This is a genomic window from Peribacillus sp. YIM B13482 (assembly GCF_042787975.1).
GTDB classification, from domain to species: domain Bacteria; phylum Bacillota; class Bacilli; order Bacillales; family DSM-1321; genus Peribacillus; species Peribacillus simplex_A.
This window is the reverse complement of the sequence record NZ_JBHZPF010000034.1, coordinates 1-53,592: the sequence shown is the minus strand read 5'-3', so window position 1 is coordinate 53,592 and position 53,592 is coordinate 1. Positions and strand designations below refer to the sequence as shown.

The following is a 53,592-nucleotide window of genomic DNA, read 5'->3' as shown; positions in this document are numbered from 1 at the left end:
AATATATCATCGAAAACCGGAATATATCATCGAAAACCGGAATATATCATCGAAAACCGGAATATATCATCGAAAACCGGAATATATCATCGAAAACCGGAATATATCATCGAAAACCGGAATATATCATCGAAAACCGGAATATATCATCGAAAATCGGAATATATCATCGAAAACCGGAATATATCGACGAAAATCGGAATATATCATCGAAAATCGAAACTTACCAATCGTAATGACTCATAAGACTAAAGGCAGGATAAAATATATTTGACAAATCAGTGACTTGTAACTTATATTATTACATGTAAGTAATTCAGTTACAATTGAGAATTCAATTAAGGGTTCAAAAACGATATAGGAGGAATTTGAAAATGAAAATAGGTATTATTGGTGCGAGCGGAAAAGCTGGAAGTATGATTTTAAAAGAAGCATTGACTAGGGGGCATGAAGTTACGGCTATTGTCAGGGATCAAGCCAAAGTCCAAATTCAAGGAGCATCCGTACAGGAAAAAGACCTATTCGATCTGAAAGCTGAAGATATTAAAGCATTTGATGTGGTAGTGAATGCCTTTGGTGCTGCACCAGGGAAAGAACATCTGCATGTCGATGCAGGAAAAATCTTAATTGATGCCATGAAAGGGGCTCCTCAAACTAAACTGATCGTTGTTGGCGGAGCTGGAAGCCTTTTCGTTGACGAGGCGAAAACGATACGTGTACTGGAAACACCTGAATTCCCGAAAGAATACTTTGCAACAGCATCTAATCAATCCAAGAACCTTGAGGATTTAAATAATGCCACTGGAATCCAATGGACGTTCATCAGTCCTTCAGCCTTCTTTGATCCGCAAGGAAATAGAACAGGTGAGTATAAACTGGGGAAAGACAACCTTCTTGTAAACTCAAAAGGTGAAAGTTATGTAAGCTATGCCGATTTTGCCCTTGCAGTACTTGATGAAATAGAAAACCCGCAACACATCAATCAACGCTTTACGGTTGTTGCCGAAGCTGAATAATTTATTTGTAAGGTGATCCATTATAGTGGACATCAGCTCCTGTCTTAAGGGTAAGGAGGGGCTGATGTCCAAGATTACCGAATCCATCGCCATCCCCTGATTATTGCCTCCATTCAAATTCAATTGATTATCCATCCCTAACAAACCTTTTTATGTTGAAAATATTGACTGATATCCATTTATTGCTGATAATATAGCGAAGAAAGTCCTATGAATGGCTTTTTTTTTATTTCAGTGATAACTGTTAGTATTTAGCAGAACATCTAGATTTCCCAACAGGGAACCAGAAAGAAAGAAAGAAAGAAAGAAAGAAGGACAATGTGAAAATGGATTATAAATGTTCTTACCACTCATGGGTGAATTTCGAAGCCCTTGATGAGGAAATGAAGTCATTACTTAACAAGATGCAAGATGATGAAAAAAATATTGAAGATGCGTTTTATAAGAACTTGGAATTTGGCACAGGCGGTATGCGCGGGGAAATTGGGGCAGGTACCAATCGAATGAATCTTTATACAGTCCGCAAAGCAACATTGGGATTAGCCCATTATCTGCAATCGATGGGTGATGAAGCAAAGCGCAGAGGTGTCGCGATTGCCTACGATTCACGTTTTAAATCACCTGAATTTGCCTTGGAAGCAGCCAAGACCTTGGCTACTGAAGGGATCAAGGCTTATCTATTCGATGAGTTAAGACCAACGCCGGAGTTATCCTTTGCCGTTCGAGAACTGAATGCCTATGCTGGGATCGTTATCACTGCAAGTCATAATCCCCCTGAGTATAATGGCTATAAAGTGTACGGACCAGATGGTGCCCAGCTTCCTCCGGCTACTGCTGATAAGGTGATTGAATTCGTGAATGCGATTGAAAATGAACTTGCCATTTCGGTAAAAGATGAAGTGGCATTGAAAGCACAGGGCCTCATTGAGATTGTCGGAGAGGAAATCGATGCCGCTTATAATGAAAAGTTGCTTACTGTGCCCGAAAACAGAAATCTAAGCGAAGAAGTTGATGTGACAGTAGTATTCACACCACTTCATGGCACAGCAAATAAGTCGGTTAGGCGGGCTTTAAAAGATCTGGGATACGATAAGGTACATGTTGTTAAAGAGCAGGAATTGCCTGATCCCAATTTTTCGACAGTCAAATCACCGAACCCTGAAGAACATGCAGCATTTAAAATGGCCATTGAATTAGGAAATGAGGTATCGGCGGACCTGTTGATCGCAACAGATCCGGATGCAGATCGGCTCGGTATCGCCGTTAAAAATAAGAATGGCGAATATGTAGTGCTTACAGGTAACCAAACTGGTGCACTAATATTGGATTATCTTTTAAAAGAAAAGAAATCGAAACGCACTTTACCTCCCAATGGAGTTGTCTTAAAAACGATAGTGACTTCTGAAATAGGCCGCAGGATCGCAAATGAATATGGCTTAGGGACCATTGATGTATTAACGGGTTTTAAATTCATCGCTGAAAAGATCAACGAATATGAGAAAAGCGGTAAGCACACATTCTTATTCGGGTATGAAGAAAGTTATGGCTATCTAATCAAGGATTTTGCCCGTGATAAAGATGCGATCCAAGCTGCCGTTCTTGCGGTGGAAGTGTGTGCCTACTATAAAAAGCAGGGCATGGACCTATATGAAGGTTTGCTAAATATATTTGAAAAGTACGGATATTACCTGGAGGGACTCCAGTCATTGACCTTAAAGGGGATCGAAGGCGCTGGGCAGATTCAAGGGATACTGAATCAATTCCGTGAGGATCCTCCAAAGCAAATAGCCGGAAAAGCTGTAACTGTGCAGGAGGATTATCAAAGCGGCATGAAGCTGACGGTGGGCACCGATAAGGAAGAAGTCATTGATTTACCTAAATCAAATGTAATTAAGTACTTCCTTGAGGATGGCACATGGGTATGCTTACGGCCATCTGGGACAGAACCTAAAATCAAATTCTATTTCGGAATCCAAGGTGAAACGATGGAAGAAGCCGAGCTGAAGTTGAACCTAGTCATGAATGCTTTCATGGAAAAAATTAATGGGATGATCAATAGTACTAAATAAGTCAGTCTTTGGACCTGACAGCCGTATAATCAAGAAAATAAGGCCTTTTCCTGATATTCGTTCGGGAAAGGGCCATGTTTACTTTATCAGACGTTCCGTTCCAAGCTGGAGACGGTGAATAGTGTCAATTAGATGAAAGATTTACCCAATAAGTTTTAAATTATGAAGAAATTGGTATATAATAAATAGGATATAAAAAGTATTGAATATACAAACATTTTAACAAAAAACCAGACTATGTTACTATTAATATGGTGATTAAGAAAAAACTGTAAATTATATGGATTTAATTTTTAAAGTTGATATGGAGGAGTAACAAGAGTATGAAAAAAGTAAAAAAGGCTATAATTCCTGCAGCTGGATTGGGAACTAGATTTTTGCCTGCTACGAAGGCAATGCCAAAAGAAATGCTGCCAATAGTGGACAAACCAACTATTCAATATATTATAGAAGAAGCCGTGAAAGCGGGAATCGAAGATATTATCATTGTCACTGGAAAGAATAAACGTGCGATAGAAGATCATTTTGATAATGCATACGAACTAGAGAATAACTTGAGGGAAAAAGGGAAATTCGATTTATTGGAGAAGGTACAATACCCATCGAATTTAGCTAATATCCACTACATTAGGCAAAAAGAACCGAGAGGCCTTGGACATGCTGTTTGGTGTGCACGTAACTTTATTGGTGATGAGCCATTTGCAGTCCTTTTAGGCGATGACATCGTTCAAAGCGATGTGCCATCACTACGTCAATTAATCAACGAATATGATGCGACAGGTTCGTCCATCATTGGAGTGCAGCCAGTAAATGAGAATGAAACACATAGATACGGCATCATTGACCCGCTTACTCAAGAAGGCAGAAGATACGAAGTAAACCGATTCGTTGAAAAACCAGAACAAGGAACGGCACCATCCAATTTAGCCATCATGGGAAGATACATACTAACACCGGAAATATTTGATTTCTTAGCTAAGCAGGAAACAGGAGCTGGCGGTGAAATCCAGTTAACGGATGCTATCCAAAAACTGAATGAAATCCAAAAAGTCTTCGCTTACGATTTTGAAGGAAAACGTTATGATGTAGGAGTTGTTGATGGCTTTGTGAAAACGACAATTGAATTTGCCCTTCAACGTCCTGATTTAAGAGACGACATTATAAAAGAAATGGAAAATATCCTCAAGATGCATAAAGCAGGAATCAGATAGACCATTTTAAATAGAGAAAACACCTATGTGATACTATCCCCTTTAGGTAGAGAGTGTACTAAGACCAGTAACAATTTTGGATTGTACACGACTGCCTGGAGGGGATTATTATGGCTAAAAGGGCTAAAGTGTGCGATCCAGGGACGCCCAATTCTTAAGACGCGTGAGGTTTGTTGGGAGAACTTATAACGTAAAGAAGTCAGTTTAAAAAGAAAGGGTAAATATTATATGATTTTGGTCGTTGGCGGTGCAGGATATATTGGAAGTCATCTTGTAAAAGAGTTAGTGAATACAGAAGAGGTTGTCATTCTGGATAATCTCTCAACCGGTTTTCCTTCGCTGGTCGATTCGAAGGCCATCTTGGTAGAAGGTAATTTAGGGGACGAAGCGGTCTTGAATGAAATATTCCTTAAATATCCCATTAAAGCTGTAATGCACTTTGCTGCTAATAGCTTGGTTGGTGAGTCTGTCCAAGACCCTTATAAATACTATGATAATAATGTTGGTGCAACTCTTACATTAGTGAATACCATGCTCAAGCATGATGTTAGGAATTTCATTTTTTCATCAACGGCAGCTACTTACGGTATACCAAATGTGGATATGATTGATGAAGATCAGCCAACTGATCCGATTAATCCATATGGCCGCTCGAAATTGATGGTGGAGCAAATCTTAAGCGACTTTGCAAATGCATATGGACTCCACTATGTCGTTTTACGTTACTTTAATGCGGCTGGAGCACATGTGTCGGCAGAAATCGGTGAAAGTCATGATCCGGAAACACATCTGATTCCTATTATTTTACAGCATTTATTAGGTCAACGAGAGAAGATTTCCGTATTTGGTACAGACTATGACACGAAAGATGGCACCTGCATTCGTGATTATATTCATGTAACGGACTTAGCCAAAGCTCATATAATCGCGCTTCAAGCCCTATTGTCCGGGAAGAAGGATACGGCCATCTACAATCTTGGGAATGGAAAAGGATTTTCGGTTAAAGATGTAATCGACACTTGTGAAAAGGTCACAGGGGTGAAGCCGACCATAGAGTATGCAGACCGTCGCCCTGGAGATCCAGCCCGTCTGGTTGCTTCAGCTAATAAGATATATGAAGAACTTGGATGGAAAGCATCAATAGATTTGGAAGAGATTATTGAAAGTGCATGGAAATGGCATAAATCACAGATAGTTTAACAATTAAAAGTCGTTTCAGGCTGTAGACAAACTCGAAGAAAAGCGAGTTTGCCTGCAGTTTTTTTAGTTAAAAAACGTTCCATTTGATTTCGGCCGCCGACTGTATGCCAAGCCTCATCAAAGCACGCGTCTGTGGGATCTCGGCTAGCCAGTTATTCGACCTAACTCAAATTTTATTCGTCCGTTCACGAATTTTATTCGACCGTGCAACCCAGTTATTCGACCTAACTCAAATTTTATTCGTCCGTTAACGAATTTTTGCGACAATCTGAAACGACTTAATTAGAGGTCTTTCTTTGTTATTCTAAGCTTGAAGAGCTTTCTGTATTGACTTTTTCATCGCTTTTACAAAGTTCTGACGGGTTTCATCAGTTAATTCCAGCAAGGAAAGATAGGGATTTAAATCTTCCAGTTCAACCAATAAAAGTTCACCTTGCTCATTCCGGCATGCATCAACTCGTTGAATCCCCCAATCAAGATTATTCCATTCAATAAATTGCTGAGCAAAGGCTAAATCTTTTTCTGTAGGTGTGTATTCCTTTAATTCCCATCTTTTCTCTTTGTCTGGTGCATAAAGAGCATACTGAAATTCCTTATCGATAAAATAAAATGAAACCTCATACTCAAAGTTGATAAAAGGTTGTACCAATAGGTTCTTTGATTCTGAATCGATTTTATCCCCCAATTCATCTTTCGTGACAAATTCCAAACCGATGGAATCTGCACCATCTTTCGGCTTCACTATGTACAATGCTACATTAGGAAGTTTATTTAAAGAATCAAGGGTATCGATAGTTGGAATGACAGGAAATTGGGCATTCGTCAGTTCAATTAAGTATTCTTTCCCGTTCATATCAGCCTTTCCAATAAATGAATTGTAAGTTTTCAAACCAGTAGCCGCTCTATTGCGGAATGCTTGATACTTATCTTTAAAATTTGCTACTGGACCAGCATTTCGAAATACAATTAGGTCAAAGTCCTTTTCAAATGTTTCAGTGTCTTCAGGGTGACAAATGACCAATTGAAAATCTTCCCTAAGTTCCGAAGTAAGGAACAAATCCTCCTCATAATAATTTCTTCCTTTTGCTTCATAGTATAAATCTGTTACGAATAATAGTGTCTGCATTAGACCTTCACCTGCTTTGCCTTTATTTTCATTGATTTAACAGGATAAAAACAAAAAATCCCGTCTCATTAAGAGAGGAGATTCAGAACTCGCGGTACCACTCTTGTTTAATGGAATGCTTAGAAAGCACATTGCTGCCCTTTACAAACATAATTGTATGTTGTCCCTTATAACGGAGGAAACCGGTAAAGCTTACTAAAGGTTCGGCTTTACTTCTCAGAGATGATCTTCGGTTATTATCTGGACACTGGCTTTCAGCAAAGCACCAGCTCTCTTTGGAACAGAAACTATAACGTACTCTTTCTCTTCATGGAATGTTAAATAGATTAATTTGAGTTATTGTATAATAGTCAGAAAATAAAATCAATGGTTTTTACCAGCAAGGAAAACGGTTATTTCTCTTAATATAGGATGATTGTTACTTCCATACTTTAAATTCATGGATTTAAATTGAAAACGTAAAAACCCTGTGCTAAGACGTGTATTGTCTTAGCACAGGGTTCTTTAATCAATCATTCCCCCATGCTCATTCCTTTTAATACGACCGCAGTCAAAAACACGGTCACGCAAATGATTGAGGTGGATACAACAATCGCAATTGGTAAAGTCATTGGAAATCCCTCCTTTAGATGATGGTCACGCTGCTAAGATCAACCTTCGCACCATTTAAAAAGTTGTAAGTAAGTTTATCCATCGAAGCTCCAGTAAAGTCGATTTTCTTTAAATCGGACATCCGGAATTGAACATTGATGAGTGTGGCATCACGAAATGACGCCTTTTTCAATGAAGAACCCTCGAAAATGGTTTGGTTGAATGTTTCCCCATCAAATGTAAGACCAGATAAATTACAGCCTTTAAAATGGGTCTTATTATAAATGCTGTTCTTGAAAGTTACACCTTTTAAATTCGCGCTTTTAAATAAGGTGCTCGTTAAATTGACGTTTTCAAAGATGCATTTATTTAAGTTACTGCTTTTAAAAGTACTGTTCGTCAGGTCGGAATGGCTGAAATCAGAGCGGCTTAAATCGCAGGAATTGAATTTCCCGTCATGCACGGAAACCGAACGAAAGTCGGAATCCAATAAGCGATGTCTGGAATAGTCCATGTTTACCGCTTGCTCAAGCTCACTATAGTGAAGATTGAGTGAGTCCATGAGTTCTGATACTTCTCCAATTGAATCCACAGTCAGCTTATATGCTTCCTGCTCACTAGAGCCATTCTTTTTATGGTCATTGTATTTTTCGAGTAAGTTTTGCAGCAGTTCTTCTTCCAATTCATTTGCTGTTTTTGCATTTTTGTACGGTGCAAAAATGCCATGAACATGTGCATGCAGTTTTTCAATCACATTTCATCTTCCTTTCTTACAAGAGGCGTTCAAGTATTTGCTTGGCAAGTTCCCAATCATTTTTATTTTGCGTATATGTGTCTTCCCCGATGGGGGTGATTTTGTAATATTTCCTTCTTCCGCCTTGTGAAGCATCTCCCCAATAAGAGATGATGCATCCGTCCTTTTCTAGACGTTTTAAACTGGAATACATGGTCGCTTCCTTTAATTCATATTGCTCATTTGAACTCATATATATCAGTTTGCTGATTTCATAACCGTATTTATCGCCACTTTGCAGGAGTTTTAGAATCATCGTATCTACATGTCCGCGAAGCAGGTCAGAGGATAGCTGTCGTTGAACCAAATCCTCACCTCCTGTGGTATATCTTATAATGTATTACTATGACAGTCAAGGTAATTTATTAAAATGGTTGCAGGTGTAAGGTCTGTGTTTAAAAAGGTATGGCCTTTAGATTTGGAGGGTTGTTCTTTATGGAAAGAAATACAGGGAAACCTAATGTCGGACACGGCAGGAGCAAACTTATGATGATTTAAGGAAGAAAACCAATAGTGGGAACAGTTTTTTAGAGATATGGCATACCTGACCGTTATCGTGGAAGGAAACATCGCATTCTGAATGAACTTTACATATCCGCTTGGAAGGGATTTCATATGCTTTATAGAAGAAGTATGTAAGAGGCCGGGGAGGTATGGATGTTGAATAATTGGTGGAATAAAGTAATTTATAAGGTTTGGTCTCCAATATATGACAAAACCTTCAGTGCCCTCTTTTTAAAAGCCAGGAAAAGTATATTTGAAGAGATATCATTTCATGACAATGCAAAGGTTCTGTTTGTGGGCGTAGGAACGGGTGCCGATTTAGAGTTGATCAAGCACCTTGACCTTGAGATAACGGCGATAGACCTTTCGGCTGATATGCTAAAAAAGGCGATGGTTAAATATGGGGATAGATCGATCACTTTCCTGGAGATGGATGCACAGCATATGGAATTCGATAATGAATCGTTTGACTATATAGTTGGAAGTTTGGTCCTTTCCGTCGTACCTGATGCAAATGAATGTCTTCAGGAAATGATCAGGGTTTTAAAAGGCGAGGGTAAAATAATCATATTCGATAAGTTTATCTCTAAAGATGAACGGCTTTCATTACCCAAAAAGCTTCTGAGACCCATCATTAGATTTTTAGGTACAGATATTGGCTTGAGGTTTGAAGACTTGTTCAGTAGACATGAAAAAAATATGAAAATGGAAGAAGATCGATCGATCATGCTAAATGGAATGTATAGAAAGATAATTATCAGTAAACGGATAGAACGAGTAAAGACCTAAAAGGTGTGAAAATCATTCTGAAAAATGGAAGGGCTCAACGAAGTTTATTTTCTTCATCATGGTTTATAACCTTATATTTTTATAATGTTAATGAACTTACAGTACTCATATAGATTTGGTAATCTGAATGATTATTAATCATCGTTCATATACTCATCAATCATACCTTTTGTTTGTTTTGCCTTAGGTTGGCTTATTTTAAATAGATGTATAGAACAGAAAATTCCAATTAAGTCTTCCTTGGTTTTTCTAATCATCGTTATTACATCCTTTATGAGTATGCAAATGATTGGCCATGATTATATCTTTTCAATGCTTACTGCCATCAGTATTATTTTTAACCCTATTATTATTTTCTTGGAGATACGGAAGCTCTGTTATAGAGAGGTAGTTGTGGATTCTCTTAATCGGGTGGGATATTTTTTTCATCTAAGGGGGATTTATTTGTTTGTCAGTCTTGCCATTTTGATTGTTATAGTTATGGCTGCCAAAGTGATGGTAAAGAACAATAATATTGAGGAAGCTGGTGGAGGCATGTTTCAGAAGTGGATTGGGAGTCAATTGAAAAATCCGAAAGGACCTCTCTCCAAATGGGTGGGCAGGTATATGGAGAGAGGGAACCATACTATAAATGATTGGACAATTGGCTTATTGAATAGTAATGGAAACGAAAAAATTCTGGAAGTCGGAATGGGAAATGGCTCCACATTAACTAGATTGGCTCAAGTGAATATTCTTGGCAGAAATTATGGTGTCGATATTTCCGAAAAGATGGTCAAAGAAGCAATGAGGAGGAATAGGAAGTATCTGTACGATGGGGTGGTGGATATACAGGTAGCCAATATTGAAAGCTTACCTTTTAGAAATGACTTTTTTGATAAAGTATTCACCGTCCATACCATTTATTTTTGGGATGATATTGATCAAGGCATATGTGAAGCATACCGAGTGTTAAAACCGCATGGAATGTTATTTTTATCAATTATGGATAAAACTAATATGGAAATGATGGAGCAAACGAAGGACTTTAAACTGTATTCAATCCAGGAGATAGAAAGTAGCTTGGTACAATGCGGATTCAAGGACATCAGGATACATAATAGAGATGAGTTTTATTGTTTGGTAGCTAAAAAATAGGAACCTGTCCGTAATGTTGATAATGGGTTGTTTCTATCAAGGAGCGTAAGTATGGGAGCACCGTTGTCTATCATTTCTCGCCTTTCTAATGGATATTGAGCTGATCAACGGTTATTAAGTAATGTTGTATTATCAATCAGAAGGCAGTTTGAGTGCGACTTTGTTAGCTTTACGTCATATGTAACGATGCAGCTGTTACATGGCCGCCGGGCGAAATCGGTATAATTAAATTGTGGGATATAATGGGAAGAGGTGATGGTTTTGTCGGAGACGATTACAACCTATGAAGATCTATTGAACATGCTTGATTCGTTATTGCGTGAGCCAACTGCATTCTGGAATGGTTTTTATGAAGACCGGGAAAAGGGGGTTCCCTTTTTCGGAAATCTCCCTGATGAGAATTTGGTTCAATACTTTGATAGTGAGCTGCTTGGGTCTGGAAAGGTTCTTGAGCTTGGGTGCGGTCCTGGAAGAAATGCTATTTACCTAGCTCAAAAGGGCTGTTCTGTTGATGCGGTTGATCTTTCAAAGGAAGCCCTGGAATGGGGAAAAGAACGAGCGGCAGAAAAGAAAGTCCAAGTGAACTTCATTCAAAGGAATATATTTGAATTGGAAATTGAGGAAGGGCAATATGACTTCGTATATGATTCAGGTTGTTTTCATCATATCGCACCACATCGAAGGATCAATTATTTGGAGATGGTGAAAAAGGCGTTAAGGCCTAAGGGATTGTATTCGATTACTTGTTTTGTAGAAGGCGGCATATTAGGTGGTGCCGACATCTCGGATTGGGAGGTATATAGGCAAAGAAGTCTTAAAGGCGGATTAGGTTTTACTGAAGAAAAACTTAGAATGATTTTCAAGGAATTTGAAGTGGTGGAAATACGTAAAATGAGGAAAAAGGAAGAATCTGATGAAACCTTTGGGGTGCAAGGTTTATGGACGGCTTTATTTATGAAAAAGTAATGATCATTAGATGGGCGAAATGGTGATCGGATGGTTTAAAGGTTATGGATAGTGCGGCTCAATGCCACTAAACGGAGGAACTGGGAGCAGGTCCTTTTTTCACGTGAAAAGAAAATGGTTTGGATGAAGGTTAAATTGTTAACAAAAAATAAAAATGGCAAACTATAACAATAAAATGACCAGAATAATAGATGGATGTTTTTAAGAATCCTTTTTTAAAAAATCGGCAGTTGTATGGTTTCAAAAATAGCTGGGAAGGTAAATGGAAAGAGGGGACCATTGGGGGGATCTTCGATGCTTCCTTTGTTGATTGAATCGTTAACTTTCAATACCCTTACAATGCTGATTTCAGTCTTCCAGTAGCGATGATTTATCGATTGCTGAGACCAATTGGGATGATAAAAAAATAAATAGGTGGGGAATTTATGCACAGAAATAAAGAACTATATTCATTTTTATTAGGTGTTGCAGCACAATTGACTGAGGATTGGTACGCAACATTGAATAAAAATGATAAGGCGGGGGTTTATAGCTCACCTGATCCCGAAGTAATTAAAAAGCTTAAGCAACAAAATAATGAATTCCATTTACGTTTCTTTCAGGTCTTTGATACAGAGGAAAGGGAATACTTTGAGCATCTTGGTGAGTGGATTGAAGATATCGGTCAGGATGAGCAGCATTTAAACACACCCATCTATTTTATATTGAGGGAGTTCTTTCGAACGCAAGAGCAATACTTGGGTTATATTGATCAATTCGTGGCATTGCATGGAGATCAACATACACAGGAGGAAATAAACTCCTGGTACCGGATAGTGGTCAAGGTGCTCAGTGAAGTGATGGAGCGGTTTACGGAAGCGAATCATAGATATGCCAATAAAATTATGAAAGCCCAGCAGGCAACGATCGATGAATTGAGCTCGCCTATCATTTCCCTTAAAGATAACACGGCGTTGCTTCCCCTGATCGGTGATATTGACACGGCGAGAGGCATGTCCTTGCTTGAAAACACATTACAAAAATGCGCTGAAAAAAATGTCACCAGGCTTTTCATTGACCTATCGGGAGTCCATGCAATAGATAGTGTATCCGCCCACCAACTGTCACAATTGATTGAATCCTTAACTTTGATTGGAATCCGGACAACCCTTTCAGGACTTCGGCCGGAAATAGCCAAGACTGCTGTTAAGCTTCAACTGCCTTTTGATAAAGTGATGATAAAATCCACTCTTGCCCAAGCCATCAATACCATTAAATAATACATACGTATTCATGGCAGGGGAATGTTCGTTTTAGTGAAAAAAGTATAAAATCCATTCAAGAAGACCGCCATAAAGCGGCCTTCTTGAATGGGTAAACATAAAAATGAAACCGCTACAGAAAAGGGAGGTGGAACTATGGAAAGGCATATGACATTTGATGATGATGCGGGTATGGGCTATATCTATTTAGCCGAACCATTGAAGCACACCATTACAAAAACGGACGAGCTCCCGCTTAACGAGGATATCATTCTGGATTTCGGCAAAGGCATTCCAATCATAGGAATTGAATTGGAAGGTAAAACAGCCTTGAAAATTAAAGGTCTGGCTGATGAGATGCCTACATTCACAATAGGAATTACAGCTGATGGTGAAAGCTATTATTCCTTAAGATTGAATGATGTACTTGTAAAACGGTCAGTTACTCATCCTGATGCCAAGAAATTAGTGTTTCTCTTTTCAGATCCTGACTGCAGGGAATTTATAGGAATCGATATATATGACACGAAGTCCTATGATGAATCATTCTTAATCGGCTGATTTTAGTTCATCTTCATACAGCCAGAACCGGAAACGAGAAGGGGATCCATTATTCAATATTTGCAAAGACGGCTAGATCTTCTTTATTGCCAACTACTAAAAGCATATCTTTTTCATGGATATCCTGATCGGGTGATGGTGCTATGATAATTTCCCCATTACTCACGATGGCAATGACGCTGATATTATATTTTGCGCGTAAATCCAGCTCCCTGAGGCTTTTTCCCTTCATGCTCATGGGGACTATGATTTCCTCGATATTGTATTCTTTAGAGAGTTCAATATAGTTCAGCATGTTAGGGGACAGAAGCTGGTTCGCGACCCGTTCCCCCATATCCCTCTCAGGATAGATGACCCAGTCGGCTCCAACTTTAGTGAGCACCTGACCATGATTTTTATTAAGGGCCTTGGCAATCACCTTTTTGACCCCAAGCTCTTTTAAAAGCAAGGTAGTTAAAATGCTTGATTGCATATCAATTCCGATGGCTACGATGACACAATCGAAGTTGCGGATTCCAATGGATTTCAATGTCTCTTCTTCAGTCGTATCCGCAATGACTGCATGGGTAACGCTCAGTTCCGCATTCTCGACTCTTTCCCCGCTGATATCAATACCCAATACCTCTTGGCCAGCCGAATATAATCTATGGGCCACACTGGTTCCGAATCTGCCTAAACCAATCACGGCATATTGTCTTTTTCCCATCTTTTACACTCCTTCATTTATGTTTAACCAATCATGATTTTCCCTTTTGGACGTCGGAACGGATCTGGTTTGCGCCTCATAGCGATGGCGAAGGCCAAAGTCAAAGGACCCACACGGCCTGCAAACATCGTGAAAATGATGAGCATCCGGCCAACCGGTGATAATTCGGGGGTCAAACCCATTGAAAGTCCCACGGTGGCAAATGCTGAAGTGGCTTCAAATAAAATCATCAAGAAGTCACTTCCGCTTTCAGTGATGGTCAGCAGAATGGAAATGATTGAAACCATGAATACGCCAATGAATGTAACGGATAATGCTTTAAAGATCGTTTCACTCACAATGCGGTGCCGGAATAATACCACATCACCCTTTCCTTTAATCTGTGACCAGACCGTTCCGATAAGCGTCGCAAATGTGGTTGTTTTAATCCCGCCGCCAGTCGATCCGGGTGAAGCCCCAACGAACATCAAGAAAATGATGAGCAGTATTGTGGGTTGAGTCAAATCAGGGATATTCAGCGTATTGGAGCCGGCCGTCCTTGGTGAAACCGATTGAAATAGAGACGATAACGTTTTACCCATGAAAGATAAAGGCTGCAATGTCTTGGCATTACCGAACTCGAATAAAAAGATTAAAATTGCGCCGGCGATTGTAAGTGTCAGGCTAGTCATCAGAACAACCTTCGTATGTAAAGATAAACGATGGGTATCACGATATTCGTATAGTTCATTCATCACGATAAAACCTATTCCGCCAAACGTGATCAGGAAGGCGACCGTAAGGGTTACGAATGGATCCGATACATAAGGGGTCAAACTCTTGAATTCTCCCATTAAATCAAAACCGGCATTATTGAAATTCGATATGGAATGAAAAACCCCGTAATAGATCGCTTTGCCGATTGGCATGTCAAAAGAAAAGCGAATCGATAAGATAAGGGCACCCAAGCCTTCAATGATGGCCGTGAAAATTAAAAGCCGTTTTACTAACTTGACTATACCTGCCATGGAAAGATTATTTAAGGACTCCTGCAAGAGTAACCTGCCTTTTAAAGAAATCCTTTTGCCTAAAAGGAAAAAGAAAAACGTCGCAAATGACATGAATCCTAAGCCGCCTATCTGAATCAGTGTTAAGATGACCAATTCACCAAAAGTGGTGAAGGTCGTTCCCGTATCCACTACGACTAGTCCTGTTACACATGTAGCGGAGGTTGAGGTGAATAAAGCATCCAGAAAAGCAAGGCCGTTCCCATTTTCAGTGGAAATCGGCAGGGTCAGCAAATAGGCCCCAATAAGTATCAGGGTGGCAAAGCCGAGTACAAGGATTTTTGGCGGATCCAATAAATTTTTTGCTTTTATCAATTGATCATCCCTACCTAAAAATGACATGTGTAAAACTGTATGAATATCTTAACCATCAATCCTTTTATCAAATCCTTTTTTAGCATAATAAAAAGACCTGCGTAATCATCGAACAGCTATTTTGTCACAAAAAGCGTGCAAAAAAAAGCTCCCGAAATAGGCGGTCTTATGACCTCCTTCGCTTTAGCCGACGAAGTTAGCTGACGGGTAGGATGGCGAAAGAGCTGATCTCATCCCTTCTGCATGGCAGAATTAACCCCAAATGATTGGGTCCTCCGTACTCAATTCCTTTGAGTTTTGGCCGAAATGTATTAAATTGATAAACGTATTCTACTCCCAACATTTAGCAGTTGTAAACCCCTAAATTGTAAAAAAATATTTCTTTAATAAAACTGAAAATTTACGTTTTATTTACATTGATAAAACGTATTGACAAATATTAGTTAGCACATTATGATAGGTTCGATTAATCCGATTATGATAACAGTTTCGGTGTACTTGATTCAACACTTTCTAGCTGAACAGGTCATTGCCAATCAATGTTATTAATATATATAAATTATTTTTCTTTTGAAAAGCATAAAGAAAAAGTCATTGCATTCGTATTTAAAGGTTTCAGACATTTTATAAAAAAGGCGGGCAATTATGGAGAAGACGTTCAATAGATATGTTATTAACGCTACAGGCAAGGGTGGCCAGACATATTTAACACAATGCCAGGATAAAGATGCACTAAGGAAATGGATAGCCGATCATGAGGACCAAATCATAATGAATGAGTTAAGGATAACGGATAAGAAAAAGAATCCGTTTTTAAAATTGTTTTCCCTAAAGTAAATCAACTGAATCCAAACATTCATTTAACGGTATTCAATTATGTCATTCCTGTGTCTTATTCGGGAACGCTGAGCGAAAAATTCCTATCTTGTTTTGCTTTCAAACTCATTTAATTTTGAATGAGTTTTTTTGTTTTGAAAATTATGCTTATTTATTTCTTATTCAGCTGCATGGTGGTGATGGAAACGGCCATCGATTCCCAAGAAGCAGCGTTTGCCAAGGCCATACTCCTTTTGTCGGACAGCGATTACGGATTCCTTGTAAGCATCGCCGGAGCAGGTATCATTGCGGGTGCTATAGTCAATGCCGTATTCATCAGTAAAGTGCAAATCTCGTACATGATTGGTCTTGGATCTTTGTTTGTCTCGATAGGTTATATGGTCTATGCCTTTTCGAATTCCTTTTCAATGGCCGCCATCGGTTTTTTCATCATTGCCCTTTCATTGGCGTTTGCCAACACAGGCTTTCAAACCTTTTATCAAAATAATATTCCCGTGGAAATCATGGGCAGGGTCGGAAGTGTTTTTGGCTTGTTAGAAGCTTTATTGATCATCATCACTACCGTAATTGTTGGTGTTTCAGTTCAGTTCATTTCGATTCGGTTCGTGGTGATTTCAGGTTCAATGATCATGCTTGCTATATCCATTTTATTGTCCATGCTTAGTATGAAGGCCTCGAAGAGCAGGTATTATCAGGTTGGAAGGGGAGAGGTCAAAGCGGGGGAAAAGATGTAAGTTTAAAGGGGGATTATCCCATTTTATTATCCTAAAGGCATGTAAATGGAACATGCCTTTATAAAAATTCATTGAATGAATGTCCGTAATTGGCTGATGAAGTTCAGGATTTGAAAATGAATTTTCGCCATTTCTTCCGCCGTTTGCTCTTCGCAATTCTCCAGCCACTCCTGTATAACGCCTAAAATCGCAGATGTCATGAAGGCGTGCATATACATGCGGAATGCTTCATCTTTAGCTGCTGGATGCTGGCTGATCAAACGCTCCAATAGTACTTCACCGAACACAAGCTTTATTTTTTTTGCAAAAGAAGGATCTCCCTTATCTCCAAGAATGGCCCTTAATGCGTGCGCATGTTCACTGATGAATTGAAAAATTGCTACGAAAGGCGGGTAAAGTTGTTGTTGATGGAGGGCCAAAAAAGCCTCTTTCGGCAAAATGGCAGTAATTCGAGTTTGAAGTTCATTTAACAATTCCTGCTGTAAGTGATCCATCAATTCATATTTATCTGTGTAATGCAAATAGAATGTGCCCCGATTAATGTTGGCGCGCTCTGCAATTTTCTTCACTGAGACATGTGGGAACCCCTCTGTTTCAACGAGTGCAATAAAATGATGTTGTATCTGCTTTTTCTTCTTCTGTACCATATCCTCATGAAATTCCGCCATTGAATGTCTCCTCACTAAACATTTTTCGAAATGTGTTGATTGTATTAGACTAAAAGCTACCTTAGAATGATGATACACTCAACACCGTGTTAATTAAAGAGGGAGGATGTGTGTACAATGAAAAATGCGATTTCTATTGAAGGAATTGCTAAGGGTTTTCATCATAAAAAGGTCATTCAGCCATTGAGCCTGAATATTGAAAAAAGTGGAATTTTTGGCTTGTTAGGTCCATCCGGATGCGGAAAGACGACCTTGATTAAAATGATTGTCGGATTGATTAAGCCCGATGCTGGTAAAGTCACGGTTCTGGATCATGAAGTGCCAAATGAAGCACTGTTAATGGATGTCGGCTATATGGCACAATCCGATGCTTTATATACAGATCTGACGGGGGCTGAAAACCTCGAGTTTTTTGCGAAGCTATACCGTTTTTCGAAAAAGGAACGAAGGGAACGGATTCAATATGCAGCTGAAATCGTACAGTTGACGAGTGACTTGAACGTTCGGGTTGCGTATTATTCCGGGGGGATGAAACGCCGTCTGTCACTGGCGGTTGCACTCATCCAAAATCCGGAGATTCTCATTTTGGATGAACCGACAGTGGGAATGGACCCTTTGCTGAAACGATCCATTTGGCGAGAACTTGAGCGTTTAAGAAATGAAGATCATAAGACGATCATCATCACGACGCATGTGATGGATGAGGCGGAACGATGCGATAAACTGGCGATGCTGCGTGAGGGTGAAATCATCGCATCAGGAACCCCGGCGGCTTTAAAAACACAATATGCAGCGGAAACGCTTGATGATGTTTTTTTAAGGATTGGAGGTGGCCTAAAATGAGAATTGCCTCTCTTGTTACGCGGATTACACAGCAGATGCGCCGGGATCGAAGGACGCTCGCTTTATTTTTCCTCGCTCCATTGCTCATTTTAACGCTCATGTATTTTATTTTCGATACAGAAGCGAGTGATTTGAAAATCGTTGTTACAGGCAGTAATGAAGCTATGGTTAAAGCATTGAAACAAGCGGATTTTCAAGTAACGGCTGCTGAGGAATTTTCACAGGGGAAAATGATTGAAAATGATACAGATGGCTGGCTGCAGGTTGAAAATGGCAAGATAAAACTGACACTATTGAACGACGAACCGAACCGTGCAAAGGCCGTTCAAATGCAAATGATGCAAGGGCTGCAAGGGAATGGAAAAAATACACCCTCAATTGAGAAGCAATATGTATACGGGGATGCCAAAACAAAGGGTTTTGATACGTTCAGTCCGATGCTCGTCAGCTTTTTCGTGTTCTTCTTTGTATTTTTAATAGCAGGGATTGCACTTTTGAAGGAGCGAACAAGTGGTACGTTGGAACGGTTGCTTGCTACACCGATTAAACGATACGAAATCGTAGCGGGGTATGTAATCGGATATGGCATATTTGCGCTCGTTCAAACCTTAATTGTCGTACTATATGCTGTAAATGTGTTGGATATCGTCCTTGTTGGCTCCATTTGGCTCGTTTTATTAACGAATATACTCGTCGCGCTTGTTGCATTATCGCTTGGTACATTACTATCGAGTTTCGCAACATCTGAATTCCAAATGGTACAATTCATTCCGTTGGTCATCGTGCCGCAAGTCTTCTTCACAGGGATTTTCCCATTGGATGGCATGGCAGACTGGCTGCAAAAAATCGGCAAGGTCATGCCGCTCTATTACGCATCGGATGCCATGAACGGGATTATGTACAAAGGTTTCACTTTCAATGAGGTTTTAATGGATTTACTCATACTCCTGGCATTTTCCGTCGTTTTTATAACCATCAATATTATAAGTTTAAAAAAATACCGTGCACTATAAAATGAACATCAATAAACAAAAAAGCCGGATTCCTGGAAAGTGAGGAACCGGCTTTTTTTGTTCTGCCGGATGAAGGTCTAATTATCAAACACAACGGACGAATTATCCGGATGAAGGACGAATTATCCTTCGTTTCGGTTGATTTATTCGAAAGAACTTCCCCTTGACGAACATACCGGCAGTTTTCAAAATGACAGGTGTATGTAGTTTGTTGACGGCCTGTTAAAGATGTCCTAGGATATAATGATATGCATTGATTTGGAGAGAAATAGAAGGGGGAGTTACATGTCTCGAAAATCCGCCATGCTTTCCCTTTTGCTGTCGCAAGCCCTGTTTTTGTGCGGTTTACCTCTTTTCCTTCAGCTTCTATTATATTTGAATCCTTTGGTGATCATGGTTGTTTGGTTTTGTATACTTCTTATCGTTTCGTTTGCGGTTCTTTATTTTCGAGGTGAAACGGTGATGATTCCGCGCCTTTTGTGGCAGGCAGCCTTGATTTGCTACAGTTTATCATTACTGGTTTTGCTGTTCTTTCGACCAGAAGGGCAGGTATATTCGTATAATTTGATTCCTTTTTCTACGATACTTTCTTATTTATCGAACGAAATGAACGGGCTTGTGTCATTTTATAACCTTAGCGCCAATGTGGGTCTGTTCATTCCATTCGGGCTGTATTTGTTGTCCAGGGATGGGAAAGAGCCATCTGCTTTAAGGAAATTTCTTTATCCATTCATAACGATCTCAGGTATTGAAATCTGTCAGCTCGTTTTTCGGCGCGGAAGTTTGGATATCGATGACCTGATACTGAATATGATGGGTGTTTATCTGGGGTACGTACTGTATCCTTTGTTCACGAGTGTGGTAGTGTTCCGTTCTGGAAAAAGTAAAAGGGTGCAGAGGCATTACAAATAAGTAAATCTCACTTCAAGGGTAAAATGCTGAACAAATTAACTTGGGGCCTGAAAGGGAATGCGGTTCCTCGCCAAGATTATAAATAACTATGATACTCAATAGATTTGGAGACATCCTATCGTTAAACGATTTGATGTCTCTTTTTTTGGTTTGAAATAAGGAACGGCTTAGGATTGAACATGCCTGTTCCAAAAGAAACTGAGGTTTCTTTACAATCGTTATAAAATAAACTATTGTAAAGAAAACCTAACATTTAGTCTAAATTATTGTTCGAAATCATTATGTATAGAGGAAGGTATAGGGAAATATGGGTGTAAAGTATAGAATGGTCGTAGAACAAATGGAGAAAGAAATATTAGAAGGAACATATACATTAAATACTAAGTTACCTACTGAAGAAGAGTTGATGAAGAAGTTCGATGTCAGCAGGAATACCATAAGAAAAGCAATCAATATATTGGCTGAACAGGGTTATATTTATCAAGTTCAAGGAAGCGGCATATTCCTAAGGGAATTTTCCCGACCTGGCTGTATTTCGATGAAGAATATGAATGGCTTAACGAAACAGTTTGAAAAGGATGAAATGACAAGTGAAGTGTTGAAGTTAGATTTAATAGAAGCTGATGAAAAATTGGCCGAAAAAATGAAATGTAATCTGAAAACCAAAATCTATAACCTCAAACGGGTTAGATGCTTAAATGGTGTACCCATTGTAATAGAAGAGTCCTTTTTCAATAAAGACATCATCCCCATCATAAATAAAGAAATCGCAAATGGTTCCATTTATGAATATATAGTCGAGGATTTGAAGTTGAATATTGGTTTTGCAGATAAAATCATTTCGTGTGAGAAACTAAATGATGATGATGCAAAGCTTTTGGACTTGCAACCAGGAGATCCGACTTTAGTTGTTGAAAATACGGTATTTTTAAAAGCAGGAGTCGTTTTTGATTTTTCGATTGAGAAATATAATTATACTTCCGCAAAACTATTAACATTGACGAATTAAAATGCTTTGAAAAAAGAGCGACTGCATTTAATTAGCAATCGCTCTTATTATTTATTTTACCTGGTGAAAGTATTTTTCAGCAGTATAAATGGCCAACTCCATGTTCACTCAGGTAGTCAATTTCTTGAACTTCTTTTATTTCACCTAAACTAAAAACATGAAGACCGCCCCCTATTTTTTCACCGTCGTCATCGAGTAATTCATATATCCTTGCCCCATTCGTTTGATATTATTTTTAAGTGGTCGCTGTCATTCGCATCCATTACTACGGACGAAACGTTAACCATATTTGAGATTGGTCGTTCACTAAGTATGAAAGGTTGCCCTTATGATAACGCTGTTGCGGAAGCGACATTTAAAATCATTAAGAGGGTCATGGAACGATGGTGGCGGGTATCATTCAACTTGGTGATATTTACAAAATTCCGGGTATTCCTCTTTTTATCATCAGAGAAACTGCTATTCTTATCTGTCTCTCTTCCATTTAATTTTTTTATCCGCAAAGAATTCTTGTAAAAGTTCTGCAAACTTGATATTGTGAAAGTGCCATTTATATCCAATTTGGTAAAAAAACTAGGGTAAGAGGGCAATGAATTATGAAGGTAGCCCCCTATTTTGGTGACACTTTTCGCAGATAAAGTAAAAATTAAGAACCTGCAAATTGAAATATTTATCTAGTGCTTTGTCATATATGAATTCATAGGAGGAATATTAAATGTTTCCTAATTTAGAAACAGACAGACTCATTTTGAGAGAAATAACTCATGAGGATGCAGATGCCATTTTTTCTTGTTTTTCTAACGCTAACCTCATACGTTTTTATGGTCAAGACAAATTAGAGAGCGTCGAACAAGCTAGCGGATTTGTAGATTTTTTTTCTAAAAGTTTAAAGGAAAAAAGAGGAATAAGGTGGGGGATCGAAAGAAAAGGAGAAAAAGGGTTAATAGGAACAATTGGATTTAATGCTTGGTCTCCTAAACATAAACGGGCGGAAATAGGTTACGAAATTCATCCTGACCATTGGAAAAAGGGATATATGACTGAAGCAGTCTCGAAAATTCTTTTATACGGCTCGGAAACTCTAGGATTAACGAGAATTGGTGCTGTAGTTTTTATTGAAAATGTACCGTCAAACAATTTACTTAAGAAAATGGGATTTCAACAAGAAGGAGTCCTAAAAAACTATATGTATCAAAATGGTGAAGTATATGATACAAATGTTTATTCTTTTCTTCCTAAAAAATAATGTATGTAAGAAAGACACGTAATCATCATAATAAGGTTTTATGCAGAACATGACTGAGGAGTTAAAATACCACAGTCATGTGTTTTTTTATTGTTAATGTTGAATGAACAAACAATGCAGGCTCGTTATGTAGTCGGCTTACATTGTAAGATATTTAATTATTTTGGAAGTCTACTGTCTTGCATGAGAAAAGAAAAAATTTTAGATGCATCTAAGAAACTAATAGATTCAGGAAATTTATCATGAAGGGCACAAGCTGCTAGCTTATAATTTTCTTGAAAATCAAACATTTTCACATGAAATCTGGTGTCATTCAATGTGCTTTCTTCAAAATGGATCGACGTTACTTGTTGGTTTTGACGGGCGTAAAAGCTGTTTAATGGAATACTTAAACCTTTTCCAATATTTTTTATGACACTTTCTTTTATTGTCCAGAGTTTGTAAAAATAATCCTTTTTACTAGTTGTTTCCGTCATTTCTCGACTTTCAAAAGAGTGAAAAAATGAAATTAAAGCTTCATAGTCTATATCTGTCATTAGTTCAATATCTATACCCACTCGTTTAGTATCGACAATGCAAACAACCCAACTGCCAGAGTGTGAGACGTTAAAATGGAAAGCTGCTTCGTTACAATATGGTTTGCCATATTCATTTCGCAGTATCACAAGGGGGATGGAAGCCTCTTTCTGGTTCTGGAGATAGATATAGTGAATTAATAATTCACCGACTACAGTTCTAACACTATCTTTATAGTGTTTAAAATTTTTTGCTTTCCTTATGGTTGGTTTTGATAAAATGTGATTATATGTTGTGTATTCAAAATTAAATTCATTAATACCCTCAATGTTAACTGCGTAAATTTCCATTTTGAATTTCTCCCTTTACTAACAAAACTAGATTTTTTCAGTTTCTGCATTTTCATCTAACAAAGCGATATGCAGCTTTTCCTTATTATCTATTTCTTATGTATCATAACTTCTTTTTTGGTTTACATCCTATTATTATGAATGCCTTAAGTAATAGCATGTTTCGTTTTCTTGAAAAAATTGTATAATTTCATCTTAATCTATAACTGTAAGGTTTCAAACTAAAAAAGAGAGAAAAGTGTTAATACATAGAGTAACTTCGGCTAAGGTTGCTGACTCCAATAGGTAAACTATTCCAAGTATGATTTAATATAATTATAACTAACAGTTTGCTTTTTGTGGAAATGCATGACGGGCAATACTATTTAAGGAGGCATTTTTTCATGGAATTAACGATTATTAATACGTTTACAGATCAACCTTTTAAAGGGAACCCTGCTGCTGTCTGTCTTCTTAGCGGGGTAAAGGACAGTGAGTGGATGCAACGAATAGCTAAAGAGGTTAATTTACCTGTTACGGCGTTTATTCATCTTCATAATGATGAATGGCAGCTGCGTTGGTTCACACCTTCGATTGAAATCCCGATTTGTGGACATGGGACGTTGGCAAGCTCTTTCTTTTTGTGGGAGAAAGGATACGTACCAAGGAATGAAGCAATTGTCTATCAGACAAAAAGCGGGCTTCTCACTGCCAAATTCTTGGATGGGATGGTTCAATTGGAATTTCCGTCATTAATGGAGCAGGAGACCGCTGCCCCGGATTTACTGATAAAGGCTTTGGGCGTTGTGCCTACGTATGTTGGTCAAAACAAATGGGATTATCTAGTCGAAGTTCAATCAGAGGAAATCGTAAGGAACTTAAAACCAGATATCGATTTGATTGCCCAATTACCGACTCGGGGTGTCATTGTAACGAGTCGATCGAATCTCAATGAATATGATTTCGTCTCTCGTTTCTTTTCCCCTGCCCAAGGCCTTGACGAAGATTATGTTACGGGCTCTGCCCATTGTTGTCTGGGGCCATATTGGGAAAGCAAGCTGGATAAAAATATCTGTATTGCCTATCAGGCATCGGAAAGAGGAGGGCTAGTCAAGGTTGAAGTAGCGGAGGACACAGTTAAACTTTCTGGCCATGCCGTGACAGTATTCGAAGGGAACTTGACTATTTAACGCTTGGTCACGGATGAAAATCATTTTAAACGTGAGGTCAAGCTCAGAGGGTCAATATTCTTTGAATCTATGAAAAATACGGACACTGCAAAATGATAAACGAGCCGGAGCAAGGATTCTGTTCCGCTCGTTTTTAAAATGGGCCATGTGTTACCTTGCGAATCGCCGGGCGGCTGCCACGCATAGTACAACGGCAATATTCACAGCTACGAGTGCCGGACTGACTTTCTCATTTAGAATCATAGCAGCAAGGAGCAGCCCAAAAAAAGGTTGAAGAAGCTGTAGCTGTCCAACCGCTGCAATACCGCCCTGGGCGAGACCGCGGTACCAGAACACGAAGCCGATGAGCATGCTGAATAAAGACACATAAGCAAGGCTGAAGAGAGCAGGATCACCGATGTTCGCCCACGAGTCCGGCGTATAATAGAACGAGAGTGGCAGCATAAGGGGAAGCGATAGAACGAGAGCCCAAGAGATCACCTGCCAATTCCCAAGCTTGCGTGAGAGCCGAGCTCCTTCTGCATAACCGAGACCACATACGATGATGGAAGCCAGCATGAATGCGTCACCGATCGGCGATGATTCCCCATTTTGGATTAGGGCAAAACCTGCGACCAGGAAGCTGCCTGCAGCTGAAAAGATCCAGAAGGAGGGTCGAGGCCGTTCACCCCCCCGAAGTACCCCAAAGATCGCCGTCGAGAGCGGAAGAAGCCCAATGAAGATAATGGCATGAGCAGACGTGACATATTGCAGGGCCAAGGCTGTCAGCAGCGGGAAACCAACAACCACGCCAAATGCTACCACCAATAAAGGAACGATATCGCTTCTGACAGGACGTTGCTGCCGGAAGATGAAAAGGAGAGCGCCAGCCAATACGCCAGCTATCGCAGCGCGGCAGACGGTGAGGAATAACGGATCGAAATCCGCTACAGCCAATCGTGTCGCAGGTAGCGAGCCGCTAAAAATCAGTACGCCAAGAAAACCATTCATCCAACCATTTGCTGCTTTGTTCATTACAATCACTCCAAATCATGTTTCTTCTTGATTAAACTACTTTAAATGACTAAATCAATTTTTTATCTAGCTCCTCTTATTAACCCTTTCATAATGGATTACAATGACTATAAACTTACATTGACCTTTAATAAACAGCCAGTTTCCTTAAATAAAACCATGCCAGTTTGGAGGAATCATATAAATGGATATCACGTTTTTTTTAAATCGAAATCTAGACATTCCACTTTATCAACAGCTCTATCAGCTCTTCAAAAAAAATATGCATGAGGGCCGTATTCAAAAAGGAATGAAACTCCCTTCAAAAAGGTTGCTCGCCACTCAGCTTTCAATTAGCCAAACGACTGTAGAACGGGCTTACGAACAGCTTGCTGCTGAAGGCTACATTTTGAGCAAGCCGAGAAGCGGCTGGTTTGCTGATTATAATGATTCTGATTTTATCCTTGTTAAAATGCCAAGCACCTCATCCATTAATCCAAAAACAGAAGAGAATGAACAATCGATTGATTTTCATTATGGCAATGTGGATTCTGCCCACTTCCCTTTTTCCGCTTGGCGAAAAAGCATGGTCAGTAGTTTAGATCAATATGGTCAACAGCTTTATCGGCCAGGGAATGTTTTAGGAGAACTTGAGCTGAGAACACTCATTGCAGAATACTTGTATCAATCGCGCGGCGTCAATTGTCAACCTGAACAGGTCATCTTAGGGGCTGGGAACCCTGTTCTGATGCAGATCTTGTGCCAAGTCTTCGGCCCGAATATTTCCATAGGGTATGAAGATCCGGGTTTTCCGAGAACGAGAAAGATTTTTGAAGTCAATCATATGAAGATTCTTCCCATACCAGTCGATGATGAAGGAATCTGTATCCAAGAAATCCGAAAAGAGAAGCCGAGCCTTGTGTATGTAACGCCATCTCATCAATTTCCACTCGGAACAATTATGACGATTAACAGAAGAATGCAGCTGCTTAAATGGGCGGCAGAAAATCAATCATTTGTCATCGAGGACGATTATGACGGCGAATTCAGATACAGCGGACAGCCGATCCCCTCCTTGCAAGGTCTTGACCAGCATGACCGTGTCATTTATATGGGCACTTTCTCTAAATCTCTTCTCCCTTCAATGCGTATCAGCTATATGATTCTTCCGTTACCTCTTTTAGAAAAAGGCAGTGAAATCACTTCCTTATATAAGCAAACGGTGTCCTCTCACAATCAACTGACGCTTGCTGAATTTATAAAAAAGGGCGAATGGCAAAAACACATCAACCGAATGAGAAAGCTGTACCAAAAAAAAAGAGCCATTTTATTAGAGACCCTACAAAGCGAATTAGGAGGACAAGTGAAGATTCGGGGAGGAAACTCGGGGCTGCATATCTTGCTTGACGTTTACTCACCATTTAGTGAAAAAGAGCTCATTGAGAAAGCAAAAGAGCATGGCGTGAAAATTTATCCTGCCTCTCTTTTTTATAAAAGACAACCTCCGACAACCACAGTCTTAATTGGATTCGCAGGTGTTTCTGAAGACAACATACAAGAGGGCATAAAAAAACTGAAAGCTGCTTGGGTAATATAAGTCAGCTTTTGGTTTTGATTATGATATCTACTTTTCCTTTAGAAAAGACGGTTTAACGATCAAATAATACTACTGCAAATAACCAGAGCTATAAAAGAACAAAGTGATACTCTCCTTTTTTGGTCAATTGTAAATTTAGGTATAAAGACCAAAGGTGGTTTTAATAAGGAGTGATACTATTTTACTACTTGAAAATTTTATTGGTATATCATCTTTAAGGTAATGGGTATTTTGGGGTGATTATAATGATAATATTCTGTTAAAATTTCATTTTAGATTGTAAATTTGTTTTAAAATTGGATTTTTTTGTTGTAATATAGGATATACACGGATCTTTAGAGGAAAAAAGTAGGGGGATTTGTGTATAAGTAATTAAATTTATCTAGATTCAATTTTTTGAAAAGTATGTCAACTCTATGGGTATGTTAGCAATATGTTATATCAGTATAGAACATATGGGGGGCTAAACTATAATGGGGAAAAAGAAAATCGTAAAAATTGCAACAGCTACCATAATGGCTGCGACAACGATCGTAGCAGTAGCACCTGCACCATCAGATGCTGCCACTAGCCTGAATAGTAAAATCAAAACGGCAAAGGCCACTATCAAAAAACCATTCGACACCTATTTCTACTCTTCTAAACTCGCTTCCGTGTCCACTGTTGAGAGACAAATCAAGTCAGCAAAACAAGCAAAAAAAGACATCAACTCTACCATTAAAAAATCAATGTTAAGCAAAAAAGAAAAAGATGCCAAATACAAAGAAATCGAAGCTTATGATAAGTACATCACTCGTTCAGAGGGATATATAAAAGGGTATAAAGCAGCAGAAAAAGCAAAGGCTGCCAATGATAAATCGATTAACGCCCTTACCCTTTCAATCATTGCCAAGAAATCAAATGATATCAGGGATCAATACAATGCATTGGATAAAGCTGTGAAAAAGACAGACAAAGCCATTAAAGATACGGTTTACGGTGCGAAAATCGAAAAGCTTTTATACGATAAATTCACTAAATCGACCAAAACAGCTTTGAACGGTGACCTGAAAGTGCCGTACTACTATGAAAAAGTTGCTTACTGGGTGACGAAAGGTGATTTAAAAACCGCAGACAAGCGGATGAATACCGTTTCTTCGCAGTTGAAAAAGGTCAGCAAAACATCCAAACTCGGAAAAGCCATACATGCTTATGTGAAAGAAGTGAAAGGCAAGTATGATGATGCGGTATATGCAGAAAAGAAAAAAGAAGTGGCAAAACGGGTCAATGCCTATGTAGCTCTTGCCAATGGGGAACTTAAAACGAAAGAACAGATAAACGCAGCTAAAAAAGCGAAAGCTGCCATCAATTTAAATGGAATCAAGGAGTCTGACCGTAAGGATTTTCAAGCTAAAATAGCATTGGCGGATCAGAAAGTTGCCGCTGCTGAAGAAGCTTTGAAAAATCCAGCGAAGGCAATCACGCTTTCCTTGATGCATACGAATGACACGCATGCCCACTTGGACAATGTGGCCAAAAGGGTGACAGCTGTTAAAGAAGTGCGTAAGAGTAAGCCGCAAGCTCTTTTGGTTGATGCTGGTGACGTATTCTCGGGAACACTCTATTTTAATGAATTCAAAGGGCAAGCGGATCTTCGCTTCATGAATTTAATGAAATACGACGTCATGACATTCGGGAATCATGAGTTTGATTTGGGATCAAGCGCTGAGGGGCATCAAGCTTTGGCAGACTTCATTAAAGGGGCACAGTTCCCATTTGTCAGTTCGAATGTGGACTTCTCCAAAGATGATAAATTTAAGGGACTATTCTCGGACTTGATTTCAAGTAAGCCGGAGCAAGGGAAGATATACAATGGAATCGTAAAACAAGTGGATGGTCAAAAGGTAGGTTTCTTCGGGCTTACAACTGAAGAAACGAAAGATATCTCAAGTCCTGGAAGTATAGAATTTGAAAACTATCTTAAAGAAGCCGAAAAAGCGGTCAAGGCGTTCAAAGGCATGGGGGTTAATAAGATAGTTGCCGTATCCCATATTGGTTACGATGACAATCCAGCTTATGACAATGATTTAACATTAGCTGCCAAGGTCAAGGGCATCGATGTGATTGTGGGAGGACATAGCCATACGCAGTTAGACGCTCCCGTTGTTATTGACAAGGATGATAAAGGGAAAACGAAAGAGCCGACTGTCATCGTTCAAGGGTATCAATATAGCGACTATTTAGGAACGATCGATGTGAATTTCGATAAGGAAGGCAAGATTGTCGGACAAGCCGGACAGCTGATTAAGCTTTCTGAAAAACAGGATGATGCCGAAGCGGCAAAAGTTCTCGAAACATACTCCTCGAAGATTAAGGAGCTGAAGGAAACGAAGACTGGTGCATCAGCTGTGAAGGCATTGGAAACCCCGCGCGATGCAGGAGATGCAACGAAGCCGAGTGTTCGTAAAAATGAAACGGAATTGGGTAATTTAATTACGGACGGAATGCTTAGTAAAGCAAAAGAATTTAATAAGGATGCGGTCATTGCTTTCCAAAATGGCGGGGGCATCCGCGCTGGCATCGACCAAGGTGAGATCACTTTAGGGGAAATCCTGACCGTTTTACCGTTTGGGAATACGCTGGCGACGATGAAGCTTACGGGTGCAGAAATCAATGAAGCATTAGAGCATAGTGTAAGCCTTGCTCCTAAGGAAAATGGAGGCTTCCTGCATGTATCAGGGATGAAATTCAGCTACGACAGTTCGAAGGAACCAGGCAATCGTGTGACAAAGGTTGAAGTCCTGGGACAAGATGGAACATATTCCGAATTGGATGCAACGAAGGAATATGTCGTGGCGACCAATGCATTTACAGCTAAGGGCGGGGATGGATTCTCCGTTTTCAAGAAGGCTTATGAAGAAGGAAGAGTGACGGATATCGGACTCGCTGATTGGGAGAATCTACGGGATTATGTAAGCGGGCTGAAAACTGTCGATCCAAGCATTGAAGGACGCATCAAAGATGTGGCCGGAAACTCTACAGACCCGACTTTGGTATTGGCTAAAGACTTTGGCGGAACGGCTGATGCGCCAAAAAACCATGAAGGTAATGTAGTTGTGGATATCACGGATATCGCTTCATTAGAAAATGCAGTGGTTAAAGGGAATCTTACATTAACAGGAACTCCATCAGATAGCTTTACCTTTTCAAATGTTACAGTCGAAGGCAATTTGAATTTATCGGGGCTTAACGGTAAAACCGTGAGTATTAACGGTGTCACGGTGAAAGGTGAAACCATTTTTTAAGCGGTATTCAAATGATTGCTGCACCTACGTAAAAAGTTGGAGGGGTTGAGATCTTGAAGAAGAATGGGATAAGCAAGCTTTTCTTTGCCATATTGATCGTGCTATCAACGGTTTTGCCATATGCAGCCGCTGCAAAAGCGGAAGGGACAATAACGGTAACGGAAGCGATTAATAATAACAGCGGAACGGCAACGGTGAAGGGATACATCGTCGGTACAGCTAAAAGCGGTACAAGCTATCAACATACATCGCCTTTTACTGAAGGTACGAATATAGGTATTGCAGATAGTCCGGATGAAAAGGATGTAAAGAAAATCATGCCTGTTCAGCTTCCAGCCGGAAATATCCGAACGGCTTTGAATCTAGTCGAACATCCGGATTTACTTAAAGCACAGGTGACGATTACGGGGAAGCTGGAAAAATATTTTTCAGTACCAGGTCTGAAATCAGCAACGGATTACACAATCATCACTGATGGGGGAACACCTCCTGAACAGCCTGATGTGAAGGTTCTGGAATCCATCGCCGAGGCCCGCACGAATACGGAAGATGTTGTGCAGGTTGATGGGGTGGTCACCACAGGGCTTGGATATTGGGGAGGAAAAGGCTTTTATATTCAAGATGAAACGGCTGGGCTATATGTATATGGTTCTTCATGGCCTGCGGATGTAAAGCAAGGGGATAAGGTTCGTTTAATCGGACAAGTATCCGCTTATAATAAGGAATTACAAATTCAACCAACTTCCCTTAAAGTCGTTTCTTCTGGGAATGAACTTCCTGAAATCCAAAAAATTGACGCGGCTGGCGTCAATGGGGAAACACAAGGTGAGCTGGTCACCATTGAAAAAGCGACCATTACAGAATTGGCCGCATCGGGAACATATGGAACATTCGAATTCAAGGCGGCAGACACTAAAGGGAACTCTGTTATCGTTCGCCATGATAACCGGAACGGTTCGAATTATGAAGATTTCCTGAAGAGCTTTAAAGAAGGGGATGTCATTTCCGTAACCGGAATATCATCGCAATTCAATGACACGTATCAACTGAAGCCACGTGGTCTTGAAGATTATGAACTGGTGAACAAGCCAGCAGTTTACACGGATATTTTCCCTGGTATGGTAAGTGAAAATACAAAAGTATCACTTGATTCGGGTTGGGAAGAAGCGAAGATCCATTATACGCTGGATGGATCCACTCCGACGTCTTCAAGTGCATTGTATACAGAACCTATCATTTTAACGAAAGATACTGTCATCAAGGCAATCGCTGTCAACGACAAGACATCGGAAGTGTTCACTTTTGCCTATACCGTTATCAAAACCAATGATTTGAAGATTCGTGACATCCAGGGAATGAATCATTTTTCATCATATGAGAATCAGCTCGTCTCAGGTGTGGAAGGTGTCGTCACTTATGTAAAAGATGCGAATAACTTTTACATGCAAGATCTGAATCCAGATAAGGACTTAACGACTTCAGAGGGAATACTTGTGTACAACAAAGCGCATGGCCTAAAAGCGGGAGATCATGTCAAAGTGGCCGGTAAAGTCGTTGAGTGGTATGTCGAAGGATACGCTGAAATGAAAACGACGGATCTGCCAACAACTGAATTGACTAATACGACTATTGAAAAGCTTGGCACTGTAGCGATACCAGAACCGATCATCATTGGAGAAGATGTCATTCCGCCGTCTGAGAACATCGATGATGATAGATTGACAGACTTCAATCCGACTGAAGATGGCATTGATTTCTATGAGAGTTTGGAAGGAATGCTCGTGCAAGTATATAACCCGAAAGTGGTCGCTCCTCAAGACTATGGTGAATTGGTCGTGATCCCAGGGAATATGGAAACGAGCACTGCAGTTAGAGGTGTCAAAATAACGGAAACGGATTTCAATCCTGAAAGAATAACCCTCGATATGGATGATGAATCATTTGTGGCGAAAACTGGTGATTCTTTTGAAGGCTCGGTTACGGGTGTCATAAGTTATGGATATAGCAACTATAGGGTATTGACGGATAAAAATAAGCTGCCGGCGCTAAAGGATGGCGGAACGGTTCGGGAAGTGACTTCCCTAGAGAAGGATTCCGATAAACTATCGATCGCTTCCTATAATATCGAGAATTTCTCCACTCAAACCGCTAACTCGAAAGTTGAAACGATCGCAACATCCATCATTACTAATCTTAAACAACCCGATATCATCGGCGTAACGGAAATGCAAGATAATGATGGTGCAACAGATAGCGGGACAACGGATTCTGCTCAAAGTGCCAAGAAATTGACCGACAAAATAAAAGAGTTGGGCGGCCCGCAATATCAATTCATCGATATCGCTCCAGAAGATAAACGTGATGGCGGGGCACCTGGCGGGAATATCCGTGTAGGCTTTTTATACAATGTCGACCGTGTCAAATTAACGGAGGGAACGAAAGGAACGGCGACTCAATCCGTTGCCTTCAAAGATGGAAAACTTACATTGAATCCTGGACGAATCGAGCCTACAGATCCTGCCTTCACTTCGAGTCGGAAGCCTTTGGCCGCTCAATTCGAATTTAAAGGGGAAAATGTAGTGGTGGTGGCCAATCATTTTAATTCGAAGGGCGGCGATCAGCCACTATTCGGGAGAAACCAACCTCCTTTCCTTTCAAGTGAGACGCAAAGGCTTCAAATTGCCTCCATCGTCAATCGGTTCGTCAGTGATATCAAGTCACAGGATGCCAAGGCGAATATCGTCTTACTTGGAGATTTTAATGATTATGAATTTTCAGCTCCGCTTAAAACATTAAAGGGTAAAGATTTAACTAATATGATCGAGAGAGTCCCTTTTGAAAAACGTTATTCATACACATATCAAGGCAATTCACAAGTACTGGACCATATCCTGGTATCGAATAATATGGCGGCAGCCACGAAAGTCGACATTGTCCATATTAACTCATCCTTCATGGAAGTGCATGGAAGGGCAAGCGATCACGACCCTGTATTGATTCAAACTGCTTTAACTGAATCAGGGGGAGTTGAACCCGCTGCTCCGGAAAAAACGTATCATTTAACAAACATTAAAACAAAAAGGCTTACAATTGCTTCACCTAGTGTTTTGATCGATCTTGACGAAACATCCAACATCGAAGAAGGTATCTGGTTAAAAGGTTCCTATGCTGTACTCAAAGGCCTTGGGCTGAAGAATGCAACTGTGGCTGTCAAACCGGATAAGGAAGGCGCAATCATTGATTTTGGAGGCATGGCGGTGAAGGCAGTCATCATTGATAACGCCAATGTAAAAGAAATCAGGGGCGCTGAAAATGTTCAGAAATGGTCTGTAACAGAAGGTGTCGACACGAAGAATATCAAGTTTTTCGATTCAAAAGGGGAAGCAATTGCTTCTCCTTTCGACCCTAAAGAAAATCATGCGCCAGTTGTAACGAAAAAACTGGGAAATCTTGAAGTGAAAACCGGTTCCAAGGTCACTATCGATTTGAGTGAGCACTTCTCAGATCCGGATGGAGATGAACTTACCTTTTCATCCACGATCGGTAATGTCACCGGCCCGACATTAACCCTTCCTGCAAATGAAGCTGGAACATACCTTGTCGCAGTAAAGGCCGAGGACCAGCAATCGGAAGTGGTTGCCCGTTTCACGCTGACCGTATCGAATGATAAGCCGCTTGAAGCTTACTATGAAACGGCGGCAGGAAAAACCGGAACGGAATTGAAATCGGTTCTGCACACGATAATCAAGGGCCATACGATGTTATCTTATGATCAAGTGTGGAATGCCCTTAAAGAAACGGATGAAGATCCGGATAACAAACAGAATGTCATCTTGCTTTACTCTGGAAAATCTATTTCGAAGAACGCCAATGGAGGCAATGCCGGACAATGGAACCGTGAACATGTTTGGGCCAAGTCCCACGGTAATTTTGGAACAAGCAAAGGCCCTGGGACCGACCTTCATCACCTCCGCCCAGCTGATGTGACAGTGAATGGTAAACGGGGCCACCTTGATTTTGACGAGGGCGGTCAAACATATAGTGGCTGTGAATGTAAGTTTGATTCAGATTCATGGGAGCCGCCGGATCATGTTAAAGGCGATATAGCCCGGATGCTATTTTACATGGCCGTCCGTTATGAAGGAAACGGTGAGTTGGATCTGGAATTGTCCGATACAGTCAATACGTATCCAAAGCCGCTTCACGGAAAGCTATCGACACTTTTGAAATGGAATGATCTCGATCCAGTCGACGATTTCGAGAGCCACCGAAATGATGTAATTTATGACTGGCAGAATAACCGCAATCCATTCATCGATCATCCTGAATGGGCGTCCGAAATTTGGGGAGCCGCTGAATCCATGGATGTGAAAAAAGCGAGTTAGATCGGTTCTTATATTGAATGAAAGCTACACTACAGACTGTAGACAACCTCGATGAAAGTCGTGTTTGCCTATAGTCTTTTTTATTTCCAAATGAAGTTATTTTTCAATAAAACTTTTATAACGTTCGGTAAAAACATCGCAGCTCTCCAAATACACTCCTCTTTATCTCCATATAGATCCAGATTGGTCCCTATATCAAGGAAGGAATTTTATCAAACGCGCATTTTTAAGTGTACAAGCAAGAAAGGGAAAATGTTGCAGAAACAGCGAGTGATCTCACTAGAAAAAAGTTGGGAGTTGATTTATAGCTAGGATTAAATCAAGATGAGCTTCCCAAATACATTGAAAAACAGAGAGAAGAAAACCCAAATGAACCAGTACGTTTTCAATTTCAATATTCTTCATAAAGGGTCAAGCAGTTAAACTCATTATTAAAAGTTGATTTAATTATTTCAAAATACTGAAAAATCAAACATTACTTCCGCTCGAAAATTTAAAAATTTTGATAGGTATGCATACCGATATATGTTAATATGAGATATAAAATGAAAGGGTTTACATTTCCAGGTGGAATAAAGATATCTTAATATAATAGGAATTCATTTAATTCTATTCCTTATTTTTCTTAGGAAATTCTAATTGGAGACACAGCCAACTATGAAACGAAAACAAAGGACCGATGAGATTGTTCTTTAATCGGAAAATCGCAAATGAATTAGTAGTTCGCCTATAAATATTAAGTCAAAGTATACTAGCTATTCACTAAGAGGAGAGACGTTAATGGAAATCTTAAAAGGAACGGCCTTATTATTATTGGTACTTGGTTTATTTTCTTTATTCAGTTTTAAAGCCCCAAAAGGGATGAAAGCAATGGGTGCTCTTGCCAATGCAGCGGTTGCCGCTTTTCTCGTGGAAGCATTTCAGCGGTATGTCGGAGGGGATTTATTTAATATCAAATTCCTTGGAGAAGTAGGGGATGCGGCAGGTAGCATGGGAGGCGTTGCAGCGGCTTCACTTGTTGCATTAGCACTAGGGGTTTCCCCTGTATATGCTCTATTACTTGGTGTTTCATGTGCTGGTTTAGGTTTGCTGCCTGGATTTTTCGCAGGATATCTCGTTGCTTTCCTTGTGAAAGTGATCGAGAAAAAAGTCCCTGCTGGATTGGATTTAATCGTTACAATCATCATTGCAGCACCGCTCGTTCGGTTTATTGGTGAGAATTTAACGCCTTTGGTCAATGCAACGCTTTTGAATATCGGAGGAATCATTACGGAAACGGCAAACAGTAATCCAATCTTAATGGGAATCATTCTTGGAGGAGTCATCACCGTCGTCGCCACTGCACCATTAAGCTCGATGGCCTTGACAGCAATGCTTGGATTGACGGGACTTCCTATGGCAATCGGGGCCCTTGCCGTATTCGGATCATCTTTCATGAACTTTGTTTTGTTCGATCGCTTGAAATTTGGAGATAGAAGTACTACAATTGCGGTTGCGATAGAACCTTTGACACAAGCGGATGTCATATCTGCAAACCCAATTCCTGTTTATGCAACCAATTTCATTGGCGGAGCGGCTGCAGGTGTGGTCGTGGCCATGTTTGGTTTAGTGAATAATGCGACAGGGACGGCAACACCAATTGCAGGGTTGGCAGTTATGTACGGTTTCAATGACCCTATAAAGGTGACGATCACAGCTGGAATATGTGCAGTTGTGGGAGCAGCGGTTGGTTTCCTTGGCTCGATCGTGTTCAAGAATTATAAGATCAGGACCGTTTCACAAATAAGGGTGAATGAAGAGCAAAAAGCGGCATAATGAATGGCCGTTAAAAAAATCTATTGCCAGAAAAGGGGCATTGAACAATGAAATACAGATCTGCATTCGATATAATCGGTCCTGTTATGATTGGACCTTCTAGTTCACATACAGCAGGAGCTGCCAGAATCGGCAGAGTAGCACGGACATTATTTGGAAAACAACCGAAGAAAGCCATCATTTCTTTGTATGGTTCTTTTGCAAAAACCTACCGGGGACATGGTACGGATGTTGCTGTCGTAGGCGGGATTTTGGATTTCGATACGGATGATGAACGAATTCCCACTTCATTGACGATAGCGGAAGAAGCGGGTATGGAAGTTACCTTTACAATCGAGGATACGGTGATGGATCATCCTAATACAGTCAAGATCAGACTGTTCGACGAGGATAAAGAAATAGAGCTTGTTGGGATCTCCATTGGCGGGGGAACAATAGAAATAACGGAGTTGAATACGTTCAAGCTTAAATTGTCAGGTGAAAACCCAGCCATTTTAGTTGTACACAACGATGTGTTTGGAATCATATCTTCGGTTTCGACAGTATTGGCGAATCATGAAATTAACATTGGGCATATGGAAGTTTCACGAAAAGAAAAAGGTCAAATGGCCCTCATGGTGATTGAAGTCGATCAGAAGATCAAGGGCGATATCATGAAAGAAATTGAGGGATTGGAAAACGTTTCGCAAGTCATAAGGATGGTTGAATGAGAATTTTTAAAAGTGTTGGTATAGATAAGGAGGTAAAAACATGTTCCGAAATGTAGCAGAGTTGGTTGAACTTGCTGAAAGTAAAAATGTAAAAATCGCGGAAATCATGATTTTACAAGAAATGGAATTCTCCGGCTTGTCGAGAGAACAGATCATTGAAAAGATGGACAGGAATTTGACAGTGATGGAACAAGCGGTGGAAAGAGGTCTGAAAGGGGTGCAATCCGTTACAGGCCTAACGGGCGGGGATGCCGTTCTTTTGCAAAATTATATCAAGACGGGCAAGGCACTCGGAGGCAATTTATTATTGGATGCCGTCAGTAAAGCGGTTGCGACGAACGAAGTGAATGCAGCAATGGGGATGATTTGTGCCACTCCGACTGCCGGTTCTGCGGGCGTGGTTCCCGGTACGTTGTTTGCCGTGAAAGAAAAACTAAACCCGACCCGGGCAGAGATGATTGAATTTCTTTTCACCTCCGCTGCCTTCGGATTCGTGGTAGCAAACAACGCTTCCATTTCTGGAGCAGCTGGTGGGTGCCAAGCAGAAGTGGGCTCGGCAAGTGGAATGGCGGCAGCTGCGATTGTAGAACTGGCCGGCGGTACACCAAGTCAAGCCGCGGAAGCAATGGCAATTACACTGAAAAATATGCTTGGATTGGTTTGTGATCCAGTGGCAGGTTTGGTTGAAGTTCCTTGTGTGAAACGCAACGCAATGGGGGCATCTAACGCGATAACGGCAGCTGATATGGCACTTGCAGGCATTACGAGCCGCATTCCATGTGACGAAGTTATCGATGCCATGTATAAAATAGGATTGACCATGCCAGTTGCACTACGTGAAACGGCAGAAGGCGGCCTTGCTGCCACTCCGACTGGGCGTAGATTGGCAAAGGAAATTTTCGGTTCATATAAATAAACATTCAGCCCCATTAACCAATTTGTTAATGGGGTTTTTGATTTTTTTAAAAAGTTTGGAGGATTTTGTAATTAAAAAAGGAAAATGAAGGAAGGTGGAGGGATATGGCGTTTACGTACACGGTGATAAGAACAGCTGTCAGGAAATCTGAACTATCAGTGAATATGGAGCTGTAGTAACTTTGTAAGTTATCATTTTCAATGATAAGATGAGTACGAAATTTACTTTGGAAAGGATTGATTCTTCATTAATTTTCTCGAATTAACGTACACGTCGGCAATGGAAAAAGCAATGTTTCAGGCTCATGGTATCGGCTATGCACTATATGCTCAAAAACTGGAGCAACGCATAATGGTTGAACAAGAACGGGAACAGGATTATCTACAAAGCAGGCGTATATCAGAGGAGATGAGATCCAATCTTTTTTTGGGGAGTTAATATCGATTTACTTGTCACAGATAACATAAAACGAAAAAATCAGATACAAACGAAAGAGCAATCTGAAGGTTGCTCTTTTTTCATTATTAACAGGGAATTTCAATGTAAAGAAGGAAGCAAACATTTTAAATAGAATGTATTTTTAAAAGAGGAGGATGATTCTGTTGGAGAGAAGAGCGTTAATTGTATCTGCATTACCGGAATATGAAGAAGAAATTGGGCGGTGGCTATGGTGTTTAGAAGATGTTCGCCGTACGCTTATAACGGAATTAACTGGAATCAGCCAAAATTCACTCGATTCGAAAATGGATGAAAGGCAAACGATTGGCTCGATGTTATATCACATAGCATTGGTCGAGGCAGATTGGTTATACGAGGAGGTACTTGTTACGGAATGGGATTCGGAAATCCGTGCTTTGTTTCCATTGGAATGCCGTACTGATGATGGCTCCCTAACACATATTGAAGGACAAACATTAGAAGAACATTTCTACCGCCTTAATAAAGTACGTCAAGTTTTTCTTTCAAACTTCCGTTCAATGAATCTAACGGATTGGCGTAAACCGAGGGTGCTTGACCAATATGACGTCACGCCTGAGTGGGTCGTTTACCATTTGATTGAACATGAATCACATCATAGGGGGCAAATTTTTCAATTGCTGAAGAAATTACGAACGAATAAGAAGATACAAGAAATGGGATTTTAAATCCTGCTATCCAGCTATAGCCGGAGCTGCCTTTATCGCAGTTTTTTTTTTTCAATCAATATGAGATTATAGGTGTCCGTCAAATTGATAACAAAACGGTCAAATTACATATGTCGATGAGGACAATTCGACCTACAGGAAAATAATTCGACTTACAAGAAAATAAATCGGCCTACAGGAAAGTAATTCGACAGAAAAAAAAGTCCAGGAATGATTCCTGGACCGATTTTATATCATTTAATCAATTTGATGATTATGACCCGGACGTAAGATGCTGAAGGCATACCCAATTATTCCTCCGACTATTGCAGGGATGACCCACCCTAGCCCTGTATCGTACATTGGAAGGATTTTAGTGAAGAAATCATTGATGGACGAAATGTGAATCCCTGCTCCATTTAATCCATCCATTAAACTGATGATGAATGTTAAAAATAAGCTGCCTTGATAAACTTCAGGCCTTCCTTTAAATATGGAATGGAAAAATGTTAAGAAAATCAATACAATGGCCAATGGATAAATGGCTGTCATTACAGGTACGGAAATTGCAATTAACTCGGTTAGTCCAATATTGGCAATTATTGCACTAAATATGGATAAGCTTATTGCAATTGTTTTGTAAGGCAGCTTTGGAAATAATTTATGGAAGTACGTCGAGCACGATGTAATGAGTCCAACGCTCGTCGTTATACAAGCTACTGTGATCATCAATCCCAATAATAGCCCACCATATGCTCCAAAATAGTAATCCGAGACTTTTGCTAAGACATTGCCTCCATTATCCAAGTGTCCAAATTTCTCGACACTTGAAGCACCCATGTAAGAGAGAGCTGTATAAAAGGTAGCAAGGATAACGGCAGCAATTGCGGTCGCTTTTCCACAAACGATCATTATTTGTTTTTTTGTTTTAGCACCTTTTTCTTTTATGGCATTAATGATGATGATTCCAAAAACAAAAGATGCAAGAGTGTCCATTGTTAAATAGCCTTCTTTGAACCCGTTGAAAAATGGTTGAATCGTATAGCCTTTGGCAGGTGCTTGAAAATCACCAATTGGATGAACAAAAGCGACTATCACCAGGATTCCAATGAACGTTAACTTGATGGGTGTTAAAATTTTCCCCACAATTTCGACAAATTTCGCAGGATTGAGCGAAAGAAGGCACGAAATCGTAAAAAAGATGATGGTGAAAATAAGTAAAGGCAGCGGCCCGAAACCTTCCGGCAAAAATGGTTTGACACCGATCTCAAAAGATACGTTTCCTGTTCTTGGCATTGCAAATAATGGACCAATGGCTAAATAAAGAACGGTTGTGAATACAATACCAAACACGGGATGGACGCGGCTTGCTAATGATTGCAGATCATCTTTTCCCGAAAAACCCAGTGCCATTACACCAAGTAACGGTAATCCTACTCCGGTTACGAGAAAGCCTGCATTAGCTGACCAGATATTCGTTCCAGCTGACTGACCAAGCATTGGCGGGAAAATTAGATTTCCTGCCCCGAAGAATAGGGCAAATAACATTAACCCAATCACTACTATAAATGAAAATGGTACTTTATTAGACAAAATAAACCCTCCACGAAAAAACCAAAATTTACTATTTTGGAAAATTATTAAATTTTCTAAAAATTATATGCAAACTAATATTTAAGAACGTATCGTATTATAACTAAATAAAATTGATATTTCAATATATTTTTTGTTTTTTGTTGATTTTGTATGACAAGTAATCTGCCCTCATCTTATTTTGAACAACTAAAAGCTTCTCATACCATTAATAAAATTCATTTTGGTAATAGTTGAAATGTATAAAAATGGGGTGGCTAATATAAAAAAAATTCTTGGCTCATTGTTTTTATTTGTGCTGATTATAGGGGCAAGTGCATGTAACAAGGAAGTAGTCAAAGAAAACGGTGAGGCATCAGAGCGGAAACCTGTTAAAGAGGAAAATGTGGTCAAAGTGGAAGAGGCTGAAAAGTTATTTAAAGGCTATTATACTGCACGATATACCATCAAAGATCCAGCCAATCCGCCGACCTTTGCTGAAATTGCAGACAATGTTAAAGAATATTTATCAGAAGATGAATATAATGCCCAAATTCTTAACCGTTATTATTCAATCCCTTCATTGGTAGCCAAAGAAATTAATAAAAGCATTGAAGTGCAAGATGTGAAGCTTGAAGAACAAAGGAAAAATGAAGACGGCACAATAGATTACACATACACAACGGAATTTAAGGTTTATGACGGGAATTCATCTAAAGTTTATGAGAAAGAAGGAGAGGTCACGATAACCACCATAGATCATGAATTAAAAGTCACTCGTGATTGGAGTAGAGGGATAAAGATTGATGGTTTAGACGGTGGACTTTAATTGAATTTTTAAATGAAGCGTAAGATAAAAAGGAGTGACTATATGAGTACATATTTGTTAGTTCAGGGACTGGGAGAGGGTTGTCCCTTTGTGGAGCTTGATATCAGGTATTAACCTTGGGTTTACCCGGACATGAAAAGGATAAAACCGCGTCTTCCAAAGTTACCTTGGAAGACTTTACTGACCGTCTATTCAGCATTTTGGCTGTGAATCTGAACAGGTTATTTTAGTGGGTCAGAGCATGGGGGAATTGTCATAATACAGACAGCCAAATATCGTCCAATTCAATTGAACGTATATTTATGTGCCTTTCTTTCTGCAAATGGGCAAACTTTACTTCAAATACTCGAAAATGACAAAAAGATTCGCAGTAGGGTGACTAAAGAGCATTAATGGAACTGCAAGGGTAAATGTATATTGTGGAGGGTTAAAATGAAATTCTTCAGAAGTATGTCTAAAAAAGAGTCAATTAATTGGAGAAAAGGGGCAATACTTGGTTTTTACACCTATATGTTGCTATTATTTATAAATTTTATTTACTTTCTAATATATGGAATTGAGCCTTTTACTTCCGTTGTAATTTTTTGGACTGGATTGTTAGTAGCTTTCGGGTACGAGTTTATCTTAAATTTAAAGTCTAAAATGAAATTAAATAAATGAACTAATAGTAATACATAACAGGATATACCCTAATTCTTTATTGAAGTATCGCCTTATTCTTAATGAACTCCCTGAAAATTAAAAAAACAAAAAATCTAGAAAAAACCACAACAATAGACCTGGTAAAACGCTTTTTATAAAAAGGATGAGCCTTGGCTGTAACAGAAGGCGTTGTTTCTTACCATCTGTTCGAGAACAAAGTGCCAACATGCATTTAGTGGATTCCTGCGTAACACTGATATGCTTAGACGGTAGTTCTGCTGACAAATGGTAGTTTGTTATAGGATAATGGTCATATATTTGATGGGTAAAATATTAGGTGAAAAACTCCAAAAAGAAGGAAGTGCTAAACGATGAATTTAGAAATGGTTATGCAGGAGCTTGAAGCCCTTGGCAAGGAACGAACTAAAAAAATATACATATCCAATGGTGCGCATGAGCCGCTTTTTGGCGTGGCTACAGGAGCTATGAAACCAATTGCAAAGAAAATAAAAATAAGTCAAAGTTTAGCTGAAGAGCTTTATTCCACGGGGAACTACGATGCAATGTACTTTGCAGGCATTATTGCAGACCCAAAAGCCATGACTGAGTCGGATTATGATCGTTGGATGGATGCTGCGTATTTTTATATGCTGTCCGATTTTGTAGTGGCTGTAACTTTATCAGAGTCAGATATTGCACAAGAAGTTGCAGATAAATGGATCGCAAGCGGTGAAGAGCTGAGAATGTCAGCGGGCTGGAGTTGCTACTGCTGGCTTTTAGGGAATCGACTAGACGTTGAATTTTCAGAAAGCAAGATTTCCAATATGCTTGACATTGTGAAAAATACGATTCACGATTCGCCAGAACGAACGAAATCCGCTATGAATAATTTTCTATACACCGTGGCGATTTCATATGTGCCACTCCATGAAAAGGCAGTCGAGACCGCAAAGGCAATAGGAATATTAGAAGTCAAACGGGACAAGAAAAAAAGCAGTATTCTAAATGCTTACGAAAGTATTCAAAAAGCAGTTGATAAAGGAAGGCTTGGTTTTAAACGCAAACATGTAAGATGTTAAAATTAGCCGTATTAATGTAGCTCTTTTGTGATTTTTGAGCAAAACAGGCGCTTAATTGAATAAGTATTACAGAAATCCTTTTTTATAAAGTTACAATTGTTAAGAAAAGAACCATGAATAAATAATTGATTATTTTGAAAATTCGTGATAATATTTATGCATAAAAGAATCAATCGGCAATGGCGCCTGTTTCAATAGCTAATAACGAGCTATTGGGCAGGCGTCTTTTGCATTTTTTAGGGAGGGATAATATGAATAAGAGAACTAAATTAAAAGCTTTATTTGGCATGATCGTTATTTGCTTGTTTTTGTATGCTTCCTTAGGAGCGGCTGCAAGCGGAAAAGCAGTTTCAACTCCGCAAAATAGGGAGGGCCATTGTATTCAAGTGCTGGATAAAGGGAAATGGGCTCCTGACACCTATAAGTCTGTTCAAAACCTAATTGATAAGCATTGTGCTGGAAGTACAGGATACGATCCAAATCGAAAACCTTATGTTGTTTTTGATTGGGATCATACGAGCATCATGAATGATACGGAGGAGGCCCTCTTTCTTTATCAAATTGATCACTTGGCATATAACATGCAACCGGAAGAGTTTTATGAAGTGATCAAAAAGAATGTGCCGAATGGACCCTTTTCACAAGAGTTTAAAAACCTTCAAGGAAATGCGGTAACTCTTAAGGAAATCTCCGAGGATCTGAAGCGCGATTACGACTTTCTTTATTCCAACTATAATGGGATGAATGGAAAAGAGAGGTTAGAAACGCTTCATTCAACTGATCAGTTTAAAGATTTTAAAGCGAAAATGTACTTTCTGTATGAAGCCATTGGGGAAACATACGGTGTTGAAATCGGATATCCATGGGTGCTTTATTTATTTGCCAACATGTCGACCGAAGAAGTACAGCAGCTTGCAGAGGCTTCAAACGATTATAATTTAGGGGCGGAAATGGCATCGGTGACGCTTATCAGTCCTGGGTCAATGTTAGGAAAAGCCGGTACTGTTCAAGTTACCTATAAAACAGGACTGCGTCTGGCCTCGGAAATCGCAAACTTAATGCATACTTTTATGGAGAATGGGATTGACGTTTTTGTTATTTCGGCTTCGATGGAAGAGGTGGTGGAGGTGTTTTCGTCAAATCCAAAATACGGCTACAACGTTCCAAAGGAAAATGTCTTTGGGATGAGATTAAAAAAGAAGGAAGGAATTACTCAAGCAGAATATGAAGACAATTGGCCGATCACTGCTCGAGAAGGTAAGGTGGAAGTGATCGAACACGCCATCTCCAAAACGCGGGGCGGATACGGTCCGATATTCGTAGCGGGAGACAGCAGCACTGATTATGAAATGCTGACAATAAAGAGTTTGAAACTCGGTTTAATTATCAACCGCCTCAAAACAGGTGATATCGGCAAGCTTTCGAAAACAGCTGCAGAACGGATGGGCAAAAACAACCCGAAATATGTTCTCCAAGGAAGAAATGAGAATACAGGCTTATGGATACCGACTGAATACACGATCAAGCTTGGGTCAAATGAAGAAAAATTGTTGACGAATCCATAAAAAGATTCGTCCAATATTCCAGGATTAATTCTAACTTCTCTTTTCGCTATACTAGTTTTATTTTTACTAAAAAAACTAGTGCAATCTATTAGACGGTAAAACCGTCTTTTTTTTTATGTCACAGTATATGTCACCTCTACAATAAGTCTTATTGAACTATCGGGGCAGGTTAGTGAAATAAGGTATAATGGTATAATAAGGTAATTTTTGTCGTTAATTTAAGGGAAGGAAGATAAAAATTTGAGAAAAATAGTATTAATTTTATTCGCATCAATTCTTTTAACAGCTTGTAACTCTAATAATTCAACATTAAGTATTAGCGAATTAGAAGTTGTACCAGACGATGTACAAGATGCAATTGACTCTGAAAGTACACTTCAACTAATTAATGAAGGGGAAAAGACGGCGTATGTTGTTTATCAGTCAAAAGGTGAAGTCATTACCGACCTTGAGGAACAAGGGGATACATTAAAAATAAAGTTAAATGTAACGAAAGAAGATGACGATGTAACCGTCCAACGTGTCTATAAGTTAACGTTAGATGATAAGCATAAAGCACTTGATGTGTTAATTAATGGAGAATCTACACCATTTGATGTTGTCAGGTATATAAAAAAGAATGTAAAATCATTGTAAGATAAGATGTAAAGTTATAGAACTAACGGGTGCTTTACTTCATTACCAGGAGCTGATTCAGCAGCTCCTTTTCTTATGCAAGTATAGGGGCAGGATAGTTCAACAAGGTGGAAATATTTTTCTATATGAAATAGAATTTTTTTCGCTTATGCTGAAAGTAAAAAAGAAAAATTAAAAATTTGAAAGGATTTAATGTAATGGACGATATCGATAACAAACAATCTATCAAACGAGAAAAGTCGTCTTTAAGTCTTAGTAAACTATTTAAACGTATTTGGTATGTTTCCCTTGCTGTAGGAGCTGCGGTAAGCATGTTACAAGGAAAATTTGCGTTTAAGGGAATGTTTTGGATTATCTCTATAAGTACACTATTCCTTGCTTTTTCTTGTGCCGTCATGTTCTTTAAAAAAGACTTTGAATTAGTAGAGGGTATTGAAATAAAGACAGTTAAAATCTGATGTTACGTTACATTGTGACAATGTTCTGTTAGCAGAAACAATTAACAATATTTTAAATAATGCTATAGAAGCTATTATTGTTCCAAAAGGTCAGATACTTGTTCAATTGTTTAAGATAAAAAATGGAATAAGTATTGAGGTAAGCGATAATGGTATCGGAATCCCTAAACAAGAAATGAAACGAATCATGGAACCGTTCTTTTCAACAAAGAAAAATATAAAAAATCATGGATTAGGACTAAGTTTTTGCTATAAAGCCATTCGAGCGCATGATGGCGAGATACTTGTTCATAGTAAAAAGGGCAAAGGGACTTCTGTCATTATCCAGTTTCCTAAATCTCGAATAAATCCAACAAAACTGAACGCTTAAATAAGCGTATAGTTTTGAAATGGAGGATAAAAATGGAAGACAAAAAGAATGTAAAAGTGGTATTAGTAGAAGATGACCCTTTTTGGCAGGAGAATATATCCAAGTACATTAAAAAAGAGACAGATAATATCGATGTAGTTGACGTTGTTGTATGTAAGGAAGAAATGTTAGAAGTTTTAATAAAGGAACCTGAAATAGATGTTGCATTAATTGATATTAATTTGACTAGAGCTAATTTAGATGGAATTGAGATTATAGAAATATTAAGCAATCAGGGAATTAAAACAATTGCCCTTACTTCAATTGTTGATAAAGAAGTCATTATAAATTCCTTTGAATCTGGAGCAATCAATTATATAAACAAATCCAGTATATTTGACATCATATCAGCTATACAGGAAGCTGTTGAAGGTAGAAACCGAATACATTCCGATGCTTCACCAGCCTTACTATCCAAAATGAAGGAAGAAAAGAAAATACGGATACTTACCTCCTCGGAACAGGAAATTTATATCCTTCAACAAAAAGGGTATAGCAGAAAGAAGATTGCGGAAACACTTTTTAAATCTGTAGAAACAGTAAAAAAACAAATTCAGTCTATTAAAAAAAAATTAAATGTTTAATAATTTGGCTCCTCAAAATAGGGAGCCATTTTTTATACTTAATTTTGCTATGAACGTGATCTTTATTTTGTATAAATTAACTTTTATTCTACATCGTATCAGATAGATAAGTATAGCGTTAATCTAAAATCTAAACGTAAATTATAACATATCGGATTTTATTAGGGGAGGGTTATTTTTTTACCCCTCCCTATTTTTTGGTAAACATTGTAATATAGAGACAATTATTGAACATCATTTTCGAATTGATGGTTGTTGCTACAGTAAATAATTTCCGATGTGTTAGTTACTCATTAAGTAGTAAAGGAGGGATTCTTAAATGAATAATCATATGTCTGTACAGTTTCAGGGAGTTATAAATTTTAACATGAAAGGTGAGAGTGTTTCTGATTATTGGTGAGTAAAGATTGGGGATGACAATAATAATCATTCATTTTTTTTATGAGAATTTTATTATTGTGGATTGGAACGACGAACAAGATATAGAGAGTTTAAAAACATTTGGAATCCTAGACGATTTTATAAGGTTTAGAATATCAAAAAGGTTTTACTATCCTTCTAAATCTAATGTAAGTCCTTGCGTAGAAATACAAACTTCAAACAAGCAAAACGAAACTTTTAGACTATCATCTTAATTATGCACGCTTAAAATTTAATCAAATATTAAAGATAATTTATACACTTGAAGAAAAAACATGATATTGATTTGCTAAACTCTCCACTGAAAATCTAGGATTTCAGATTAATAAAAAATTTTACTATTTAATTCAAGAATTGTATCTTTATGTTAATATCTCGTATGATTGCATTTTTTAACAAAACATGGAAATTAAAGGAGATTAAATTATGAAAAGTAAAGGATTAGTTTCAGCTGCTTTAACTTTAACTTTATTAGCTGGTAGTTCGATATATACTTCAGCTTCTTCAGCTAATCTTAACGTATCAAAGCCAGCTCAGCATGAAGTGAAAATCAACAATGAAGACTCAGTAGCACAACCATACTGGAAAGTGAAGGCTGCGTTTTCTGTCGCGAAAGCAGGATGGAAAGCTGGTACTTCATCAGCTGATAAAGTTGGAACGTTTTTGTTTGGCTTCTCTGCTGACCTAGATAAAGCTGATGTAAGTGCTAAGAAAAAAGAAGTAGTATTTGATAAGTAAGAATTAAAGTTACTCTGCAATTGCAGAGTAACTTTTAAAAGGGTGTATATAATTGATAACTTTAAACAAAAAAATATTTTAATTTTTAACAAAACAAGGAAATTGAAGGAGATTAAATTATGAAAAGTAAAGGATTAGTTTCAGCTGCTTTAACTTTAACTTTATTAGCTGGTAGTTCGATATATACTTCAGCTTCTTCAGCTAATCTTAACGTATCAAAGCCAGCTCAGCATGAAGTGAAAATCAACAATGAAGACTCAGTAGCACAACCATACTGGAAAGTGAAGGCTGCGTTTGCTGTCGCGAGAGCAGGATGGAAAGCTGGTACTTCATCAGCTGATAAAGTTGGAACGTTTTTTGGCTTTACTGCTGTCCTAGATAAAGCTGATGTAAGTGCTAAGAAAAAAGAAGTAGTATTTGATAAGTAAGAATTAAAGTTACTCTGCTATTACAGAGTAACTTTTAAAAGGGTGTATATAATTGATAACTTTAAACAAAAAAATAATATTAGTAATCTTTCCTATAATTTTAAGTTTGGTTACTCTATTTCATTTTGTAATAATCTTATTTCATGTGATGCCATTGAATCCTTTATCAAATAAATATAGTCATATTATTGACGGATATACTTATCCACTATTTGTTCAAAATTGGCACCTTTTTGCGCCGGAACCTATTTCATCTAATAGAATAATTCAAATGAAGACACAGACTAATGGAGAAAATTCTGAATGGATAGATATTACAACACCTTTTATTGATGGAAATCATAAGAATTATTTTAGCCCATATAATAGAATTTCTAGATTAAGTTCTGGTGTTATTCAACAATTATTTGAAGAAGATGAGATCACATTGAAATATGAAGAAAAAACTAAAAAAATAGAGAAAAAAATTGAAGAAAAAGAACAATTTAAAACAGGAAAAGAAATTATATTTAGATATGCTAGTTCGTATGCAAACTTCCAGTATCCTAATAATAATATTGAAATGATAAAAATTAGGATTATTAGAAAAGACAGCATCCCATTTTCAGAAAGATCAAAGCTTAGAAAGAATAATTTTAATAAATTTAAAGATTGGGAATCCATATACGAGTTTAATTGGGAGCCTAAAATCGAAATATCTCCGATTTTGTAATAAGGAGTGACTAAATGGAATGTAAAGAATTATTAAAAGAGAAAAAATTGGAAGGTTTTATTAACTATTTTACTAAAGAAAGATTTTTAATTGGAGCAAGTTTAGCAAGAATAGGTTTTGGATTAATTATCTTGTTCCTATATGCTATAAATTATTCACAAAGACATGTTTTATGGGGACCAAATAGTATTACTCAACCAATACTCTTATTAAAAGTAAATATATTTACGTTAGTAGATTCAGTATATTATTTTGAGTTTATTTACCATGTCGGTATGCTTATTACGATATTGTTCATCGTGGGATGGAAAGGAAGAATTATTTCATTATTAAATTGGATTCTTACTTTCGCTATTATTGAAAATAGTTTGTATATGAGCGATGGAGGAGACAATATTCTAAGAATAATATTGTTTTATCTATTATTCGCTAATTGTACAACATATTTTTCTTTAGACTCTGAAAAATACAAAGAAAAAAGAAGTCACAAACAGTATACTTTCTTTAACAAAATGAAATCAATTTTACATAATTTCGCTGTTATTTCTTCAATTATACAATTATGTATTTTATATTTAACCTCTGGGCTTTATCAAGCAATGGGTGAAATGTGGAGTAACGGAACAGCTATTTATTATATTTTACAAGTTGATGAATTTTCTCATCCTTTTTTCAGGGATATTATATTGAATAGTACTTTATTGGTTGTAATACTTACTTATCTATCAATTATTATCAAAATTTCATTTCCATTTTTATTATTTAATAAAAAAACAAAATATTTAGCTGTGCTTTCCGTTGTTATTTTCCATTTAGGAATTGCTATATCAATGGGGTTAATTAGTTTTTCTTTAACATTAATAGTAATTGAATTCCTTTTAATTACGGATTCTGAATACAGTAAGCTTCATGTGTTTTTTTCAAAAAAAAGGGGATGGTTTAAAACGAAAATATTGGCATTTTTTAAAATTTTAGGGGAAGTAAAACTTATTAAATCTCAAAGAATTATTGTATTCTATGATGGATGGTGCCCATTTTGTATTAAAAGTATGAATAAAGTGAATAAGTTAGATGTTTTTAATCTTGTAAAATTAGTAAATTTCAGAAATGATGAAGTAACTAATAAATATGATTTAAAAATCGAGAAACTAGAAAAAAGAATCCATAGTCTTAAAAGCAACTCTAGTAAACTTAATGAAGGAGTTTATAGTTTCATACAAATTTCTAAAAGAATAATTTTTTTGTGGCCATTACTTCCAATACTTTATATTTCTACCTGGATTGGTTTAGGTCAAAGAGTTTATGATTATATAGCAGAAAAGCGTAATATTATTCCTACTGGAAAATGTGATGATCAATGTTTCAATAATAATAATAATATTAATTAATAGAGGAGATGTGTCATTTGAAAAAAAGTATTTTTACCTTAGTTTTAACTACAATTATATTGTTATCTGGAGGACTTTATACATCGGCTTTCTCTGGTAACGATCATCATGAAAATAACAAAATAACAGTAACAGATAGTACAACTTCTAGAGAAGAAGTTTCCCCTTATACATGGAAATTAGCAACTAAAGCTGTTGTAGCTGCTGGGAAATATGTTGTAAAACAAGCATTTTGGGATAATTATGCATCTAGTACAAAAAAAGATGAACACAATTATAATGCAAATGAATTAGAAATCATATTTGATAAATGAAAAAAATAACGTTGCTATTAAACATTGAGTTTTTTACTGTGCTAGCAGTTTCTATTATTGCATATATTCGTTGGGATTTTTCAGTATATCTTTGCTTATCATTCGTTATTGCTGCAATGTTATTATTAATTTGGTTTCATAAAAAAAATAATAAATAAAAGAGAATGGTATTATCCCCTACAGGTAGACAGAGAAAAAAGAGAGCATGATAAAATGTTCTTAACAGTCTATCTGGGAGGGGGTTTTTCTATGGCAAAAAAGGGGCAAATCTTTCAAACATATACAGAAGAATTAAAGCTAGAAGTTATTTTGGCACGCCCAAGAACAGCAGAGCAAGCTTATGTAGCTATTTAGAGGTATATAGACTTCTACAATACGGATCGCTTCCGAAAAATTTAACGGCCTTTCCCCGATGAGGAAAGGCCGCAAATACTCTGTTTTTATTGTCTACTTGACAGGGTTATGTGCAAATCTTTATTAACAAGTTCTCTTCTTATTTATTATAGTAAACTCATTTCTAAAATTTGCATCTTTCAGTAATTTCAAAATGAAATTATTCATATTTATTTTTAACTTCATGTATTCTAAATAACCTAAATTATTTGCTAAAAAAACTATTTCTGTCTTATTGTTTTCTTTATCCGTAACATAAGTAGCATTAGTAATTACAAATGATGTAGAACCCCCTTTTTGTCCAGCATGTTTAAGCCATTCACTATTATTAGGATGTTCCATTAATTGTTCCATCAATTTGTCTAAAACTTCTTGCATTGTATTATTGAATATTTGTTTGTCATTTAAGATACTCATTATTCTTAAATATTCATTCGATGTACTTTTGGGTAATCGATCAGACCAATTTTTTTGTAAACTTTCTGACATTGGAATTACTTTCTTTTTTAATTCCTTTAGCTTACCTTGCAATAGTGCTGAATTAATCTCTTTCGAAAGATCTTCATATTCTCTTTTAGACATTGCAATCATTCTCTTTTTTAATGATTTTTTAGTAAGGGAGGGTACCGTGCTTAATAAGTAAGCTGGAATCATTACAGATGAAACAAAGTTAAAAAGAGGGTCGTGATCATTCAAATTTAGTTTTTTAAGTTGGTTGTTGATGTTATGTAATCCTAATTCATTAATAAGAAATTCAGTGTTTGCATTGGAACTAAAATTAATCATACCTTTAGCTATTTCGACTATGTTGACTTGATTATTTTGAATTAAATTTTTCACTTTTAAATAGTTAATCCACTCAGGATGGGCTCCACCATCTGTTTTAGGTAGGTAAAATACATCTAATACATCTAATGAAATGTTAGTCTTTGGATTGATTTTTTCTTTTGAAATTTGTTCTGCAAATTCAATGGCTATTATAATTTTCACAGTGCTTGCTAAAACTAACTTTTTTTGACTATTAATTGAGCATTCGATTATATTATTTCTTTTAAGAGAAAAAGCAAAATCATCATTTTCTTTCATATATTTTAAAAAGTATTTGGGGTCTATCTTTTTTAATATTATGCGTAAATAAACTATGAATGCGATTATTGTTAGAACTATTATTAATATAAAGCTAATAAGAATCATATTAATCCCTTTCTTCAAGAAAATACTTATAGTTTAATAATAAGATTTATTAGATTTTATTTATAAATAATGAATAATAATTTCCCTTAGATTTTTTTCTAAAATTTGGAAATAAATATTGGGTGCGACCCTAGAGATCATATACCTTAAATCCAGATTCCCCACGAATGTTATTGAAAACATTCAGTGTCAAAATAAGAAACACTAAGAAAGAAATAACTGATAGTGACCGCGATAACTAATTTCATCTGTTTTTATCCACTTTTCAATATCATCATTTATGTTGTTCATTAATTTATTTATCCCTCAACATTTTATACCCCCTTTACCAAACTTCTATAGTAATATTTTAACATATTTAAAATCATACATAATTTGTAAAAGAACTACAATTTCAGCTTAAACAACCTCATTGATTCTTCCTTTAATTTTATTCCAAAATTCTAAGGAACCTTGTCATACCGGAGATCCAGTGCATCCAGATTAACCCTAACCTTAAGGTTAGGGTATTGACTAACTGTAGCTTTGAAACAAAGTTTGATCCAAACGAAAATTGTAACATATCGATTTTTATAAGGGGAGGGTTATTTTTTTAACCCTCCCTAACTTTTGTGAAATCTTGTATTATTGAGACAATTATTGAATATTCATTTTCGATTGAAGGTTGTTGCTACATAAAATAATTTTCAATTAGTTGAATCGTCTACACTTATCTGGACAGAAGTTTTAAGGGCAGATACACTTAACACACTACAGATAAGTGAGAATTCAAAATGACCAAGCGAGAACGCCGTACGTTCACTTCCGAATTTAAACAACAGATCATTCAACTCTACCAA

At 38.0% G+C, this 53,592-nt stretch carries 49 protein-coding genes, 1 riboswitch and 1 other annotated feature; of the genes, 38 read left to right on the top strand and 11 right to left on the bottom strand.

Going from position 1 to position 53,592, the window contains the following annotated elements:
- From ACFX4L_RS16375 to galE, 5 genes are all read left to right on the top strand, one after another.
- The coding region (locus ACFX4L_RS16375) for a hypothetical protein (protein WP_377405668.1) at nt 1-246 on the top strand (246 nt) is incomplete at its 5' end.
- 128 nt (nt 247-374) lie between these two features.
- Complete coding sequence (locus ACFX4L_RS16370) at nt 375-1,016, top strand: NAD(P)-dependent oxidoreductase (RefSeq protein WP_284469501.1); 642 nt, start codon at nt 375-377, stop codon at nt 1,014-1,016.
- 326 nt (nt 1,017-1,342) lie between these two features.
- Nucleotides 1,343-3,085 (top strand): phospho-sugar mutase, encoded by a 1,743-nt coding sequence (locus ACFX4L_RS16365; protein ID WP_377384867.1) that lies wholly within the window; start codon nt 1,343-1,345, stop codon nt 3,083-3,085.
- A 323-nt stretch (nt 3,086-3,408) separates the two neighbouring features.
- Nucleotides 3,409-4,296, top strand: a complete 888-nt coding sequence (gene galU, locus ACFX4L_RS16360; RefSeq protein WP_089362753.1) for a UTP--glucose-1-phosphate uridylyltransferase GalU — start codon at nt 3,409-3,411, stop codon at nt 4,294-4,296.
- Between the two features lie 228 nt (nt 4,297-4,524).
- Nucleotides 4,525-5,496, top strand: coding sequence for a UDP-glucose 4-epimerase GalE (galE, locus tag ACFX4L_RS16355; RefSeq protein WP_089362754.1), 972 nt, complete (start codon nt 4,525-4,527; stop codon nt 5,494-5,496).
- A 304-nt stretch (nt 5,497-5,800) separates the two neighbouring features.
- On the opposite strand, the gene ACFX4L_RS16350 is transcribed toward galE, so the two are convergent.
- The 3 genes from ACFX4L_RS16350 to ACFX4L_RS16340 all read right to left on the bottom strand — a co-directional run bounded on the left by ACFX4L_RS16350 (nt 5,801) and on the right by ACFX4L_RS16340 (nt 8,262).
- Nucleotides 5,801-6,622, bottom strand: coding sequence for an ATP-grasp domain-containing protein (locus tag ACFX4L_RS16350; RefSeq protein WP_377384871.1), 822 nt, complete (start codon nt 6,620-6,622; stop codon nt 5,801-5,803).
- 68 nt (nt 6,623-6,690) lie between these two features.
- Nucleotides 6,691-6,942 (bottom strand) — a binding site (T-box leader).
- A gap of 305 nt (nt 6,943-7,247) precedes the next feature.
- Nucleotides 7,248-7,967: a pentapeptide repeat-containing protein gene (locus tag ACFX4L_RS16345; protein ID WP_377405666.1), complete on the bottom strand. Its 720-nt coding sequence runs from the start codon at nt 7,965-7,967 to the stop codon at nt 7,248-7,250.
- Between the two features lie 16 nt (nt 7,968-7,983).
- Nucleotides 7,984-8,262 (bottom strand): PadR family transcriptional regulator, encoded by a 279-nt coding sequence (locus ACFX4L_RS16340; RefSeq protein ID WP_375166274.1) that lies wholly within the window; start codon nt 8,260-8,262, stop codon nt 7,984-7,986.
- Between the two features lie 404 nt (nt 8,263-8,666).
- Here ACFX4L_RS16340 and ACFX4L_RS16335 point away from each other — a divergent pair, with 404 nt between their 5' ends.
- Entirely contained in the window at nt 8,667-9,299 is a 633-nt protein-coding gene (locus ACFX4L_RS16335) for a class I SAM-dependent methyltransferase (protein ID WP_377405664.1), read from the top strand.
- A 134-nt stretch (nt 9,300-9,433) separates the two neighbouring features.
- On the opposite strand, the gene ACFX4L_RS16330 is transcribed toward ACFX4L_RS16335, so the two are convergent.
- Complete coding sequence (locus tag ACFX4L_RS16330; protein ID WP_377405662.1) at nt 9,434-9,556, bottom strand: hypothetical protein; 123 nt, start codon at nt 9,554-9,556, stop codon at nt 9,434-9,436.
- 187 nt (nt 9,557-9,743) lie between these two features.
- On the opposite strand from ACFX4L_RS16330, the gene ACFX4L_RS16325 reads away from it, so the two are divergent.
- The 4 genes from ACFX4L_RS16325 (at nt 9,744) to ACFX4L_RS16310 (ending at nt 13,204) form a co-directional block, all read left to right on the top strand.
- A complete protein-coding gene (locus ACFX4L_RS16325) occupies nt 9,744-10,436 on the top strand; it encodes a class I SAM-dependent methyltransferase (RefSeq protein WP_377405660.1) in 693 nt (230 codons plus the stop codon).
- A gap of 261 nt (nt 10,437-10,697) precedes the next feature.
- Nucleotides 10,698-11,402: a class I SAM-dependent methyltransferase gene (locus ACFX4L_RS16320; RefSeq protein WP_377384879.1), complete on the top strand. Its 705-nt coding sequence runs from the start codon at nt 10,698-10,700 to the stop codon at nt 11,400-11,402.
- Between the two features lie 425 nt (nt 11,403-11,827).
- Nucleotides 11,828-12,661, top strand: coding sequence for an STAS domain-containing protein (locus ACFX4L_RS16315; protein WP_284469509.1), 834 nt, complete (start codon nt 11,828-11,830; stop codon nt 12,659-12,661).
- Between the two features lie 138 nt (nt 12,662-12,799).
- Nucleotides 12,800-13,204 (top strand): hypothetical protein, encoded by a 405-nt coding sequence (locus tag ACFX4L_RS16310; protein WP_377405658.1) that lies wholly within the window; start codon nt 12,800-12,802, stop codon nt 13,202-13,204.
- A 49-nt stretch (nt 13,205-13,253) separates the two neighbouring features.
- Here the strand turns inward: ACFX4L_RS16310 and ACFX4L_RS16305 are convergent, their stop codons facing one another.
- Complete coding sequence (locus ACFX4L_RS16305; protein WP_061465174.1) at nt 13,254-13,910, bottom strand: potassium channel family protein; 657 nt, start codon at nt 13,908-13,910, stop codon at nt 13,254-13,256.
- A 23-nt stretch (nt 13,911-13,933) separates the two neighbouring features.
- Nucleotides 13,934-15,271, bottom strand: a complete 1,338-nt coding sequence (locus ACFX4L_RS16300; RefSeq protein ID WP_377384882.1) for a TrkH family potassium uptake protein — start codon at nt 15,269-15,271, stop codon at nt 13,934-13,936.
- Between the two features lie 170 nt (nt 15,272-15,441).
- Nucleotides 15,442-15,584, bottom strand: a riboswitch (cyclic di-AMP (ydaO/yuaA leader).
- Nucleotides 15,585-15,916: 332 nt separating this feature from the next.
- Here ACFX4L_RS16300 and ACFX4L_RS16295 point away from each other — a divergent pair.
- Nucleotides 15,917-16,108 (top strand): hypothetical protein, encoded by a 192-nt coding sequence (locus ACFX4L_RS16295; protein WP_061465172.1) that lies wholly within the window; start codon nt 15,917-15,919, stop codon nt 16,106-16,108.
- 143 nt (nt 16,109-16,251) lie between these two features.
- A complete protein-coding gene (locus ACFX4L_RS16290) occupies nt 16,252-16,842 on the top strand; it encodes an MFS transporter (protein ID WP_377405672.1) in 591 nt (196 codons plus the stop codon).
- A gap of 68 nt (nt 16,843-16,910) precedes the next feature.
- Here ACFX4L_RS16290 and ACFX4L_RS16285 read toward each other — a convergent pair whose 3' ends face one another.
- Nucleotides 16,911-17,510, bottom strand: coding sequence for a TetR/AcrR family transcriptional regulator (locus ACFX4L_RS16285; protein ID WP_377384886.1), 600 nt, complete (start codon nt 17,508-17,510; stop codon nt 16,911-16,913).
- 117 nt (nt 17,511-17,627) lie between these two features.
- Here ACFX4L_RS16285 and ACFX4L_RS16280 point away from each other — a divergent pair, with 117 nt between their 5' ends.
- The 5 genes from ACFX4L_RS16280 (at nt 17,628) to ACFX4L_RS16260 (ending at nt 22,533) form a co-directional block, all read left to right on the top strand.
- Nucleotides 17,628-18,353, top strand: a complete 726-nt coding sequence (locus ACFX4L_RS16280; RefSeq protein ID WP_089362764.1) for an ABC transporter ATP-binding protein — start codon at nt 17,628-17,630, stop codon at nt 18,351-18,353.
- Nucleotides 18,350-19,366: an ABC transporter permease gene (locus ACFX4L_RS16275; protein WP_377405655.1), complete on the top strand. Its 1,017-nt coding sequence runs from the start codon at nt 18,350-18,352 to the stop codon at nt 19,364-19,366. The genes ACFX4L_RS16280 and ACFX4L_RS16275 overlap by 4 nt, the downstream gene beginning before the upstream one ends.
- A 285-nt stretch (nt 19,367-19,651) precedes the next feature.
- On the top strand, nt 19,652-20,278 hold the full coding sequence (locus tag ACFX4L_RS16270; protein ID WP_377384892.1) for a VanZ family protein: 627 nt from the start codon (nt 19,652-19,654) through the stop codon (nt 20,276-20,278).
- Nucleotides 20,279-20,585: 307 nt separating this feature from the next.
- Nucleotides 20,586-21,287, top strand: coding sequence for a GntR family transcriptional regulator (locus ACFX4L_RS16265; RefSeq protein ID WP_284469517.1), 702 nt, complete (start codon nt 20,586-20,588; stop codon nt 21,285-21,287).
- A gap of 715 nt (nt 21,288-22,002) precedes the next feature.
- A complete protein-coding gene (locus ACFX4L_RS16260) occupies nt 22,003-22,533 on the top strand; it encodes a GNAT family N-acetyltransferase (protein ID WP_377384896.1) in 531 nt (176 codons plus the stop codon).
- 158 nt (nt 22,534-22,691) lie between these two features.
- Here ACFX4L_RS16260 and ACFX4L_RS16255 read toward each other — a convergent pair whose 3' ends face one another.
- Nucleotides 22,692-23,399, bottom strand: a complete 708-nt coding sequence (locus ACFX4L_RS16255) for a 4'-phosphopantetheinyl transferase family protein (protein WP_377384898.1) — start codon at nt 23,397-23,399, stop codon at nt 22,692-22,694.
- Between the two features lie 383 nt (nt 23,400-23,782).
- Here ACFX4L_RS16255 and ACFX4L_RS16250 point away from each other — a divergent pair, with 383 nt between their 5' ends.
- Nucleotides 23,783-24,568 (top strand): PhzF family phenazine biosynthesis protein, encoded by a 786-nt coding sequence (locus ACFX4L_RS16250; protein WP_377405653.1) that lies wholly within the window; start codon nt 23,783-23,785, stop codon nt 24,566-24,568.
- Between the two features lie 150 nt (nt 24,569-24,718).
- Here ACFX4L_RS16250 and ACFX4L_RS16245 read toward each other — a convergent pair whose 3' ends face one another.
- Complete coding sequence (locus tag ACFX4L_RS16245; protein WP_377384900.1) at nt 24,719-25,582, bottom strand: DMT family transporter; 864 nt, start codon at nt 25,580-25,582, stop codon at nt 24,719-24,721.
- Nucleotides 25,583-25,766: 184 nt separating this feature from the next.
- Here ACFX4L_RS16245 and pdxR point away from each other — a divergent pair, with 184 nt between their 5' ends.
- From pdxR to ACFX4L_RS16210, 8 genes are all read left to right on the top strand, one after another.
- Entirely contained in the window at nt 25,767-27,158 is a 1,392-nt protein-coding gene (pdxR, locus tag ACFX4L_RS16240; protein ID WP_377384902.1) for a MocR-like pyridoxine biosynthesis transcription factor PdxR, read from the top strand.
- Nucleotides 27,159-27,631: 473 nt separating this feature from the next.
- Complete coding sequence (locus ACFX4L_RS16235; protein WP_377384904.1) at nt 27,632-30,442, top strand: bifunctional metallophosphatase/5'-nucleotidase; 2,811 nt, start codon at nt 27,632-27,634, stop codon at nt 30,440-30,442.
- A gap of 53 nt (nt 30,443-30,495) precedes the next feature.
- The gene (locus ACFX4L_RS16230; RefSeq protein WP_377405651.1) at nt 30,496-34,827 is read left to right on the top strand and encodes an endonuclease; all 4,332 of its coding nucleotides are present in this window, start codon (nt 30,496-30,498) and stop codon (nt 34,825-34,827) included.
- Nucleotides 34,828-35,607: 780 nt separating this feature from the next.
- A complete protein-coding gene (locus ACFX4L_RS16225; protein WP_061465147.1) occupies nt 35,608-36,642 on the top strand; it encodes a PTS sugar transporter subunit IIC in 1,035 nt (344 codons plus the stop codon).
- Nucleotides 36,643-36,689: 47 nt separating this feature from the next.
- Nucleotides 36,690-37,352: an L-serine ammonia-lyase, iron-sulfur-dependent subunit beta gene (gene sdaAB, locus ACFX4L_RS16220; protein ID WP_061465145.1), complete on the top strand. Its 663-nt coding sequence runs from the start codon at nt 36,690-36,692 to the stop codon at nt 37,350-37,352.
- 40 nt (nt 37,353-37,392) lie between these two features.
- Nucleotides 37,393-38,268 (top strand): L-serine ammonia-lyase, iron-sulfur-dependent, subunit alpha, encoded by an 876-nt coding sequence (sdaAA, locus tag ACFX4L_RS16215; RefSeq protein ID WP_089362772.1) that lies wholly within the window; start codon nt 37,393-37,395, stop codon nt 38,266-38,268.
- Nucleotides 38,269-38,547: 279 nt separating this feature from the next.
- Nucleotides 38,548-38,706: a YuzK family famiily protein gene (locus tag ACFX4L_RS25410; RefSeq protein WP_472673206.1), complete on the top strand. Its 159-nt coding sequence runs from the start codon at nt 38,548-38,550 to the stop codon at nt 38,704-38,706.
- Nucleotides 38,707-38,870: 164 nt separating this feature from the next.
- The gene (locus tag ACFX4L_RS16210) at nt 38,871-39,413 is read left to right on the top strand and encodes a DinB family protein (RefSeq protein ID WP_377384909.1); all 543 of its coding nucleotides are present in this window, start codon (nt 38,871-38,873) and stop codon (nt 39,411-39,413) included.
- A gap of 237 nt (nt 39,414-39,650) precedes the next feature.
- Here the strand turns inward: ACFX4L_RS16210 and brnQ are convergent, their stop codons facing one another.
- Nucleotides 39,651-40,985, bottom strand: a complete 1,335-nt coding sequence (brnQ, locus tag ACFX4L_RS16205) for a branched-chain amino acid transport system II carrier protein (protein WP_377384911.1) — start codon at nt 40,983-40,985, stop codon at nt 39,651-39,653.
- Between the two features lie 238 nt (nt 40,986-41,223).
- Between brnQ and ACFX4L_RS16200 the strand changes: the two genes are divergently transcribed.
- The 12 genes from ACFX4L_RS16200 (at nt 41,224) to ACFX4L_RS16145 (ending at nt 51,166) form a co-directional block, all read left to right on the top strand.
- Nucleotides 41,224-41,793 carry a hypothetical protein gene (locus ACFX4L_RS16200; RefSeq protein WP_377405649.1) on the top strand — a complete coding sequence of 190 codons (570 nt, stop codon included), beginning with the start codon at nt 41,224-41,226 and terminating at the stop codon, nt 41,791-41,793.
- A gap of 1,013 nt (nt 41,794-42,806) precedes the next feature.
- Complete coding sequence (locus tag ACFX4L_RS16195) at nt 42,807-43,514, top strand: DNA alkylation repair protein (protein ID WP_289319548.1); 708 nt, start codon at nt 42,807-42,809, stop codon at nt 43,512-43,514.
- A 251-nt stretch (nt 43,515-43,765) separates the two neighbouring features.
- The gene (locus ACFX4L_RS16190) at nt 43,766-45,079 is read left to right on the top strand and encodes an HAD family hydrolase (protein WP_377405647.1); all 1,314 of its coding nucleotides are present in this window, start codon (nt 43,766-43,768) and stop codon (nt 45,077-45,079) included.
- A gap of 240 nt (nt 45,080-45,319) precedes the next feature.
- Entirely contained in the window at nt 45,320-45,715 is a 396-nt protein-coding gene (locus tag ACFX4L_RS16185) for a peptidylprolyl isomerase (RefSeq protein ID WP_377405645.1), read from the top strand.
- A gap of 197 nt (nt 45,716-45,912) precedes the next feature.
- Nucleotides 45,913-46,173: a hypothetical protein gene (locus ACFX4L_RS16180; RefSeq protein WP_377405643.1), complete on the top strand. Its 261-nt coding sequence runs from the start codon at nt 45,913-45,915 to the stop codon at nt 46,171-46,173.
- A 25-nt stretch (nt 46,174-46,198) separates the two neighbouring features.
- A complete protein-coding gene (locus ACFX4L_RS16175) occupies nt 46,199-46,543 on the top strand; it encodes an ATP-binding protein (protein ID WP_377405670.1) in 345 nt (114 codons plus the stop codon).
- A gap of 32 nt (nt 46,544-46,575) precedes the next feature.
- Entirely contained in the window at nt 46,576-47,166 is a 591-nt protein-coding gene (locus ACFX4L_RS16170) for a response regulator (protein WP_377405641.1), read from the top strand.
- Between the two features lie 846 nt (nt 47,167-48,012).
- Nucleotides 48,013-48,324 (top strand): hypothetical protein, encoded by a 312-nt coding sequence (locus ACFX4L_RS16165; RefSeq protein WP_377405639.1) that lies wholly within the window; start codon nt 48,013-48,015, stop codon nt 48,322-48,324.
- A gap of 119 nt (nt 48,325-48,443) precedes the next feature.
- Nucleotides 48,444-48,752, top strand: coding sequence for a hypothetical protein (locus tag ACFX4L_RS16160; RefSeq protein ID WP_377405637.1), 309 nt, complete (start codon nt 48,444-48,446; stop codon nt 48,750-48,752).
- Between the two features lie 52 nt (nt 48,753-48,804).
- A complete protein-coding gene (locus ACFX4L_RS16155; protein WP_377405635.1) occupies nt 48,805-49,464 on the top strand; it encodes a DUF5819 family protein in 660 nt (219 codons plus the stop codon).
- 14 nt (nt 49,465-49,478) lie between these two features.
- Entirely contained in the window at nt 49,479-50,852 is a 1,374-nt protein-coding gene (locus ACFX4L_RS16150) for a DCC1-like thiol-disulfide oxidoreductase family protein (protein WP_377405633.1), read from the top strand.
- 17 nt (nt 50,853-50,869) lie between these two features.
- Nucleotides 50,870-51,166 carry a hypothetical protein gene (locus ACFX4L_RS16145; protein ID WP_289319562.1) on the top strand — a complete coding sequence of 99 codons (297 nt, stop codon included), beginning with the start codon at nt 50,870-50,872 and terminating at the stop codon, nt 51,164-51,166.
- Between the two features lie 477 nt (nt 51,167-51,643).
- On the opposite strand, the gene ACFX4L_RS16140 is transcribed toward ACFX4L_RS16145, so the two are convergent.
- The gene (locus tag ACFX4L_RS16140) at nt 51,644-52,753 is read right to left on the bottom strand and encodes a serine hydrolase (RefSeq protein WP_377405631.1); all 1,110 of its coding nucleotides are present in this window, start codon (nt 52,751-52,753) and stop codon (nt 51,644-51,646) included.
- Nucleotides 52,754-53,592: the final 839 nt, after the last annotated feature.

What these genes read in the sequence shown, in the direction of transcription:
- ACFX4L_RS16305 (WP_061465174.1), bottom strand. Translation starts at nt 13,910, where the DNA reads ATGGGAAAAAGACAATATGCCGTGATTGGTTTAGGCAGATTCGGAACC.
- ACFX4L_RS16180 (WP_377405643.1), top strand. Translation starts at nt 45,913, where the DNA reads ATGGACGATATCGATAACAAACAATCTATCAAACGAGAAAAGTCGTCT.
- ACFX4L_RS16310 (WP_377405658.1), top strand. Translation starts at nt 12,800, where the DNA reads ATGGAAAGGCATATGACATTTGATGATGATGCGGGTATGGGCTATATC.
- ACFX4L_RS16250 (WP_377405653.1), top strand. Translation starts at nt 23,783, where the DNA reads ATGGAATTAACGATTATTAATACGTTTACAGATCAACCTTTTAAAGGG.
- ACFX4L_RS16285 (WP_377384886.1), bottom strand. Translation starts at nt 17,510, where the DNA reads ATGGCGGAATTTCATGAGGATATGGTACAGAAGAAGAAAAAGCAGATA.
- ACFX4L_RS16265 (WP_284469517.1), top strand. Translation starts at nt 20,586, where the DNA reads ATGGGTGTAAAGTATAGAATGGTCGTAGAACAAATGGAGAAAGAAATA.
- ACFX4L_RS16290 (WP_377405672.1), top strand. Translation starts at nt 16,252, where the DNA reads ATGCTTATTTATTTCTTATTCAGCTGCATGGTGGTGATGGAAACGGCC.
- ACFX4L_RS16195 (WP_289319548.1), top strand. Translation starts at nt 42,807, where the DNA reads ATGAATTTAGAAATGGTTATGCAGGAGCTTGAAGCCCTTGGCAAGGAA.
- ACFX4L_RS16280 (WP_089362764.1), top strand. Translation starts at nt 17,628, where the DNA reads ATGAAAAATGCGATTTCTATTGAAGGAATTGCTAAGGGTTTTCATCAT.
- ACFX4L_RS16170 (WP_377405641.1), top strand. Translation starts at nt 46,576, where the DNA reads ATGGAAGACAAAAAGAATGTAAAAGTGGTATTAGTAGAAGATGACCCT.
- galU (WP_089362753.1), top strand. Translation starts at nt 3,409, where the DNA reads ATGAAAAAAGTAAAAAAGGCTATAATTCCTGCAGCTGGATTGGGAACT.
- ACFX4L_RS16225 (WP_061465147.1), top strand. Translation starts at nt 35,608, where the DNA reads ATGGAAATCTTAAAAGGAACGGCCTTATTATTATTGGTACTTGGTTTA.
- ACFX4L_RS16260 (WP_377384896.1), top strand. Translation starts at nt 22,003, where the DNA reads ATGTTTCCTAATTTAGAAACAGACAGACTCATTTTGAGAGAAATAACT.
- ACFX4L_RS16340 (WP_375166274.1), bottom strand. Translation starts at nt 8,262, where the DNA reads ATGATTCTAAAACTCCTGCAAAGTGGCGATAAATACGGTTATGAAATC.
- ACFX4L_RS16275 (WP_377405655.1), top strand. Translation starts at nt 18,350, where the DNA reads ATGAGAATTGCCTCTCTTGTTACGCGGATTACACAGCAGATGCGCCGG.
- sdaAB (WP_061465145.1), top strand. Translation starts at nt 36,690, where the DNA reads ATGAAATACAGATCTGCATTCGATATAATCGGTCCTGTTATGATTGGA.
- pdxR (WP_377384902.1), top strand. Translation starts at nt 25,767, where the DNA reads ATGGATATCACGTTTTTTTTAAATCGAAATCTAGACATTCCACTTTAT.
- ACFX4L_RS25410 (WP_472673206.1), top strand. Translation starts at nt 38,548, where the DNA reads ATGGAAAAAGCAATGTTTCAGGCTCATGGTATCGGCTATGCACTATAT.
- ACFX4L_RS16330 (WP_377405662.1), bottom strand. Translation starts at nt 9,556, where the DNA reads ATGATTAGAAAAACCAAGGAAGACTTAATTGGAATTTTCTGTTCTATA.
- ACFX4L_RS16255 (WP_377384898.1), bottom strand. Translation starts at nt 23,399, where the DNA reads ATGGAAATTTACGCAGTTAACATTGAGGGTATTAATGAATTTAATTTT.
- ACFX4L_RS16235 (WP_377384904.1), top strand. Translation starts at nt 27,632, where the DNA reads ATGGGGAAAAAGAAAATCGTAAAAATTGCAACAGCTACCATAATGGCT.
- ACFX4L_RS16365 (WP_377384867.1), top strand. Translation starts at nt 1,343, where the DNA reads ATGGATTATAAATGTTCTTACCACTCATGGGTGAATTTCGAAGCCCTT.
- ACFX4L_RS16190 (WP_377405647.1), top strand. Translation starts at nt 43,766, where the DNA reads ATGAATAAGAGAACTAAATTAAAAGCTTTATTTGGCATGATCGTTATT.
- ACFX4L_RS16245 (WP_377384900.1), bottom strand. Translation starts at nt 25,582, where the DNA reads ATGAACAAAGCAGCAAATGGTTGGATGAATGGTTTTCTTGGCGTACTG.
- sdaAA (WP_089362772.1), top strand. Translation starts at nt 37,393, where the DNA reads ATGTTCCGAAATGTAGCAGAGTTGGTTGAACTTGCTGAAAGTAAAAAT.
- ACFX4L_RS16370 (WP_284469501.1), top strand. Translation starts at nt 375, where the DNA reads ATGAAAATAGGTATTATTGGTGCGAGCGGAAAAGCTGGAAGTATGATT.
- ACFX4L_RS16295 (WP_061465172.1), top strand. Translation starts at nt 15,917, where the DNA reads ATGGAGAAGACGTTCAATAGATATGTTATTAACGCTACAGGCAAGGGT.
- ACFX4L_RS16270 (WP_377384892.1), top strand. Translation starts at nt 19,652, where the DNA reads ATGTCTCGAAAATCCGCCATGCTTTCCCTTTTGCTGTCGCAAGCCCTG.
- ACFX4L_RS16140 (WP_377405631.1), bottom strand. Translation starts at nt 52,753, where the DNA reads ATGATTCTTATTAGCTTTATATTAATAATAGTTCTAACAATAATCGCA.
- galE (WP_089362754.1), top strand. Translation starts at nt 4,525, where the DNA reads ATGATTTTGGTCGTTGGCGGTGCAGGATATATTGGAAGTCATCTTGTA.
- ACFX4L_RS16160 (WP_377405637.1), top strand. Translation starts at nt 48,444, where the DNA reads ATGAAAAGTAAAGGATTAGTTTCAGCTGCTTTAACTTTAACTTTATTA.
- ACFX4L_RS16150 (WP_377405633.1), top strand. Translation starts at nt 49,479, where the DNA reads ATGGAATGTAAAGAATTATTAAAAGAGAAAAAATTGGAAGGTTTTATT.
- ACFX4L_RS16315 (WP_284469509.1), top strand. Translation starts at nt 11,828, where the DNA reads ATGCACAGAAATAAAGAACTATATTCATTTTTATTAGGTGTTGCAGCA.
- ACFX4L_RS16165 (WP_377405639.1), top strand. Translation starts at nt 48,013, where the DNA reads ATGAAAAGTAAAGGATTAGTTTCAGCTGCTTTAACTTTAACTTTATTA.
- ACFX4L_RS16350 (WP_377384871.1), bottom strand. Translation starts at nt 6,622, where the DNA reads ATGCAGACACTATTATTCGTAACAGATTTATACTATGAAGCAAAAGGA.
- ACFX4L_RS16200 (WP_377405649.1), top strand. Translation starts at nt 41,224, where the DNA reads ATGTATAAAAATGGGGTGGCTAATATAAAAAAAATTCTTGGCTCATTG.